Below are 57,671 nucleotides of genomic sequence, written 5' to 3'. Positions count from 1 at the left end.
TAGGCCGCCACCCCCACGCCCCAGGCCAGTAGCGCCTGCCAGTGCAAGCCCTCGACCAACGCCGGCAAGCGGCGGCGGCGAATCACGAAGTGATCCACCAGCACCACGCCGAACAGCGGCGCGAACACCGAGCCGATCAGCAACAGGAAGTTCTGGTATTGGGCCAGCGGCGCCAGCAAGGCGATCAGCGTGCACAGCACGCCGATGGCCAGGGCCAGGTGCTCGACCTTCATTTTCAGCAGCAGGCCGGTGGACACCGCCGCCGAGTGGATATCGGCAAAGGCGTTTTCCGTCTCGTCCAGCAGGATCAGCAGCAACGGAATGCCCAGCCCGGCGCCGGCGAGTGCCAACAGCAGGGCATTCACCTCACCGCTGGGCGCGAACGCCAAGGTGTAGGCCACGCCCAGGCTCATCAGCCAGGCATTGCCAATGAAGAAGCCCAGCGCGGTACCGCCGAACACCCGGCTGGCGCGCAGGCCAAAGCGTGAATAGTCGGCGATCAGCGGCAGCCACGACAGCGGCATGGCGATCACGATGTCGAAACCCAGTGCCAGGGACAGCGAACCGTCCCCAGGCCGGCGCCACAAATCGGCCAGGTCGGCCTTGGCGAACAGGTTCCAGGTCAACCAGGCGCAGGCGCCCAGCAGCAGCCAGATCCCCCATTTGCGCAAGACCTTGCGCACGAACGCCAGCGGCCCGCTGACCGCCAGCAGAGTGGCCAGGGCGCCAAAGCACAAGGTCCACAGCAGCGGGCTGCTCCAGCCGCTGCCCTCGCCGAACGCGCGTGCGCCCAGCAAGCTGGCGGCATCACGCATGACGATGATCTCGAACGAACCCCAGCCCACCAGTTGCAGCAGGTTGAGCAAGGCCGGCAGGCGCGCGCCATGGCTACCAAGCGTGAGGCGCAGGGTCGCCATGGCCGACAGGCCGGTATCACTACCGATCACCCCCACCGCGGCCAGCAGCAATACCCCTACCGCCGTGCCCAGAGTGATCGCCAGGATCGAGCCCGCCAGCCCCAGGCCCGGCGCCAACAGGCTGCCGACCTGCAGGACCATCAGGCCGATGCCGAGGGAAAACCACAGCGAAAACAGGTCGCGGGCGCCAAACTGGCGATGGTGGGAGGGGACCGGGTGGTCGGGAGAGAAGTGGCTGGGAGTGGTCATGATTGTTATCCGGTTGCCTGAAGATGTTGAGCCGAAACGTGGGAGCGGGCTTGCCCCGCGATGGCGTCGTTGAATCCAACATTGCCATCGCGGGGCAAGCCCGCTCCCACGCTGCGTTACAGCTAACGCGTCAAACTTTCTGGTACAACTGGCTGCCTTCCTGGCGGAACCGCTCGGCCTGCTCGCGCATGCCCTGTTCGACTGTCACGTCGACGGTCTCGATCTTGGCCGCGTACTCACGCACTTCCTGGGTGATCTTCATCGAGCAGAACTTCGGCCCGCACATCGAGCAGAAGTGGGCGACCTTGGCCGATTCCTTGGGCAGCGTCTCGTCGTGGAACGCACGGGCGGTGTCCGGGTCCAGGCCGAGGTTGAACTGGTCCTCCCAGCGGAACTCGAAGCGCGCCTTGGACAGTGCGTTGTCACGGATCTGCGCGCCCGGGTGGCCCTTGGCAAGGTCCGCGGCATGCGCGGCGATCTTGTAGGTGATGATGCCGGTCTTGACGTCATCCTTGTTCGGCAGGCCCAGGTGCTCCTTGGGCGTGACATAGCAGAGCATGGCGCAACCGAACCAGCCGATCATCGCCGCGCCTATCCCTGAGGTGATGTGGTCGTAGCCAGGGGCGATGTCGGTGGTCAGCGGGCCGAGGGTGTAGAACGGCGCCTCGTCGCAGCATTCGAGCTGCTTGTCCATGTTCTCCTTGATCAGCTGCATCGGCACGTGGCCAGGGCCTTCGATCATGCACTGCACGTCGTGCTTCCAGGCGATCTTGGTCAGCTCGCCGAGGGTTTCCAGCTCACCGAACTGCGCGGCGTCGTTGGCGTCGGCGATCGAGCCCGGGCGCAGGCCGTCGCCCAGCGAGAAGCTGACGTCGTAGGCCTTCATGATTTCGCAGATCTCGTCGAAGTGCGTGTACAGGAAGTTTTCCTTGTGGTGCGCCAGGCACCACTTGGCCATGATCGAGCCGCCACGGCTGACGATGCCGGTGACACGCTTGGCGGTCAGCGGCACATAGCGCAGCAAGACGCCGGCGTGGATGGTGAAGTAGTCCACGCCCTGCTCGGCCTGTTCGATCAGGGTGTCACGGAACAGCTCCCAGGTCAGGTCCTCGGCAACGCCATTGACCTTTTCCAGGGCCTGGTAGATCGGCACGGTACCGATCGGCACCGGCGAGTTGCGTATGATCCACTCGCGGGTTTCATGGATGTGCTTGCCGGTGGACAGGTCCATGACCGTGTCCGAACCCCAGCGGATGCCCCAGGTCAGCTTGGCCACTTCTTCCTCGATGGAGGAACCCAGGGCGCTGTTGCCGATGTTGCCGTTGATCTTCACCAGGAAGTTGCGGCCGATGATCATCGGCTCCAGCTCGGTGTGGTTGATGTTGGCCGGGATGATCGCGCGACCGCGGGCGATCTCTTCGCGCACGAACTCGGGGGTGATCTCTTTCGGGATACTGGCACCGAAGCTGTGGCCGGCGTGCTGCTGGCTCAACAGGCCGGCGGCGCGGGCTTCCTGCAGCTTCATGTTCTCGCGGATGGCAACGTATTCCATCTCGGCGGTGATGATGCCCTGGCGCGCGTAGTGCATCTGCGTGACGTTGGCGCCGGCCTTGGCCCGGCGCGGGTTACGCACGTGGGCGAAGCGCAGCTTGGCCAGCTCGGCGTCGTTCAGGCGCTGCTGGCCGAAGTTCGAGCTCAGGCCACCCAGGCGCTCGGTGTCGCCACGGGCGTCGATCCACGCCGAGCGCACATCGCCCAGGCCCTTGCGCACGTCGATGATGACATTGGGGTCGGTGTACGGGCCGGAGGTGTCATACACCAGCACCGGGGCGTTCTTTTCGCCGCCGAAGTCGGTGGGGGTGTCGTGCAGGCTGATCTCGCGCATGGGCACGCGGATGTCGGGGCGCGAACCTTCGACATAGACCTTGCGCGAGTTGGGCAGCGGTTGCACGGACTGTTGGTCGACTTGGGCCGACTCGCTCAGACTGATCGTTTTTTCTTGTTTGCTCATCACAGGCTCTCCAGACAGCTTCCTAGCGGGCGGAATGTCGGGGTGAACCTGAAAGGCGCGGACGCACCCGTGTCGACGAGTGCAGTGCCGGACAAGGGGTGCCGTGGGCTGCAAGCAGCTGTGGCGATCCCGGACCTGGCACAAGAGGCTCCCGGGACATGAGAGCAATCTTGTTCCCTACGCAGGCGCTAACCTGATCAGGTTCAACGGGATCCGCAACTTTGCGATCTCAGCCTTTGCATCAAGGCACCCCGACAAGAACCTGCGCAGTCTAGACTGGAGTGGTCGGCAAAGCCAAGCGGGTAAATCCCTGGCGTGATAAATGGCACACCTGGCGGATTGTTGATGGCGACGCACGGCACTACACTGGCGTGCTCGATACCAGACAGTACAGTAAATACATCTTGATCAAGGATTGCCCTATGCTGCGCAAACTCTCACTGGCGATTGCCGTGTCTTGTGCGTCCAACGGAGTGGCCTGGGCAGTGGATACGCCCACGACGGTGAAGACCGACCTGGTCAGCGTCTACCAGGAAGCGGTGGACAATAACGCCGACCTGGCAGCCGCCCGCGCCGACTACGGCGCCCGCCGCGAAGTGGTGCCCCAGGCCCGCGCCGGTTTGCTGCCCAACCTTTCGGCCGGCGCCGAGATGATGAATACCCGCACTAAGCTCGACGAGCCGTCGATCACCTCCAACCGCAGCGGCAATGCCTGGAGCGCCACCCTGGCGCAGCCGATCTTCCGCGCCGACCGCTGGTTCCAGCTGCAGGCTGCCGAAGCGGTCAACGAGCAGGCCGCGCTGGAACTGTCGGCCACCGAGCAGAACCTGATCCTGCAAAGCGCCGAGAACTACTTCGCGGTGCTCCGTGCCCAGGACAACCTGGCCTCGACCAAGGCCGAAGAAGCGGCCTTCAAGCGCCAGCTCGACCAGTCCAACGAACGCTTCGATGTCGGCCTTTCGGACAAGACCGACGTGCTCCAGTCCCAGGCCAGCTACGACACGGCGCGGGCCAACCGGATCATCGCCGAGCGCCAGGTGCAGGATGCCTTCGAGGCCCTGATCACCCTGACCAACCGCCAATACAGTGCGATCCAGGGCGTGGTCCACACCCTGCCGGTGCAAGTGCCGACGCCCAATGACGCCAAGGCCTGGGTCGAGACCGCCGGGCGGCAGAACCTCAACCTGCAGGCCACCAACCATGCCGTGGCGGCCGCCGAGGAGACCGTGCGCCAGCGCAAGGCTGGGCATGCGCCAACCCTGGATGCCGTGGCCAAGTACCAGAAGGGCGACAACGACAACCTCGGGTTCACCAACCCTTCGCAGAACGGCGTGCGCTACGGCGGTGACGTGGAGCAGACCAGCGTCGGCCTGCAACTGAACATTCCGATCTACAGCGGCGGGTTGACCAGCTCCCAGGTGCGCGAGGCCTATGCGCGCCTGACCCAGAGCGAGCAGCAGCGCGAAAGCCTGCGCCGCCAGGTGGTGGAGAACACGCGTAATCTGCACCGTGCGGTGAACACCGACGTGGAACAGGTACAGGCGCGCAAGCAGTCGATCATTTCCAACCAGAGCGCACTGGAGGCCACCGAGATCGGCTACCAGGTCGGCACCCGCAACATCGTCGACGTGCTCGATGCGCAACGCCAGCTGTACACCTCGGTGCGCGACTACAACAACAGCCGCTACGACTACATCCTCGACAACCTGCGCCTCAAGCAGGCGGCCGGCACCCTGAGCCCGCAAGACCTGCAGGACCTGGGACGGTACCTGAAGGCCGACTACAACCCGGACAAGGATTTCCTGCCACCGGACCTGGCGGCGGCGGCGGCGAAGAACTTCGAACGCCGGCCTTGAAGGCAACAGACTACCTGTAGGGCGGGCTTCGTGGGGGCAACCCCCGCTCCCACAACAACCGCGCCTACAGGCTCATCATCAGCTCAGAAGCCGCGCCAGCCCATCGAGCAACCGCTGCAACGCCCCCTGGTTGGCCTGCATCACCGCCCTGCCCGCCTCGCCCATGCGCCGGGCATCCTGCGGCAGCTCGACCAAGCGGCGCACAGCCGCGGCCAGGCCCTCGGCATCGTCCACCTGCTGCAACGCCCCCGCCTCGCGCAGCATCGCGCTGATCTCGAGGAAGTTGAACACATGCGGCCCCATGAGCACTGGCAGCGCCAGCGCCGCCGGTTCCAACGGGTTGTGCCCACCCGTGGGGACCAGGCTGCCTCCGACGAAGGCGATATCGGCCAGGGCGTACAGGAACAGCAATTCACCCATGGTGTCACCCAGCAGCACCTGGGACTGCGCCGTCACGGCATCGCCTGTCGAACGACGCACCGTGGAGAACTGGCCGGCGCACAGTTCATGTACCGCCGCAAAACGCTCGGGATGCCGCGGCACCAGGACCAACAGCGCATCGCTGTGCACGCTCAGCAGTTGCCGGTGTGCTTCGAGGATCAACCCATCCTCGCCATCGTGGGTACTGGCGGCGATCCATACCGGGCGCTGGCTGGCCCTCCACTGCTCGCGCAACTGCCGGGCGCGAGGCATCAACTGGTCGTCGACCTTCAGGTCGAACTTGATCGAGCCGGTCACCTGCACGCACGCCTGGCGCGCACCGAGCAAGCGGAAACGCTCGGCCTCGGTTTCGGTCTGTACCGCGATCAGGCTCATCTCCTCGAGCATCGGCCGGGTCAGGCCGGCAAAGCGCGCATAGCCTCGGGCCGAGCGTTCGGACAGCCGCGCATTGGCCAGCGCCACCGGAATGCCGCGCCTGGCGCACTGGTGGATGTGGTTCGGCCACAGCTCGGTTTCCATGATGATGCCCAGGCGCGGGCGCACATGGTCGAGGAACCGCCCGGCCGCCCACGGCAGGTCGTAAGGCAGGTAGCAGTGCTGCACCCGTGGCTCGCCCTCGAACATCGCGCGGATGCGCTCTGAGCCGGTCGGGGTCATGCAGGTGAGCGTGACCGGTAGGTCCGGGTACTGCTTGAGCAGGGCCCGCACCATCGGCGCGGCAGCGATGCTCTCACCCACCGAGACCGCATGCACCCAGATGCCACCCTGACGCATGGGTGGCAAGCCACAAGCGAAGCGCTCGGCAATACGCGCACGGTAGGCCGGCGCCTTGCGCCCGCGCAGGAACAGGCGCAGCGCGACCAGCGGCAGGCCCAGATGGAAAAGCAGGGTATAGAGGGTTCTGTTCATGGCGGCGGAGTTTACTAGGAACTGGATGAAAAGGCCTGTCAGCCAATGGCCCGCAGGTGCACGGCGAAGCGCTCTGCCAGCCACTGCGCCGCAGGGCCCAGGGGCTCGTCGCGGCGCCAGGCCAGTTCCGCCACCAGCGCCGGCGGGCGCCATTCGCTGTCCAGCTCGACCATCTGCGCCTGGTAAGTGGGGTACTGCACCACATGGCGCGGCAGCCAGGCCCAGCCCAGGCCGCGCATCAGCAATTCGGCCATGGCATAGAAGCTGTCGGCACGCCAGATCTGCGGGCTGATCGCCTCGCCGCCGGGGTAGCCGCTCTGCTGCGGGGTGATCAGCAACTGGCGATGGCGGGCCAGTTGTTGGCGGCTGACCTTGGCCAAGTGTGCCAGCGGGTGGTCGATGGCGCACACCGTGACCATCTCGACGCTGCCCAAGGACCGTCTCTCCAGCGAGGCGGGAATGCTTTCATGGTGAAAGAACAACCCCAGGTCGGCGCGCCGCTCCACCAGCTTGCGCGCCACATCGCCCTGGGCGCCGCTGGCCAGTTGCACCTCCAGGAAGGGGTAGCGCACCGCCAGCTCGTCGAGGCTGTCGATCACCGGCTGGTAGGGCATGGCCTCGTCCTGGGCCACCCGCAGCAACGCCTCCTGTCCGCGCATCAAGGCCAACGCCCGGCCATCCAGACGCTCGCATTGGCGCAACAGCTCGCGGGCGTCCTCCAGCAGCGCGGCGCCGCTTTCGGTCAGGCGCGGCTGCCGGCCGCTGCTGCGCTCGAAAAGGGTCACGCCCAGGTCCGCCTCGAGCAAGGCGATGGCGCTGCTGATCGCCGACTGGGCCTTGTGCTGCTCTCGGGCCACGGCGGAAAACGAACGGAGTTCGGCGGTCCGCACGAACAAGCGAAGTTGTTCAAGGCTCCAGTGTTCAGTCATCCCTATCCTATCTCCAAAGCAGATAGGTAATGACTTTACCGCATCCAGGAATTCCCTAGAATGCCCATCCAGCAACGGAGAACCCGCACCATGAACGCCTACACCTATCTCGCCATCGCCATCTGCGCCGAAGTCATCGCCACCGCCTCCATGAAAGCGGTCAAGGGGCTGAACACGCCGCTGCCGCTGCTGCTGATGGTCTGCGGCTATGGCGTGGCGTTCTGGATGCTGACCCTGGTGGTGCGCAGCATTCCGGTGGGCATCGCCTATGCGATCTGGTCGGGACTGGGCATCGTGCTGATCAGCATCGCGGCGCTGGTGATCTACGGGCAGAAACTGGATGTGCCGGCGATGCTGGGCATGGCCATGATCGTCGGCGGGGTGGTGGTGATCCAGGTGTTCTCCAATACCGCGGGGCATTGATCCACGAGGAACACTGTTCCCATGTGAACTGTATACTGCGCACCTGTCCCAGTTTTCGAGGTGCCCGCATGCCATCCGCCATTACCACTGACGTGCTGATCGTCGGCGCCGGGGTCGCAGGCCTCTGGCTCAATGCCCGGCTGCGCCGCCTGGGCTACTCGACGGTGCTGGTGGAGCGCGCCAGCCTGGGTGGCGAGCAGACCATCAAGTCGCAGGGCATCATCCACGGCGGCACCAAGTACGCCCTGCACGGGGCACTGACCGGCGCCTCCGAGGCCATCGCCGACATGCCGCGACGCTGGCGCGAAGCGCTGGCCGGCAACGGCGAACTGGACCTGAGCGGCACCCGCCTGCTGTCCGAGGCCCATTACCTCTGGTCCCCCGGCACCCTGGCCGGCAACCTCACCAGTTTCTTCGCCAGCAAGGCCGTGCGCGGCCGGGTCGACCAGGTCAAGGGCGAGCAACTGCCGCCGGCCCTGCAGGACCGCGCCTTCAAGGGTAAGGTCTACCGCCTGGCCGAACTGGTCATCGACGTGCCCAGCCTGCTGGCCAACCTCGCGCAACTGGCGGGTGACAGCCTGCTGGCCGGCGAGCGAATCGAACCGCTGCGCGACGGCGAAGAGCTCGCCGGCCTGGTGGTCGATGGCCGCGAGATCCGCGCCCAGCGCATCGTCCTTAGTGCCGGCGGTGGCACCGCAGACCTGCTGCACGCCCTGGGGCTGGAGCAGCCGGCCATGCAACGCCGACCGCTGCACATGGTCCTGGCCAAGGGACCCAACCTCAAGCCCTTGTATGCCCACTGCCTGGGCGGTGGCCCCAAGCCGCGCATCACCGTGACCACCCACCCGGCCGCCGATGGCCAATGGGTGTGGTACCTGGGTGGCGATATCGCCGAGGCCGACGGGGTTGCTCGCGAGCCTGAGGCGCAGATCGCCGCGGCGCAGAAGGAAGTCGCCAGCCTGCTGCCTTGGGTCGATCAAAGCCTGGTGCGCTGGGCCACCCTGCGCGTCGATCGTGCCGAGCCCGCACAATCGGGCCTGGTACGCCCGGACAACGCCTTCCTTGCCGACCAGCAGCGCCTGCTGGTCGGCTGGCCGACCAAGCTGGCCCTGGCGCCGGACTTCGCCGATCGCGTGCTGGCCAGCTTCGAGCGCGACGGCATCAGCCCAGCGAGCCAGCCTGACCTTGCCGACCTGCCGCGCCCTCCGCTGGCGCTGCCAGCCTGGGAGCAACTGCTGCCATGAGCCTGCCGACCCTGCACGATCACCACCGTCCCTTGGGCAGCACCGGCCTGCGGGTATCGCCACTGGGCCTGGGCACGGTCAAGCTGGGCCGCGACCAAGGCGTCAAATACCCCAATGGTTTCACCATTCCCGATGACCAGGCCGCGCGCCTCTTGCTCGCGCAAGCCCGCGAGCTGGGCATCAACCTGATCGACACCGCCCCGGCCTATGGCCGCAGCGAGGAGCGCCTCGGCCCGTTGCTGCGCGGCCAACGCGAGCAATGGGTCATCGTCAGCAAGGTCGGTGAAGAGTTCGAGGATGGCCAGTCGCATTTCGATTTCAGCGCCGCCCATACCCGTCGCTCGGTCGAGCGCAGCCTCAAGCGCCTGGAAACCGACCGTATCGAACTGGTGCTGGTGCACTCCGATGGCAACGACCTGGCGATCCTCGAGCAGGAGGGGGTGTACGAAACCCTCGCCGCGCTCAAGCGCGAAGGCAAGATCCTTGGCTACGGCTTCTCCGGCAAGACCCCCGCAGGTGGCCTGAAGGCCTTGGAACAAGGTGATTGCGCCATGGTCACCTACAATCTCAACGAGCAGGCGGAGCGGCCCGTGCTCGACTACGCTGCCGAACACGGCAAGGCCATCCTGGTAAAGAAGGCCCTGGCCAGCGGCCATATCTGCCTGGCGCCGGGGGTCGACCCGGTGCAGGCCAGTTTCGAGTTGCTGTTCGCCCACCCCGGCGTGTGCAGTGCCATCGTCGGCACCATCAACCCGGTTCACCTGGCCCACAACGTGGCCACCGTCGCCCGCATCCTGGGCCGGCCCTGAGCCGCCCGGGCGGGGGCCCAACGCAAGGAGGAGCCTCGTGCCGCGTACGCTGATCCGCAAGAATCCGAGCAACTTCAAGACCCTGCCGCTGCACGTCGAAGCCACGCCCGACGGCCTGACTTACCAGAGCATCGGCATGCCGCTGAATTTCGCCCAGACCCTGCAGCGGCGCAAGGCCATCCAGGTCGCCGACCCCGAACGCTTCGTGGCGGAGCTGGCCAACCTCGGCGTGTCGGTGCGCCTCACCCTGAACTGGCAAGGCCGCGACTACTGGGTGCTGGTGCGCCAACGCCGACAGGACCGTGGCGATGTGGTGCTCAAGCTGATTTCAGGCTATGTCCCGGCCCACGAGCTGAACCTGCCGCTGCACACGGCGATCCAGGAAGTGGCCGAGGAGTGCCTGCTGGAAACCCCTGAAGGCTGGCTTGGCGGGCGCTTCAACGATACCTGGCTGCCGGCGCCCTATGCCGCCGCCCTGCACTATCGCGAGGCGCTGCCGTTCGTGCTCTCGCCTGAGTCCGGTGCCGCCCGCCCGGTGCATTGCGCCCGGCTGACCCTGCTGGAGCGGCCACGGGCCTACGTACACCTGCCCACCGCGTCGTTGCAGCTGATCTACGACCTGCGTCTGCAAGTGCCCAAGGAGGCCAAGTCACTGAGCCTGTTCCATGTCGATGAACGGCTCGAGGGCGACCAACTGGTGGCACGGCTCGACCGCAAAAGACCAGACCTTTACCTGATGCCGTTGAAGGACGGCCAACCGATGGCAGAGCTCTATACCCTGAAGAAGGATCAACTGCTGCCGGCGAGCACACGCGGCCTATGGCTGGCTGAAAGCTTTGCACCACAGGTAGGCTGGGTGGTTCGGGAGGAGCGGGTACGCTGGAAGGATTGGTTGAAGCAACAAGGCCTGGCCGAACACAAGCGCGAACCGGCTTCGCACCTGGAGCGCTTCAGTGACAAGGCCCGGGCATTGCTGGAGCGAGCGCGGGACACGCTGCACAAATGAACGCGGGGCAAGTCGGAGCGGCGGTGCGCCGATGCGACTTGCCCCGCGATTGCAACTGACTCAGTGCTTGCGGATCTTCTCGACGATCGCCGTGGTCGAGCTGTTTTCCACCAGCCCCAAGACCTTCACCGTGCCGCCGTAGGCCTTGACGATATCGGCGCCGACCACCTGGTCGATACCGTAGTCGCCGCCCTTGACCAGCACATCCGGCTTGACCTGGCGCAGCAGGTTCTCGGGGGTGTCCTCAGGGAAGCTGATGACCCAGTCCACCGCACCGAGCCCGGCCAGCACGGCCATGCGCCGATCGACGCTGTTGATCGGACGGCCCGGCCCTTTCAGGCGGCTGACCGAAGCATCGTCGTTGATGGCGACGATCAGACGGTCCCCCTGGGCACGGGCTTGCTCCAGGTAAGTTACATGGCCTGCGTGCAGGATATCGAAGCAGCCATTGGTGAAGACGATGCTCTCGTTGTGCGCACGGGCATCATCGATCGCCAGCAGCAACTGCTCCAACCCCAGCACACCGCGCTCGGAGCCTTCCTCACGCTGGATCGCCCGGCGCAGTTCGGGTGCGCTGATAGCGGCGGTACCCAGCTTGCCGACGACGATGCCGGCAGCCAGGTTAGCCAAGGCGACCGCATGAGGCAGGTCTTCGCCGGCGGCAATGGCGGCGGCAAGCGTCGAAATCACCGTATCGCCGGCACCGGTGACATCGAACACCTCACGGGCTCGGGCCGGCAGGTGCAGCGCCGGGTGGCCGATGCGCAGCAAGGTCATGCCGTGCTCGCCACGGGTCACCAGCAGCGCGCCCAGGTCCAGCTCCTCGAGCAGCTTCAGGCCCTTGGCCACCAGCTCGGCTTCGTCGGCGCAACGGCCGACGATGGTCTCGAACTCGCTGAGGTTCGGGGTGATCAGGCTGGCGCCGCGGTAGATCGAGAAATCCTTGCCCTTGGGGTCGGCCAGCACCGGGATGCCCTTGCTGCGGGCAGCCTGGATCAACGACTGGTGATTCTTCAGCGCGCCCTTGCCGTAGTCGGACAGCACCAGCACCTTGACCCCTTCGAGCAAGGCATCCACTTCCGCCCCCAGCGACAGCGGATCGGTGGCGAAGGGTTCTTCGAAATCGATGCGCAGCAACTGCTGGTGGCGGCTCATGACCCGCAGCTTGACGATGGTCGGCTGATGGGCGATGCGCTGGAAGATCGAGCGCACGCCCGCCGCCTGCAGGCTGTTGGCCAGGCTGTCGGCAGCTTCGTCCTGGCCGGTGACGCCAACCAGCGCGGCTGGGGCGCCGAGGGCGGCGATGTTCAAGGCCACGTTGGCGGCGCCGCCGGGACGGTCCTCGATCTGATCGACCTTGACCACCGGCACCGGCGCTTCAGGCGAGATACGCGAAGTACCGCCATGCCAGTAGCGGTCGAGCATGACATCGCCGACCACCAGTACCGGGGCTTGATCGAAACGCGGCATGGACAACTTCATGGGCAACCCATCATTGGAAAAGTGAACAGGGGCAGGATATTAGCACAGGGTTGCGCAGGGCTTTACGGCCAACGGCGGCAATGCTGTATCGATTGACTGGCGGGGCCGCGCGGGCCCCGCCATACGGCCAATCAGGTGATGTCGGCCTTTTCCGCTTCGTCCAGGCCCATGGCGTGCAGGCGGGCATAATGGCCATTGGCCTGGAGCAGTTCGGCGTGGGTGCCACGCTCCACCAGACGGCCTTGATCCATTACCAGGATCAGGTCGGCCTTCTCGATGGTCGACAGGCGGTGGGCGATCACGAGGGTGGTGCGACCTTCCATCACGTGATCCAGCGCCGCCTGGATGTGGCGCTCGGACTCGGTATCGAGGGCCGAGGTCGCCTCGTCGAGGATCAGCAGTGGCGCGTTCTTCAGCAGCGCCCTCGCGATCGCCAGACGCTGGCGCTGGCCACCGGAGAGCAGCACACCGTTCTCGCCGACTTCGGTATCGAAGCCCTTGGGCAACTGGTCGACGAACTCCTTGGCGTAGGCATCGGCGGCGGCGGCCTCGATATCCGCCCGCGGGGCGCCGGCCAGGTCACCGTAGGCGATGTTGTTGGCCACCGTGTCGTTGAACAGGGTGACGTGCTGTGTCACCTGGGACACATGGCGACGCAGGTTGCGCAGGCGGTACTGTTCGATTTCCACGCCGTCGAGCAGGATCTGCCCTTCTGTGTGGTGGTAGAACCGCGGGATCAGCGCCGCCAGCGTCGACTTGCCGCTGCCGGACCGCCCGACCAGGGCGATCATCTGCCCAGGCTCGGCGGTGAAGCTGATGTCGCTGAGCACCTGACGCTCGGTGCCGGGGTAGGTGAAGCTGAGGTTCCGTACTTCGAGGCGCCCGTCTACCCGTTCCTTCTCGACGGTGCCGGCATCGACCTCCGGCTTCTCGTCCAACTGCTCGAAGATGCTTTCGGCACCGGCAAGGCCCTTCTGGATGGTCGAGCTGACTTCCGAGAGCTGGCGAATCGGCTTGGGCAGTAACCCAGCCGCCGTGATATAGGCCACCAGATCACCGGCCGACGCCTCGCCGCGCAGGAACAGCACCAGGAACATCAGCGTGGCCATGGCGGTGTAGATCACCAGTTGCAGCAACGGCGTGTACAGCGCACCGGTCTTGGTCATGCGCAGCTGCTTGTCGGTGTTGCTCTGGCTGGCAGCGTTGAAGCGACGCTCTTCGTAGCTTTCGCCACCGAAGCTGCGCACCACGCGATAACCCTGGATGGTCTCGGAGGCCACATGGGTGACATCGCCCATGGCTACCTGGATCTTCTTGCTCTGCTTGCGGAATTTCTTGCTGGCGGTACTCACCATCACCGCGATCAGCGGCAGGATCGCCACCATCACCAAGGTCAGTTTCCAGTTCATCCACAGCAGGTAGGCGAACAGGAACACCACTGTCAGGCCTTCACGGATCACCACCTTGATGGCATCGGTGGCCGCGCCGGTAACCATGGTCACGTTGAAGGTGATGCGCGAAATCAGGTGCCCGGAGTTGTGGTTGTCAAAATAGCGGTTGGGCAGCACCAGCAGCTTGTTGAACAACTCGACGCGCAGGTCGTGAACCAGGCACAACGACACCTTGGACAGGTAGTAGTTGCCCAGGAACGAGCCCAGGCCCTGCCAGGCGGCGATCAGGATGATCAGCAGCGGCACCGCCTGCAGCAACTGCAGGTCGCGCAGGTAAGGCACGCTCGGGAACAACACCGCCTGGGGATTGCTCAGGCCGTCGACGAAATACTTGAGGATCCCGGCCAGCATCGGTTGGGTCGAGGCGAAGATCACGAAACCGACGATGCTCAGCAGGAAGATGCCGATATAAGGTTTGACGTAGCCCAGCAGGCGCAGGTAGATCTTCAGGCTCGCAGGCGAAGACGATTCGGGAACTGTCATGAGAATCCGTCGGGTCAAAAAGAGTCGGGATTATAACACACGCGGTGTCTCGCACCGCCCGCTGCAGGTAAGATAGGCGGCTGTCCCGAACCCATGGCCCTGGAGGCTAGATGCACGCACTTGACCACGCCCGCTACCTTGCCCTGCGCGAGGGCGCTCATGTCCTCGAGGCCGACGGCACTGGCGACAAGGTCCTGCGCCTGCGCGACGGCACGATGCTCAAGCTGTTCCGGCGCAAGCGCCTGATCAGCTCGGCGGCCTGGTATCCCTATGCCCGACGCTTCGCCGACAACTGCAAGGCCCTGGCCGCGCGCGGCATCCCCTGCCCACAGGTCAAGGCGGTGTACCGGATTGCCGAGATCGCCCGCGATGCCGTGCATTACGACCCGCTCCCAGGGCATACGCTGCGTCAACTACTGGAGCAACCCGGCGAGCATCCCGAACTACGCGACCAGCTTGGGCAGTTCATCGCGACGCTGCACGAGTCAGGCGTGTACTTCCGCTCCGCGCATCTGGGCAACGTGGTACTGACGCCCGAAGGCAAGCTGGGGTTGATCGATGTCGCCGACCTGCGCATGTACCGCAAGCCACTTCGCCGATCACAACGTCAGCGCAACTTCCGCCACATGCTGCGGTATCGGCAAGATCGGGAATGGTTGCTGGGTGACCGCGACAACCTGTTCATCGAGGCCTACCTGGCCAGCCAGCAGGTCTGTCGTCGCCAGGACCTGGCCAGCGCACTGGCCTGAACGAAGATGGCCGCCCGGAGGCGGCCATCGTCATCATCAGCGCAAACGTCGCTGCTGCAACCCACGGCCAAGCACCATGGCTGCCGGCAGCAGGACCAGCGGCCATAGCTCGTCGGGGTTGCCGATCAGCTTGCTGCCATCGAAGTTGAGCATCACCAGGGCACAGGCCAGGTACATGCCCCACGGGTCGCGCAGGCGCACGGCCTGGACCAGAGTCATCGCCACGATGACCAGGAACAGCAGCAGCGAAACACCACCGGTGTAAAGCCCCAAGGCAACGAAGATATTGTGCGGGTGCTGGATCGGCATGGTACCGGCAAGCAGCTTGTCGGTATGGAACTCCACCCCGCAGCCCAGGGCCCAGCCACAGTTCTGCCACTCGCCGACCATGACGCGGAACAGCTCACCGCGGAAGGAGTCACCACGGGCGATGACCGAATGAACCCAGCTGGCATCCTTGATCAGCCAGAGCACCACAGCCCCTAGCACCGCGAACCCCAGCAGCCATGGACCAGCGATTCGGGGAAAGCGCCACAGCGCCCAAACTGCCCAGGCAGCGAACAGGAACGCAGCACCAAGCATTGCCGTGCGGGTCTGCAGCACGAAGCTCACCGCCACCAGTGAAAGTGCCACTGCGGCGAACGCTTCGACCCAAAGCTGCCTGCGCAACCAATGCGGCATGGCCAGCGCCAAGGCACACAGCAGCCAGATACTGACGTAGATGACATTTTCCATTCGCGCCGGCAGCAGATCGACACGCTGCCCCAAGGCATACAACCCCGTCGCATAGGCGTAAAGCGCATAGGCGAAGATATACAGGCAGATGATCCAGAACAGCGCCCGGGCAAATACCCAGGAACGCATGAAATCATGATTCACCAACGCGGCCACGACGAAGACAAACAATGTCACATAGACGATATGCTTGTAGAACTGCCCCTCACCGGCAATCGCCGCCGGCACCAGGAACCACAGCAGGAACACCAGCCACGCCAGGCCAAGCTTGTCGCTGAACAGCCCCGCACCACGCTCCTTGACCAGGAACACCAGGCCAGGCAACGCGATGAACGCGTAGAAAATGTTGTTCGTCCATTTCGACGAGTCCATCAGCACGAAGCTGGCCAGGAAAGCGATCAACGCCGCAGTGAAATAGCGACGACTCCTGCTGTTGTCTCGGTCAATCCCTTCAAACATCCTTCAACACCCATCCAAGCAATAGTCCGATGACCAGCACACCCAACAAGCGGAGGCGATCCATGCGCTTGCGTCGTACCTTCTTGATTTTTTCTTCCGGCATTTCCACATGCTCGCCGAACCCTGTGTGCAGCACCGCGTCGTTTTCCAGGATCAGCGCGTAGCGGTCACGCTCGGCGTAGAGCCGCGACAGGCTCTTCTCGCCCGAATGCGCGGCGTACGGCGCATGCGCCTGGTAGTCGGCAAGCCTGCGCAGGCCCGGGTTGAACGAGAAGCCCTGCCATTCCGCCTTGTGCGAACCCAGCTTGTGGAAGGCAATACCCTTCAGCACCTGACGCGCCTCGAGGAACACATAGGGGCTGTGCACCTGCAGGTCATGGTTGAAGCTGCGCAGCCAGACCTGTAGCGCTTGCGGGTCGGCCTCCAGCAGCGCCTGGGACTCCTCGACGAAACCCGGACGATAGAAGGCCCAGTCGTCCTCGCAGTGGAATACCCAGAACGACTTGACCTGTGAATAGGCGGCATCCACCGAGCGCAACTGCCCAAGTTTGGGGTTGTTGACGATGAAGGTGGTGTGCTCACGCCAATGTTCGGGGATGCAGCCGCGCACTGCCTCGTCGCCGGAGTCTTCGGTGATGAAGACTTCACGGATAGGCGCCGTGTTGTAGAGGTCGAAACTTTCGAGCGTGCGCTTGAGCAGTTCGAATCGACCACAGCTGGTCACCACCAGTGTGATCTCGCTGTTTTCACTGAAGATCATGGCTTCCTCGATGTGTATGGGGCCTAACGCGACAGGCCGATGGCCAGCAGCACACGCGCCAGCAGGCCGGGCTTCGCGGCCGGACGCAGCGGTGCGCGCATAGCCTCGGTGATCGCCTGCCCGAGCGCGTGGAAGGTATAGCGCTGCTCGGCAAGTTGCTGGCCGTTGCGTGAGATACGCTCGGCCAAGGCCAGGTCGCCACGCAGTTGGGCGAGCTTCTCGCGTAGTTGTTCAAGGTCGCGATAGAGCACGATGTTGTGCATGTCGACGAAACCCAGTGCCTGGTTCTCCTCCTCGCCCTGGTCATAGGCGAACAGGACGCAACCACAGGCCATGGCTTCGAAGTTCTTGATCATGTACTCGCCCATGCCGACGTCGGCACTGACGAAAAAGCGGATGCGGCTAAGGGTCTGGCTGTATTCCTCACCCGACTTGGTGCGGGTGATCAGCAGGTTCTCCACCGCCGCAATCGACTCGAGCATCTGCTTGCGACCCGAGTAGGCGACACTGCGCAGGCTGCCGACGAACGCCAGTTCGATGTCGCGCTCGCGGTTTTCGTTGCGCAGCAGCGCCTGGTCGTAGCCCTTGGGTACGAATACCGCATCGAAGCCTTCATCACGCAAGCGACGGGTAACCACCGCACCTGAAGTGATGACCCGCGCCCACGGCAACTGGCGGTAGTACTCGCTGAACTTGCCGGTGTACTTGCACGGGATGTAGTTCTGATAGGCGTCGTGCTCGAGGATCACCAGGTTCGGGATGGTGCGGATGAAACGCGCCTGGCGGATTTCTTTCTTGAACCGCAGGAAGAACAGGATGCGGTCGTACTGATCGACTTGCACATGCCGATGGAAGTAGCTGCGCAGATCGGCCTGCTCGTCGCCAGTGAGCCAACGGATGTCGCACTCGCAGTCGGCCGCGATGCCTTCGTAAAGACGGTCCAGGATGGCGCGTTGCTCTTTCTGGACCAGGAACAGGACTTTCACCGTGGCTCTCTCTTGTCGATCACTGTACCGACCCACAGCAGTTCGTGGCGCCGTACGGCCTTGCGGAAGAATTCATTGTCACCGAATGCCGGCCAGCGCCGGGCGGCCAGGCAGCGCTGCAGGAAGCGACGAACCCTGCGTTTGAATGGAGCCGCAGGCTGCAGGTCGTGCATCATACCCAAAGCGATGGCCTTTTGCCTCTGCTGCTGCTCGCCAACCCCCAGCACCCAGGGGCGCATGGGCAGGCCCGCATCGAAGAACGGTGGCAAAGGTACCCCGGTACCGGCATTGCCCATCGGCCAGCGGTCATTGTCGTGCAGGTGATTGGCGTACAACAGCAAGGTTTGCGGCTGCCAAATCGCCCCTTGCAACGCTTGCTGCAGGGCGTCATGGGCGCACACGTGGTCCGGGTGGGGATCGAGTGTCGGGTGCGGCATCACGATGGTTGCCGGGCGCGCATGCTCGATGAGCTCGCGCAGGTCCTGGACCAGGTTGTTCCAGGTCGGCCGGCCATCGGCATCGCTGCGCAGCGCGACTTCGTTGAAACGGCGGAATGGCCGGGTGTCGATCAGGTCGGCCTCGCGCGATGCGACAGGTGTCTCGGGCTCGGCCTGCATGGCCGGCAGTTGCATGCAGAAATAGCCCAACTGCACACACTGCCGGGAAGGCACCCCGGCCCAGCGGGGTACGGCGATGCTGTCCCAACTGCGCAACTCGCCCTTGAGCCGGGCCGCCTCTACCAGGCCAAGGCCGAAGGTTTCGCGGTAATACGCGTTCTCGATCTCGCCTGCGGTCAGGGTCACGATCCAGCTGCTTTTTGCCTGGGCATACGCGGCGAATGCCGCAAGCTCGGCATCGTCGGCATGGGGTGCGATGACCATCAGCGAGCCGGCCAGGTAGTCGGCGTGACGGAAAACCAGCAATTCCATCTCCGGCGCCACGCGGCAGTGCCGGCCCCTCAGGCGCAGCCGCCCGCCGCCCAGCGCCTCCGCCTGGCCACCCAGGTTCAGGTAGCGAACACCCCGGACACCACGCTCGAAGGCCTGGCAATCGTCGACGCCACCTTCGATGCGTACCGCCGGGTCGAGCAGGCGCCCCAACCAACCGGCGCGCAGATTCACCCGCAGCAACAGGGTCTCGCTGCCGTCCAGCTGGCAACCATTCGGCAATGCAAGCACCCCGCCATGGCTGTGCAGCGCATGTCGCTCGCTGGCCTGCAAATCGTACTGGTAGTCGCTGCCGGGCACGTAGAACAGGTGGTCGGAGAACCAGGCCTCATGGGCCACCCACAACAACACCGCGAGGACAGGCGGCAACCACCATGCCCACACCGCCGTGAGCAACAGCGCGACAAGCAGTACCAGCAGGATCACCCGCTTGCGCTTGCGATGGCGTTTGAGCAGTTGCTGCTTGTTGGCGCTCATGTTCAGACCTGGAAGACGTTGACGGGATTGCACCAACGATCCTTGTACTCTCGGTCGGCCCGGCCGAAGGAGAACCGCAGCGCCTTGCCGCGGGCATTGGCATCCTCCCAGGCAGCCTGGGTATTGAGGAAGCTCAGTACGCTACCAGGGCTGAAGGCCTTGGTCTCGGGATCGACACCGCCGTTTACATATTCGACGCTGATCCATTGTGGCGCCTCGACGCGATACACCAGCTGGATCGCGATCGGCGCCCCCTCCAGGAACAGTACGGAGCCAATCAACAGTTCGCGCAGGCGCTCGACCACTTCGGCCATGCGGGCCGCACCGGTAGCCGGGAAGCCCCAGCGACGCTGGAACAAGTCACAGTACATCGCCGCGATCTCGGCTGCAGTGAAATCGCCGATCGGTCGCACCTGGCCGCCGGCCTCTTCCAGCAGGCGCAGCTCACGGCGCTGGTTATAGCGGAACTTCTTCGACAGGTCCTCGTGCGGGCGAGACATGGCCAACTGCTCTGGCTGCGCCTTGAGACCGCTGAAACGGCCCTGGTTCAGTTCAGACAGGTAACGCCCGGCATGGCGCAGCGGCGCGGCGCAGTCATCGGCGGCCGGCAGGATGATCTCGGCGTTGCCCAGGTCGAACAGGCCTTTCTTGCCATGACGCTTGAGCACGTCCTTGGACAGCGCCAAGTGGCGTCCCCATACCGGCAACGCGGCCTTGAGCTCGCCATCCTGTGAAAAACCCAGATAGCGCACCGGGATCTGGGCCAGGTCGGCCAGTTGCTCGATCACCAGAGGATGGGTCGCCACACTGCCGCCATATAGCTGCCAGGCGTCGCCATAGGCGGCCGCGTCGATGACTTGCCAACCGCGTTCGCGCCAGCCTTGGATAAAGTTGAGCATCAAGCCTCCGCGACCAGCGCACGTACCTGCGGCAACTGCCAGAAGGCATCGCGCACCGCCTGGTCGCTGAAACGCTGCTGCAGGCGCTGCAGCATGTGCAAAGCACAGGTCTCACGCTGTCCGGCGTCCAGCCCGGCCATATGCTTCAGGCCCTGGGCCAGCTGCGCGGCATCGCCCAGCGGGAACAGCACGCCCACGCCCTCGACCACTTCCCGGGCGCCGCCACAGGCGGTGGCCAGCAGCGGCACGCCCGCCACCATGGCCTCGAGCAGGACCATGCCGAACGGCTCATGGTCGGAGCTCAGCGCAAATACATCGAAGGCGCGGAAATAACGGCGAGCGTCCGGCACCTGGCCGAGGAATTCCACCTGCCCAGCGATGCCCAGCTCACTGGCCAGCGCCTTGAGCTTGGCCTCGAGGCGACCCTTGCCCAGGATCACCAGCCGCGCGCCAGCCGGCAGACCAGGCAAGGCCTCTGCGAAGCCGCGCAACAGCGTGGCCTGGTCCTTGTCCGGGTGCAGGCGGCCGACATTGCCGACCACCCAGGCCTGTTCATCCAGGCCCAAGGCATGACGCGCCTCGTCACGCGGCACCAGGCTGGCCTGCAGTGCCTCGACATCAATGCGGTTGTACAGGGTCTGGATACGTTCGGCCGGCCACCGCCCCAGGCAGCGGCGCATGTCGTCGCGCACCGCATCCGAGACACCGAGCAGGCTCAGGCGCTTGCGGAACAGGTTGGCAAACAGTCGGCGTCCCTTGCGCTGGTAGTCTCCAAACGCGTGGTGCACGCCGATCACCGGCAGGCCGGTGCCCAGCAGCGCGACATAGATTGGCTTGAAGCGGTGGGCGATGCAAAACGCAAAATTGCGCTGCGCGGCGATCTTGCGCAGCGCGGCGATGGCGCCAAGCTTCAGGCCACGCACGGCCTTGGAACTGAACTCCAGGAACAGTACCTCGTCCGAGGCGCAGCCAGCCGCGACCTGCGCGTCAGCTGCCCCGGTGAGGAACACGGTGGTGACCTTGTAGCCGCTGCCCTGGAACAGGCTGGCATATTGACGGGCACAGTCGAGGAACGGCCCGTCATAGCCATGGCAGAACTGCAGGATCCGCGGTTCAGAGCGGCTGGTCATACGGCGCGGCGCCTTCCTTGACCACCAGGATGTCTTCCATGATCAGGTACTGCAGGTCAGACCCAAAGAACATGTTCAGGGCATCGGTCGGCGAGCAGATCATCGGTTCGCCTCGACGGTTGAGCGAAGTGTTCAGCGACACGCCGTTGCCGGTCAGGTCTTCCAGCGCCTTCATCATGTCGTAGTAGCGCGGGTTGTACTCGCGCTTGAGCACCTGGGCACGCGAGGTACCGTCCTCGTGGACCACTTCCGGCACACGGGTCTTCCACTCTTCTGCCACTTCGAAGGTGAAGGTCATGAACGGGGCCGGATGATCGATCTTGATCATCTGCGGCGCTACAGTGTCGAGCATCGACGGGCAGAAAGGCCTCCAGCGCTCGCGGAACTTGATCTGGTGGTTGATGCGGTCGGCCACGCCCGGCACGCTCGGGCAGCCGATGATCGAACGACCACCCAGGGCGCGCGGGCCGAACTCCATGCGACCCTGGAACCAGGCCACCGGGTTGCCGTCGACCATGATCTTGGCAATCTGCTCGGGCATGTTCTCAAGCTTGCGCCATACCGGTTTGCTCGGGTGACGGGCACAGGCGGCGATCACGTCTTCGTTGGAGTACGCAGGGCCGAGGTAGACGTGCTCCATCTTCTCGACCGGCACGCCACGGGCGTGGGACACATAGGCAGCAGCACCCACCGCAGTACCGGCGTCGCCGGACGCTGGCTGGACGAACAGCTCTTTCACGTCATCGCGGGCGATGATCTTCTGGTTCAGCTTGACGTTCAGCGCACAGCCGCCGGCGAAGGCCAGCTTGCCGGTCTCTTTCAGGGTATCGCCCAGGTAGTGGTCGATCATCTGCAGGGCGAGCTTCTCGAACAACGCCTGCATGCTCGCCGCGTAGTGGATATACGGCTCGTCGGCGATGTCGCCTTCGCGTTTCGGACCCAACCACTCGATCAGCTTGGGCGAGAAGTAGAAGCCCTTGCCCTTCTCTTTATAGCGGCGCAGGCCGATGACGTTGGCGTACTCGGTATTGATTACCAGCTCGCCGTTTTCGAAGCTGGCCAGGCGCGAGAAGTCATATTTGCTGGCATCGCCATACGGCGCCATGCCCATGACCTTGAACTCGCCGTCGAGCATCTCGAAGCCTAGGAACTCGGTGATCGCGCCATACAGGCCACCCAGGGAGTCCGGGTCGAAGAATTCCTTGATCTTGTGGATCTTGCCGTTTTCGCCATAGCCGAAGAAGGTAGTGGCGTACTCGCCCTTGCCGTCGATGCCGAGGATCGCGGTCTTCTCTTTGAAGCCCGAGCAATGGTAGGCGCTGGAGGCGTGGGCCAGGTGGTGCTCGACCGGTTCGATCTTGATCTTCTTCGGATCGAAGCCCAGCTGCTCCAGGCACCAGACGATCTTCTTGCGGTAGCGCTTGTAGCGCCGGTTGCCCATCAGCAGCGCGTCGAGGGCGCGATCCGGGGCGTACCAGTAGCGCTTGGCGTAGTGCCAGCGGGCCTTGCCGAACAGGCTGATCGGGGCGAAAGGAATGGCCACCACGTCGACGTCCGACGGCTTGATGCCGGCCTGCTCCAGGCAGAACTTCGCCGACTCGTAGGGCATGCGGTTCTTCGCATGCTTGTCACGCACGAAGCGCTCTTCTTCGGCGGCGGCAATCAGCTTGCCGTCGATGTACAGGGCCGCGGAAGGGTCATGGCTAAGGGCGCCGGACAGGCCAAGAATCGTCAGTGCCAAGGGGTTAGCCTCTCAAATCGGTATGAAGTGCGCCACCGGCCATTCAGGCGGATGGCGGCTAAAGGGCGGGATTATAACGCAAAGATCGCCTGACGCGATGCATGGACGTGGCAGCGCGCTTGCCCCACGATGGCGCTGGATTTGCTGACGCCATCGCCGGGCAAGTCGGGCCGCCGCATCGCCGCTCCCACGCTGCCTGCAACGCCTGTTTATTCGGCGATCAGCCAGTCCATGCGGAAGCTGCCGGCGGTCTGCGCCAGTTCCTTGGCCAACCACGGCAGCAGCGCCTTGAGTTCATCTTCCAGGCCCCACGGTGGGTTGGCGATGGCCAGGCCCGAGCCGTTCAGGCCCTGCGGGCTGTCCTGGTGATGCACGTACAGCTCCACGCGCAGCAGCTTGGGCGCGCCGGTGCTGGTGAGGTCCTGGTAGAAGCGGGTCAGCGAACGCTGGTCCTTGATCGGGTACCAGATGGCCGCGACGGTCTGGCGCATGCGACCGATCGCCTCCTTCATCGCCACGGTGCAGCGCTTGAGCTCGTCGGCCTGCTCGAACGGCGGGTCGATCAGCATGATCGCGCGTTTTTCCTGCACCGGCAGCAGCGCCCGCGGGATATGCCAGCCCTCGCCCAGGTGCACGGTGACTCGCGGGTCCTTCTTCATGTTCTCTTTGAGCAGCACGCCGTCTTCAGGGTGCTTTTCGTTGAGCTGTGCACGGTCCTGTTCACGCATCAAGCGCCGGGCCAGCTCAGGGGAGCCGGGGTAGTAGCGCAGTTCGCCGTTCTTGTTCAGGCGCTTGATGACGCCCAGATAGTCGGCGGTGACGGCCGGCAGGTCATCGCGATTCCACAGGCGGGCGACGCCTTCGAGGTACTCACCGGTACGGCTCGCCTGATCGCCCTGCAGGTCGTACAGGCCAAGCCCTGCGTGGGTGTCGATGTAGGCGAACGGCTGCTCCTTGCGCGACATCAGGGCGATGAGGCGGGTGAGCACGATGTGCTTGAGGACGTCGGCGTGGTTGCCGGCGTGGAAGGCGTGACGATAGTTCATGGCGGCTCCTGCGGGGGCGGCAAGTTTACCTTGTCGCGAGGGAGACGTCAGGTACGGCGGTCGAACGATTTTAACCCCATCGCCGGCAAGCCGACTCCCACAGATTTGAGTTTATCCCTGTGGGAGCCGGCTTGCCGGCGATGAAGGCGACGCCGGCTCAGCAGGCGTTACTTGTCAGCGTGATACTGCGCATCAGCGGTTTCAAAGCGCGACACCATGCTGTTCGACGGGCTGCCCAGCTTGCTCACCAGGAAGATGGCGATGCTGGCGAACAGGAAGCCCGGGATGATCTCGTACAGACCGGTATCCAGCTGCTTCCAGACGATCACGGTCAGCGCACCGACCACGATGCCCGCCAACGCACCATTACGGGTCATGCCTTTCCACAGCACCGAAAGCAGCACAACAGGGCCGAAGGCGGCGCCGAAGCCGGCCCAGGCGTAGGCCACCAGGCCGAGCACACGGTTTTCGGGATTGGCGGCCATGGCGATGGCGATCAGCGCGACGGCCAGCACCATCAGGCGACCGACCCATACCAGCTCCTTCTGCGAGGCGTTCTTGCGCAGGAACGATTTGTAGAAGTCCTCGGTCAGCGCACTGGAGCATACCAGCAGCTGGCAGCTCAAGGTGCTCATCACCGCCGCCAGGATGGCCGACAGCAGCACGCCGGCGATCCACGGGTTGAACAGGATCTTGGCCAGCTCGATGAACACGCGCTCGTGGTTTTCGGTGACCGGACCGGCCAGGTCAGGATGCGCCGAGAAGTAGGCGATGCCGAAGAAGCCCACGGCGCAGGTGCCGGCCAGGCACAGGATCATCCAGGTCATGGAGATGCGACGGGCGTTGGCGATCGACTTGACCGAGTCGGCGGCCATGAAGCGCGCCAGGATATGCGGCTGGCCGAAGTAGCCCAGGCCCCAGCCCATCAGCGAGATGATACCGATGAAGGTGGCGCCCTTGAACATGTCGAAGTGCGCCGGGTTCACCGCCTCGATGGCAAGGAACGTGGTGTCGAAGCCGCCGGTGGAAATCAGCACGATGATCGGCGTGAGGATCAGCGCGAAGATCATCAGCGACGCCTGCACGGTGTCGGTCCAGCTCACTGCCAGGAAACCACCGATGAAGGTGTAGGCGATGGTTGCCGCGGCGCCAGCCCACAGCGCGGTCTCGTAAGACATGCCGAAGGTGCTTTCGAACAGGCGGGCACCGGCAACGATGCCAGAGGCACAGTAGATGGTGAAAAACACCAGGATCACGATCGCGGAGATGATCCGCAGCAGGCCGCTCTGGTCTTCGAAGCGACTGGAGAAGTAGTCTGGCAGCGTCAGGGCGTCACCGTTGTGCTCGGTCTGCACACGCAGACGGCCGGCGACGAACAGCCAGTTCAGGTAGGCGCCGACGGTCAGGCCGATGGCGATCCAGGCCTCGGAAAGGCCCGCGAAGTAGATGGCGCCCGGCAGACCCATCAACAGCCAGCCGCTCATGTCCGATGCGCCAGCGGAAAGCGCGGTAACCACGCTGCCGAGACTACGGCCGCCGAGAATATAGTCGGAAAGGTTCTTGGTGGAGCGATAGGCGGCAAAGCCGATCAGCACCATTACCGCAATGTAGACCACGAAAGTGATCGTTAGTGGATTGCCCATGAGTTGTGCCCTGGCGTTGTTTTTATCTCTTGCGACCGCCGCGCACGACGGTTGCACCCAGGCGGCGCATCCTATGCAACAACATGAACGAGGTGCAACCATTTTTCATTTGCAAGTTGCACCCAACCATGTTTTTTCGGATAAAGCCCCTTTTTTGCTTCTTTTCGGAGCAAACACAGCGTTTTAAAGACGAAAAAGCAGCAAAAAAGACCGTTTTGACTGTAGGGAAACTGACTTCAGACGAGTTGCACCTTTACCGGGAAGATTTCGGGTTGCACCCGGTTGCACCCTGATTGTCCTACAGGCTAATCTTGCCTTCAGCTTAGGCCACATCCGTGACCAATAACGAGGATAAGAAATGGCGACGACCACCCTTGGGGTCAAACTCGACGACCCGACCCGTGAGCGACTCAAAGCAGCTGCGCAGTCCATCGACCGCACGCCGCACTGGTTGATCAAGCAAGCGATCTTCAACTATCTCGAGAAGCTCGAGGGTGGCGCCACCCTGAACGACCTCAACGGTCATGCCGCCGCTGGCGATGACGCCGGCGAAGTCGCCGCCGACCACGCCCACCAGTGCTTCCTGGAATTTGCCGAAAGCATCCTGCCGCAGTCGGTGCTGCGCTCGGCGATTACTGCCGCCTACCGTCGCCCCGAGCAGGAAGTGGTGCCGATGCTGCTGGAGCAGGCACGCCTGCCGGCCGCCCAGGCCGAAGCCACCAACAAGCTGGCCGCAAGCCTTGCCGACAAGCTGCGCAATCAGAAGAGCGCTGGTGGCCGCGCCGGTATCGTCCAGGGTCTGCTGCAGGAGTTCTCGCTGTCCTCGCAAGAGGGCGTGGCACTGATGTGCCTGGCCGAAGCCTTGCTGCGTATCCCCGACAAAGGCACCCGTGACGCGCTGATCCGCGACAAGATCAGCACCGGCAACTGGCAGCCGCACCTGGGCAACAGCCCATCGCTGTTCGTCAACGCCGCCACCTGGGGCCTGCTGCTGACCGGCAAGCTGGTCAGCACCCACAACGAATCGGGCCTGACCTCCTCGCTCACCCGCATCATCGGCAAGAGCGGCGAGCCGATGATCCGCAAGGGCGTCGACATGGCCATGCGCCTCATGGGCGAACAGTTCGTCACCGGCGAAACCATCGCCGAGGCCCTGGCCAACGCCAGCAAGTTCGAGTCCAAGGGCTTCCGCTACAGCTACGACATGCTTGGCGAAGCCGCGCTGACAGAGCACGACGCGCAGAAATACCTGGCCTCCTACGAGCAGGCGATCCACTCGATCGGCAAGGCCTCGCACGGCCGCGGCATCTATGAAGGCCCGGGCATCTCGATCAAGCTCTCGGCCCTGCACCCGCGCTACAGCCGCGCCCAGTACGAACGCGTGATGAGCGAGCTGTACCCGCGCCTGCTGTCGCTGACCCTGCTGGCCAAGCAATACGACATCGGCCTGAACATCGACGCCGAGGAGGCCGACCGCCTGGAGCTGTCGCTGGACCTGCTCGAGCGCCTGTGCTTCGAACCGTCGCTGGCCGGCTGGAACGGCATCGGCTTCGTTATCCAGGCCTACCAGAAGCGCTGCCCATACGTGATTGACTACGTCATCGACCTGGCCAAGCGCAGCCGCCACCGCCTGATGATCCGCTTGGTAAAAGGCGCCTACTGGGACAGCGAAATCAAGCGCGCCCAGGTCGAAGGCCTGGAAGGCTACCCGGTCTACACCCGCAAGGTGTACACCGACGTGTCCTACGTCGCCTGCGCCCGCAAGCTGCTGGCCGTGCCAGAAGCCATTTACCCGCAGTTCGCCACCCACAACGCCCACACCTTGTCGGCCATCTACACCATCGCCGGGCAGAACTACTACCCGGGCCAGTATGAGTTCCAGTGCCTGCACGGTATGGGTGAACCGCTGTATGAACAAGTTGTAGGCAAGATCTCCGAGGGCAAGCTGAACCGTCCGTGCCGTGTGTACGCCCCGGTCGGCACCCATGAAACCCTGCTGGCCTACCTGGTGCGCCGACTGCTGGAAAACGGCGCCAACACCTCGTTCGTCAACCGCATCGCCGACCACTCGATCTCCATCCAGGAGCTGGTCGCCGACCCGGTCGCCAGCATCGAGCGCATGGGCACCCAGGAAGGCAGTATCGGCCTGCCGCACCCGCGCATCCCGATGCCGCGTGAGCTGTACGGCAGCGAGCGGGCCAACTCGGCCGGCATCGACATGGCCAACGAACACCGCTTGGCGTCGCTGTCCTGCGCCCTGCTGGCCACCGCCCACAACGACTGGAAAGCCACCCCGCTGCTGGCCTGCGCCGCCAGCGAGCAGCCGGCAGCGCCGGTGCTCAACCCGGCCGACCACCGCGATGTCGTGGGTCACGTGCAGGAAGCAACCGTCGCCGACGTCGACAACGCCATCCAGTGCGCGCTGAACGCCGCGCCGATCTGGCAGGCCACTCCGCCGGCCGAACGCGCCGCGATCCTCGAACGCGCCGCCGACCTGATGGAAGCCGACATCCAGCCGCTGATGGGCCTGCTGGTGCGCGAAGCCGGCAAGACCTTCGCCAACGCCATCGCCGAAGTGCGCGAGGCCGTGGACTTCCTGCGTTACTACGCGGTGCAGGCACGCAACGACCTGCGCAACGACAGCTGCCGCCCACTGGGCCCGGTGGTGTGCATCAGCCCATGGAACTTCCCGCTGGCGATCTTCTCCGGCCAAGTGGCCGCAGCGCTGGCCGCCGGCAACCCGGTACTAGCCAAGCCGGCCGAACAGACCCCACTGGTCGCCGCCCAGGCCGTGCGCCTGCTGCTGGAAGCCGGCATCCCCGAAGGCGTGCTGCAACTGCTGCCAGGCCAAGGTGAAACCGTCGGTGCCGGCCTGGTCGGTGACGAGCGCGTCAAGGGCGTGATGTTCACCGGCTCCACCGAAGTCGCCCGCCTGCTGCAACGCAACATTGCCGGGCGCCTGGACAACCAGGGCCGTCCGATCCCGCTGATCGCCGAAACCGGCGGCCAGAACGCCATGATCGTCGACTCCTCGGCGCTGACCGAGCAGGTGGTGATCGATGTGGTTTCCTCGGCCTTCGACAGTGCCGGCCAGCGTTGCTCGGCCCTGCGCGTGCTGTGCCTGCAGGAAGACTCTGCCGACCGCGTGATCGAAATGCTCAAGGGCGCGATGGCCGAAAGCCGCCTGGGCAACCCCGAGCGCCTGTCCGTGGACATCGGCCCGGTGATCGACGCCGAAGCCAAGGCCGGCATCGAGAAGCACATCCAGGGCATGCGCGACAAAGGCCGCACCGTGTACCAGGTGGCTATCGCCGAGGGCGAAGAGATCAAGCGTGGCACCTTCGTGATGCCGACCCTGATCGAACTGGAAAGCTTCGACGAGCTCAAGCGCGAGATCTTCGGCCCGGTGCTGCACGTGGTGCGCTACAACCGCAAGGACCTGGACCAGCTGATCGAGCAGATCAACGCCTCCGGCTACGGCCTGACCCTGGGCGTGCACACCCGCATCGACGAGACCATCGCCAAGGTGGTGGACAACGTCAACGCCGGCAACATGTACGTCAACCGCAACATCGTCGGTGCCGTGGTCGGCGTGCAGCCGTTCGGCGGTGAAGGCCTGTCGGGCACCGGCCCGAAAGCTGGCGGCCCGCTGTACCTGTACCGCCTGCTGTCGACCCGCCCGGCCGACGCCATCGCCCGCCACTTCCAGGCCGACGATGCGCGTAGCCAGGCCGACACCACCCTGCGCGACCAGCAGCTCAAGCCGCTGACAACCCTCAAGACCTGGGCGGCCAGCAGCCAGATGAGCGACCTGGCCGCGCTGTGCGAGCAGTTCGCCGAGCAGTCGCAGAGCGGCATCACCCGCGTGCTGCCAGGCCCGACCGGCGAGCGCAACACCTACAGCGTGCTGCCACGCGAACACGTGCTGTGCCTGGCCGACAACGAGGCCGACCTGCTGGCCCAGCTGGCAGCGGTACTGGCCGTGGGTAGCTCGGCGGTGTTCCAGGATGGCGAACCGGCCAAGACCGTGCGCGCTCGTCTGCCGAAGGAGCTGCAAGCGAAGATCAAGCTGGTGGCCGACTGGAGCAAGGACGAGGTGGCCTTCGACGCGGTCATCCACCACGGTCACTCCGACCAGCTGCGCGGCGTCTGCGAGCAGGTGGCCAAGCGTGCCGGCGCGATCGTCGGCGTGCATGGGCTGTCGAGCGGCGATCACCAGATCGCCCTGGAGCGCCTGGTGATCGAGCGAGCGGTGAGCGTGAACACCGCGGCAGCGGGTGGTAACGCCAGCCTGATGACCATCGGCTGACACAGATCGAACAAAAAAGGAGAGCTTCGGCTCTCCTTTTTTGTGGGCGCTTGGCCTAATCGTCATAGTGGTAACGGCACTGCAGGATGCTCAGGGTTCCCGCCTCGTAGAAGTAGACCAATCGGTGTTCGCGAGTGATACGGCGAGACCAGAAACCTGACAAGTCGCCTTTGAGCGGTTCTGGCTTGCCGGTGCCTTTGAAAGGGCTGCGCAGGCACTCACAGATCATCGTGTTGATGCGCTGGAAGATAGCGACATCACTGTTTCGCCAGTAACCGTAGTCTTCCCACCCCTCAGCAGTGAAGGCCACGCTTGTGGTGCTTCGCGCCTCAGTCTTGTTTCGTTGCTTGGCTTTCACATTCATCGAGTGCCAGTTCCTGGGTAACGGCCTTACCAGCCCGGAGCTGAGCAATGGAAGCGCGAAGACGCTTGGCGTTCGCGGACGACTCCAGCAGGTACATGGTCTCGCGCATGCCGTTGTAGTCCTCGAGCGAAATCATCACGACCGGCTCGCCACGCTGACGAGTGATGACTGCCGGCTCATGGTCCCGGCATACGTCGTCCATTGTCTGCTTCAGGTCGGCGCGTGCCTGGCTGAACGTCAGTACATGCATTTTTCCTTCCTTTCCAGGTACAGCCTGGATCAGTTCTCGAGAGTCAACAGGCCTAAATGACAGGTCGGCGCTGTGCGACCTGCCTGCCAAACATTGTACAAACTTGCGTACAACTCGCAAGGTCGAGCCCTGAAACTATTTGGAGAACTGATTGCCGCTGGGAAAGGTGGATATGGAACCGGAATTCCCGCAGCGGCAAAACAGCGTTAAGTCCTGCTGCCATGTAGGAGCTGTCCCAAACCGGCGCTTGACGCGATATCAAGACAGCCCCACTCCTGCGGCAGTACTCAAATGCGTGGGAGCGGCGGTGCGCCGATGCGACTTGCCCCGCGATGCCCTTTTGGGTCGTCAACACCCCATGCCCAGTTCGGCATCGTCCATCAGCGCCTTGGCCAGGGCGCTCAGGTAATACGAGGCCCAGAGCAGTTGGAGCTTTTCCTCCATGATCCCGGTGATGGTCAGGTTGCCCAAGGTGACCTGGGCGATGGCCACTTCTGCCCCCATATCACCCACGCCAATTAACCTGTCCCCTGCCCCACCACCCCGCCTAGACTCGCTGCACCCCGAATCAGGAATGCCGCCATGTCCGAGCAACTCCTCAGCAGCCGCAACCTCGCCTTCGAACTCTACGAAGTCCTCGACGCCGAGGCCCTGACCCAGCGTCCGCGCTTCGCCGAGCACAGCCGCGAGACCTTCGACGCGGCGCTGACCACCGCCCGTACCATTGCCGAGAAGTACTTCGCCCCGCACAACCGCAAAGGCGATGAAAACGAGCCCCGCTATGTGGACGGCCGCGCCGAGCTGATCCCGGAAGTAAAACCGGCCGTGGACGCCTTCCTCGAAGCCGGCTTCCTCAACGCCAACCGCGACTTCGAAGTCGGCGGCATGCAGTTGCCAAGCCTGGTATCACAGGCCTGCTTTGCCCACTTCCAGGCCGCCAACGCTGGCACCACGGCCTACCCGTTCCTGACCATGGGCGCGGCCAACCTGATCGAGAGTTTCGGCACTGAGGAGCAAAAGCGCCTGTTCCTGCAGCCGATGATCGAGGGCCGCTACTTCGGCACCATGGCCCTGACCGAGCCCCATGCCGGATCGTCACTGGCCGATATCCGCACCCGCGCCGAACCCGCAGGTGACGGCAGCTACCGGCTCAGAGGCAACAAGATCTTCATCTCCGGCGGCGACCACGAGTTGTCCGAGAACATCGTGCACATGGTCCTGGCCAAGCTGCCGGACGCGCCAGCCGGGGTGAAGGGCATCTCGCTGTTCATCGTGCCCAAGTACCTGGTCAACCCCGACGGCAGCCTGGGTCCGCGCAACGATGTGCTGCTGGCCGGGCTGTTCCACAAGATGGGCTGGCGCGGCACCACTTCTACCGCGCTCAACTTCGGCGACAACGGCCAGTGCGTCGGTTACCTGGTCGGCCAGCCGCATCAGGGCCTGGCCTGCATGTTCCAGATGATGAACGAGGCACGTATCGGCGTCGGCATGGGCGCGGTGATGCTCGGCTACGCCGGCTACCTGTATTCACTGGAGTACGCCCGCCAACGCCCACAGGGCCGCCTGCCGGACAACAAGGATCCGCACAGCGCCGCCGTGCCGATCATCGAGCACAGCGACGTCAAGCGCATGCTGCTGGCACAGAAGGCCTACGTGGAGGGTGCTTTCGACCTGGGCCTGTACGCGGCCCGGCTGTTCGATGACACCCACACGGCGGCGGATGAAAACACCCGCCAGCAAGCCCAGGAGTTGCTCGACTTGCTCACCCCGATCGTCAAGTCCTGGCCTTCGGCGTTCTGCCTGAAGGCCAACGAGCTGGCAATCCAGATCCTGGGCGGCCACGGCTATACCCGCGAGTACCCGGTGGAACAGTACTACCGCGACAACCGCCTCAACCCGATCCACGAAGGTACCGAAGGCATCCAGTCCCTCGATCTGCTCGGGCGCAAGCTGGCACAGAACAGCGGCGCCGGGCTCAAGCAGCTGATCCGCCTGATCGCCGGCACCTGCGAGCGCGCCAGCCATCATCCGAACCTGGACAACCTGCGCCAGCCATTGGAACAGCTGGTCAATCGCCTGCAAGCGGTCACCCTCGTCCTGCTCGGTGACCTGGCCCAAGGCAAGGTCGCTGGGGCCCTGGCCAACTCAGCGCTGTACCTCAAGGCCTTCGGCCACTGCGTGATCGGCTGGCGCTGGCTGGAGCAGGCCATTCATGCCGAAGTCGGCCTGCTCAAGGGTAGCGACTGCGACTTCTATCAGGGCAAGGTCCAGGCCGCGCGTTATTTCCTCACCTGGGAAGTGCCGGGCTGCCATAATGACCTCGCTTTGCTCGAGGCCCGCGACGACACGTGCCTGGGCATGCAAGAGGGGTGGTTCTAGGGGGAGCCACCGCGCACACGGAGGTTTCCCATGTTCGACTCCAGCACCCTGCTGCGCCAGCGCTTTGCCGCGCTGCGCAGCACGGCCGAACTGTTCTCGCTTCGCCATGTGAAGCAATCGCACCAGTCATTGTCGGTGCGGCGCAACGTCGCCGAGCCGCCCTTCTTCAGCCAGGACGAAGGCGCCATGCTCTCCGTGCGGGTCAACGGCGTCGAGGCCTACGCGGCCACCGCCGACCTGTCCCAGGCAGGCCTGCAACGCGCGCTGGAACAGGCCGAGGCACTCGCCCGGCGGATCAAGGCCAGCAGCCTGCTCGACCTGAGCGGCCAGGCCGCCCCGAGCGGGCGTCACGATCATGTCTCGCCCAATTTCGAACAATCCCTGCCCAACCTTGCCGACTGCCTGGAACTGCTCGCCGCCGAGTCCGCCAGCGTACCCAAGGACGAGCGTCTGGTGGACTGGCAGGCGAGCCTGGGCTTCAGTGTGGTCGAGCAGACCTACCTGAACTCCGTCGGCGCCGAGCTGCGTCACGCCCAGCGCTTCATCTACCCAGGCCTGGGCGTCACTGCCAGCGACGGCCAGGACAGCCAGAGCCGCAGCCTGGGCCGGGAGAACTTCGGCCAGCAAGGCGGCTTCGAAGTGGTCGAGCGCTGCGGCCTGGTCGGCGCGGCCCGCCGGGTGGCCGACGAGGCGCTGCAACTGCTGCTGGCGCCGAACACCCCGGCCGGTCAGCGCGATCTGTTGCTGATGCCCGACCAGATGATGCTGCAGATCCACGAATCCATCGGCCACCCGCTGGAACTGGACCGCATTCTCGGCGATGAGCGCAACTACGCCGGCACCAGCTTCGTCAAAACCAGCGACTTCGGCCACCTGCACTATGGATCGAAGCTGCTCAACGTGACTTTCGACCCGACCATAGGCGAAGAACTGGCGAGCTACAGTTTCGACGACGACGGCACCCCGGCCAGCAAGCAGTTCCTTATCCGCGATGGCTTGCTGGTGCGCCCGCTGGGCGGCGCCCTGTCGCAACAGCGTTCGGGCCTGGACGGCGTGGCCAACAGCCGCGCCTGCAGCTGGAACCGCGCGCCGATAGACCGCATGGCCAACCTCAACATCGAGCCGGGCGACCAGACGCTGGCGCAACTGATCGCAGGCATCGAGCACGGCATCCTGATGCGCACCAACCGCTCCTGGTCCATCGATGATGCGCGCAACAAGTTCCAGTTCGGTTGTGAGTGGGGCCAACTGATTGAGAACGGCGAACTCAAGGGCGTGGTGAAGAACCCGAACTATCGCGGCATCTCCGCCGACTTCTGGCGCAACCTCTCGGCGGTCGGAGACCGCAGCACCTTCCAGGTACTCGGCACGCCCAACTGCGGCAAAGGCGAGCCCAACCAGGTGGTGCGGGTCGGCCATGCCTCGCCGGCCTGCGTGTTCCGCCAGATCGACGTATTCGGAGGGGACGTCTGATGAGCACCGTCTACCAGCAACGTTTCGAAAGCTTGCTCGATAGCCTGAACGCCGCCGTGCAGCCCGGCGAGCAGTTCACCCTGGGCTACAGCGCCGAGCACTCGCAGTTCGTGCGCTTCAACCACGCCAAGGTGCGCCAGGCCGGGCTGGTCAGCCAGGCCAGCGTGCAGTTGCGGCTGGTCCGCGAAGGACGCCAGGCCGAGCAACAGATCACCCTGGGCGACGATCCAGAACTGGACCGCCAGCGCCTGCACGATGCCCTGGCGCAATTGCGCCAGACCCTGCCGCTGCTGGCTGTAGATCCCTACCTGAACCTCGACGACAGCACCTGGCACAGCCATAGCCTGCAGGAGCAGCCACTGCCCGAGCTGGACGAAGTGCTGGCCTTGATCGAGCGTGGAGCCGGCGATCTGGACCTGGTCGGCATCTATGCCGCCGGCCCCATCTGCCGCGGCTTCGCCAGCTCGTTCGGCGCCTTTGGCTGGCACCAGGCCAACAGTTTCAACATTGACTGGAGCCTGTTCCACGCCAACGGCCAAGCCGTCAAAGCCAACTACGCAGGGCAGGCCTGGCGCGGCGAAACCTTTGCCGCACGCCTGCGTCAGGCTCGCGAACAGTTGGCGCACCTAGGGCGCCCGGCCGTCACCCTCAAGCCCGGCAGCTACCGCGCCTACCTGGCGCCGGCGGCGATGGACGAGATCGCCGGCATGCTGTGCTGGGGAGGCTTCGCGGCACAAGCCCTGGCCACTGGCAACAGTCCGTTGCAGCGCCTGTACAACGGCGACGCGCAGTTGAGCCCACTGGTGAGCTTCAGCGAACAGGTCAGCGGCTCGCTGAGCCCGGCCTTCTCCGACGAGGGTTCGCCGCGCCGTGACCTGCTGCTGATCGGTGAAGGGCGGGCGCTGGAGCGGCTGGTGAGTGCGCGCAGCGCCGTCGAATTCAGCCAGCAGGCCAATGGCGCCGACAGCTACGAGTCGCCCTGCGCGCTGAGCCTGGCGCCAGGCAACCTGCCCGGCGAGCAGATTCTCGAACGTCTGGGCACCGGCCTTTACATCAGCAACCTCTGGTACCTGAACTACTCGGACCTGTCGGCGGCACGCATGACCGGGCTGACGCGCTTCGCCACTTTCTGGGTGGAGAACGGGCAGATCCAGGGCCCGGTGAGCACCATGCGCTTCGACGACAGCCTGTACAACCTGCTGGGCAGCCAACTGGAGGACCTGACCCAGGAGCGCGAGATGATCCTGTCGACCAGCACCTACGGGCAGCGCAGCACCGGGTCGAGTCATCTGCCCGGGGCGTTGGTCAAAGGCCTGACCCTGACATTGTGATCGACAGGACTGGGCTCATCGCTGGCAAGCCAGTTCCCACAGTGGCCGGCATGCACTGCCCCTGTGGGAGCCGGCTTGCCGGCGATGAGGCCCGCGCCGGCCACACAGGACATTGAGGTAACCCATGCCCGACCGTGCCCCGCTGGACCCCGTCACCGCCCGCTGGATCCCCTGGGTGGTGGCCATCGCCTTCTTCATGCAATCGCTCGACGGCACCATCCTCAACACCGCGCTGCCGGCCATGGCCCGCTCGCTTGCCGAGGACCCGCTGCGCATGCAGGGGGTGATCATCGCCTACATGCTCACCGTGGCCTTGCTGATCCCGGCCTCAGGCTGGATTGCCGACCGTTTCGGCACCAAGCGCATTTTCTTCAGCGCCATCCTGCTGTTCAGCTTCGGCTCGCTGTTGTGCGCCATGGCCAACAGCCTCGGTTTCCTGATCTTCGCCCGGGTGGTGCAAGGCCTGGGCGGCGCACTGATGCTGCCCGTGGGAAGGCTGGTGGTGTTGCGCGCCTACCCGCGCAGCGAACTGGTGCGGATCATGAGTTTCATCACCATCCCCGGCCTGCTCGGGCCACTGCTTGGCCCGACCGTGGGCGGCTGGCTGGTGGAAATCCTCAGCTGGCACTGGATCTTCCTGCTCAACCTGCCAGTGGGCGCCGTGGGTTGCTATGCGGTGTGGAGGTTCATCCCCGACCTGCGCGGCGCCGAGCGCACCACCTTCGACGGGCCGGGCTTCCTGCTGTTCGGCGCGGCGATGGTGCTGATCACCATCGCCATGGAAGGCCTGGGCGAACTGCACCTGCCGCACCTGCGGGTGATGCTGTTGCTGTTCGCCGGCATGGCCTGCCTGGCCGCCTACTGGCTGCGCGCCGGACGCGACCCGGAGCCACTGTTCTCGCCGTCACTGTTCCGCGTGCGCACTTTCGCCATCGGCATCCTCGGCAACCTGTTCGCCCGCCTGGGCAGCGGCGCCCTGCCCTTCCTGGTGCCGTTGCTGCTGCAAGTGGCGCTGGGTTATTCACCGGCACAGGCCGGGATGAGCATGATTCCGCTGGCGGCGGCGGCGATGCTCGCCAAGTCGGTGGCCCGGCCGCTGATCGAGCGCCTCGGCTACCGCATCGTGCTCACCGGCAACACCCTGCTGCTGGGCCTGCTGCTGGCCAGCCTGGGGCTGGTCGACGAACAGACGCCGTATGCGCTGCTGCTGGCGCAGCTGGCGATGCTGGGCGCGGTGAACTCAATGCAGTTCACGGCGATGAACACCGTGACCCTGATCGACCTCGACGACGCCAGCGCCAGCAGCGGCAACAGCCTGCTGTCGGTGGTCGCGCAGCTGTCACTGAGCCTGGGCGTGGCCTGCGCCGGCGCGCTGCTCGGTGGTTTCACCGCGGCCGGCAGCGCCGAAGGCGTGGAAAGCACCCTGGGGGCGTTCCAGCTGACCTTCGTCACCATCGGCGTGATGGCCATGCTGGCGGCGGCGATCTTCCTGCAACTGGCGCCGACAGACGGAAGGCGCGCCCGTCGTCCGGAAGAGCACGTGGAGTCGTAGGGCGAATGGCTTCGAGGCTGGTAGACTGTGCGACATTTTTCGCTTCGCACCGCAGGCCCGCCTCGTGACCGTTGAAACCACCGCCTTTGCCACCCTCCCGCTGTCCGCTGCCATGCTGGCCAACCTGGACGCCCTGGGCTATGCCTCGATGACCCCGATCCAGGCCCAGAGCCTGCCGGTGATCCTCAAGGGCCAGGACCTGATCGCCCAGGCCAAGACCGGCAGCGGCAAGACCGCCGCCTTCGGCATCGGCCTGCTCAACCCGATCAACCCGCGCTACTTCGGCTGCCAGGCCCTGGTGCTGTGCCCAACCCGCGAGCTGGCCGACCAGGTGGCCAAGGAACTGCGCCGCCTGGCCCGCGCCGAGGACAACATCAAGATCCTCACCCTGTGCGGCGGCGTTTCGCTCGGCCCGCAGATCGCCTCGCTGGAGCACGGCGCGCACATCATCGTCGGCACGCCGGGGCGCATCCAGCAGCACCTGGACAAGGGCACACTGGTCCTCGACGGGCTCAACACCCTGGTGCTCGACGAAGCCGACCGCATGCTCGACATGGGCTTCTTCGACGCCATCGCCAGCATCATCGGCAAGACCCCGTCACGCCGTCAGACCCTGCTGTTCTCGGCCACCTACCCGGCCGGCATCGAGCAATTGGCCAAGGCCTTCATGCGCCAGCCGCAGCAGGTCAAGGTCGAGGCGCTGCACAGCGACAACCAGATCGAACAGCGCTTCATCGAGATCGACGCTCAGCAGCGCCTGGACGCCGTGACCCGTGTACTCGGCCACTACCGTCCACAGTCCTGCGTGGCGTTCTGCTTCACCAAGCAGCAGTGCGAGGACGTGGTCGCCCACCTCACCGCCAAGGGCATCGTTGCCCAGGCCCTGCACGGCGACCTGGAGCAGCGCGACCGTGACCAGGTGCTGACGATGTTCGCCAACCGCAGCAGCTCGGTGCTGGTGGCCACCGACGTGGCCGCCCGCGGCCTGGACATCGATGGCCTGGACATGGTCATCAACGTCGAACTGGCGCGTGATGCCGAGATCCACGTGCACCGCGTTGGCCGTACCGGTCGCGCCGGCGAGAAAGGCGTGGCGGTCAGCCTGGTGGCACCGGCCGAAGGCCATCGCGCCCAGGCCATCGAAGACTTGCAGAAGCAGCCGCTGCGCTGGGAACAGCTGGACAGCCTCAAAAGCAAAGGCGGCGAGCCGCTGCTGCCACCGATGACCACCCTGTGCATCGCCGCCGGGCGCAAGGACAAGCTGCGCCCGGGCGATATCCTCGGCGCGCTGACCGGCGACGCCGGGCTGCCGGGCAAGCAGGTGGGCAAAATTGCCATTTTCGACTTCGTCGCCTTCGTCGCCGTGGAGCGGGCGGTGGCCAAGCAGGCCATGCAGCGGCTGAACAGCGGCAAGATCAAGGGTCGCGCGCTGAAAGTCCGTATCGTCTGAAGTCTTTTTGGGGCTGCTGTGCAGCCCCAGCTATTGAATAGGTAACACTGTGTACTCCACCGACGTGATCATCCTCGGCGCCGGCGCCGCCGGCCTGATGTGCGCCCTGCTCAGCGCCCAGCGCGGGCGCCGGGTGCTAGTGCTCGACCACGCCAACAAACCGGGCAAGAAGATCCTCATGTCCGGCGGCGGGCGCTGCAACTTCACCAACATGTACACCGAGCCGGCCAACTTCCTCTCGCACAACCCGCACTTCTGCAAGTCGGCATTGGCCCGCTACACCCAGTGGGACTTCATCGAGCTGGTGTGCAAGCACGGCGTGCCGTACCACGAGAAGAAACTCGGCCAGCTGTTCTGCGACAACAAGTCCAGCGACATCCTCGACATGCTCCTGACCGAGTGCGACCAGGCCGGCGCCGAGCTGCGCATGAACACCAGCATCGACAAGATCGAAAGGACCGAGGCCGGCTACAGCCTGCAGACCAGCGCCGGCCCATTCGCCTGCCAGTCGCTGGTAATCGCCACCGGTGGCCTGTCGATCCCGACGCTCGGCGCCAGCGGTCTCGGCTATCAGGTCGCCCGCCAGTTCGGCCACGAACTGCTGCCGACCCGAGCCGGCCTGGTACCGTTCACCATCACCGAGCCCCAGCTCAAGGCACTGTGTACCGAGCTGTCCGGCACCTCGCTGGACTGCATCGCCAGCTGCAATGGCACCAGCTTTCGCGAGAACCTGCTGTTTACCCACCGTGGCCTGAGCGGGCCGGCGATCCTGCAGATCTCATCGTTCTGGGAAGCCGGCGACACCGTCGAAATCAACCTGCTACCTGATCGCGACGCCTTGGAATGGCTACAAGGCCAACAAGCCGAGCGTCCCAATAGCGAGCTGAAGACCGTGCTGGGCGAGGTGTTCACTCGCAAGCTGGCCAACTTGCTGGCCGAGCAGTGGTTCGAGTCCAAGCCACTGAAGCAATACACCCCTGCGCAGCTGGCGCAGGTCGCCGAAAAATTGGCGGCCTGGCAAGTAGTGCCGGCGGGGACCGAAGGCTATCGCACCGCGGAAGTGACCTTGGGCGGCGTGGATACCCGCGAAGTGTCTTCGAAAACCATGGAATCGCTGAAAAACCCGGGGCTGTACTTCATCGGCGAAGTGCTGGATGTCAGCGGGCACCTGGGCGGTTTCAACTTCCAGTGGGCCTGGGCCTCGGCCAACGCGGCGGCGCAGTTCGTGTAGAGTAGAATCCATTCAGCAGCACGGAACGCTTCTTGCTGGTTTGTGCTGTGAAGGGTGCGAAACCATCGCGGGGCAAGCCCGCTCTCACGTCAGAACGGTGGGAGCGGGCTTGCCCTGCGATGAGGCCCCAGAGATTCTTTTTCGAATACTGCCCAGCAGGCCATCATGTCATCGAGCTCGTTCCGCCATTCATTGCGTCGCCTGTGGGGCCAAGACAAGTTCAGCTACGCCATCCGCGTGACCATCGCCCTGACCGGCAGCATGGCCTGGTGCTGGTACCAGAACGAGATGAGCCTGCTCATCCCGCTGTTCCTCGGCATCATCGCCAGCGCCCTGGCCGAGACCGACGATGGCTGGCAGGGCCGGCTCAGCGCCCTGCTGGTGACACTGGGCTGTTTCGCCATCGCCGCGCTGTCGGTCGAGCTGTTGTTCCCCTACCCCTGGATCTTTGCAATCGCCCTGGCCCTGGCGGCGTTCTCCCTGACCATGCTCGGGGCCCTGGGCGAACGCTATGGGGCAATCGCCTCGGCCACGCTGATCCTGTCGGTCTACACCATGATCGGTGTCGACCAGCGCGGCGGAGAGGTCAGCGATTTCTGGCACGAGCCGTTGCTGCTGGTGACGGGTGCGGCCTGGTACGGACTGCTGTCGGTGTTGTGGCAGGCGCTGTTTTCCAACCAGCCGGTGCAACAGAGCCTGGCCAGGCTGTTCTACGAGCTGGGCAGCTACCTCAAGCTCAAGGCCAGCCTGTTCGAGCCCGTCCGCACCCTCGATGTCGAGGCCACGCGCCTGGAACTCGCCAAGCAGAATGGCAAGGTTGTGGCCGCGCTCAACGCCGCCAAGGAGATCATCCTGCACCGGGTCGGCAACAGCCAGCCCAACTCCAAGGTCAGCCGCTACCTCAAGCTGTATTTCCTGGCCCAGGACATCCATGAGCGGGTCAGCGCCTCGCACTATCCGTACAACGGCCTGACCGAGGCGTTCTTCCACAGCGACGTGATGTTCCGCTGCCAGCGCCTGCTGCGCAAGCAGGGCTCGTCCTGCCAGGAGCTGGCGCGCTCGATCCGCCTGCGCCAGCCGTTCGTGCTTGCCAGCGGCTACCCCGAGGCGCTTGAAGACCTCAACGCCTCGCTGGAGCACCTGCGCATCCAGAACAACCCGGCCTGGCGCAGCCTGCTTCGCTCGTTGCGGGCGCTAGCCGCCAACCTGGCCACGCTGGACCGCCTGCTCAGCGCCGCCAGCAACCCGGACAGCCTGGCCGATGCCAGCGACAGCAGCCTGCTCGACCGCTCGCCACGTAACTTCAAGGATGTGTGGAAACGCCTGCGCACCCAGCTGACTCCCACCTCGTTGCTGTTCCGCCACGCCCTGCGCCTGTCGCTGGCATTGTCAGTGGGCTACGGCATGGTTCACCTGATCCACCCGACCCAGGGCTATTGGATCATCCTCACCACGTTGTTCGTCTGCCAGCCCAACTATGGCGCGACCCGGCGCAAACTGGTGCAACGGATCATCGGCACCGCCATCGGCCTGACCGTGGGCTGGGCGCTGTTCGACCTGTTCCCCAACCCGATCGTCCAATCGCTGTTCGCGGTGGTCGCAGGGGTGGTGTTCTTCGTCAACCGCACCACCCGCTACACCCTGGCCACGGCGGCGATCACCCTGATGGTGCTGTTCTGCTTCAACCAGATCGGCGATGGCTACGGGCTGTTCCTGCCACGCCTGTTCGATACCCTGGTCGGCAGCCTGATTGCCATCCTCGCGGTGTTCCTGTTCCTGCCCGACTGGCAGGGACGGCGGTTGAACAAGGTGCTGGCCAACACCCTCGCCTGCGCCAGCGAATACCTGCGCCAGATCATGCAGCAATACGCCCATGGCAAGCGTGACGACCTGGCCTACCGCCTGGCCCGGCGCAATGCGCACAATGCCGACGCGGCACTGTCGACCACCCTGGCCAACATGCTCATGGAGCCGGGGCATTTCCGTAAGGAGGCCGACGTCGGCTTCCGCTTCCTGGTGTTGTCACATACCTTGCTGAGCTACCTCTCGGGGCTGGGCGCTCACCGCGATACAGCGCTGCCGGCCGAAGTCCACGAGCAGTTGATCGATGGCGCCGGGCGGAGCCTGGCCAGCAGCCTGGACGAGATCGCCAATGGCCTGGCGGCACGCTTGCCGGTGGCGATCCACAGCGACGCCGAGGAGGCGCTGGCCAACGCGCTGGAACAGATGCCCGAGGAGCTGGACGAGCATCAGCGCCTGGTGCAGACGCAATTGGCGCTGATCTGCCGGCAGTTGGGGCCGTTGCGGACCTTGGCCGGGCATCTGATCAAGGAAGGTCAACCCGCCTGATCGCCCGCTCCCACACCAGGAGCGGGCTCAGAAACCATGCTGGCGCATCAGGCGGGCGTAACTGCCGTCGGCCTTCATGGTGGCGATGGCTTTTTCGAAACGCGCCACGATTTTCTTGTGCTCCGGGTGCTTGAGGCTTACCAGGATATGCAGGCTGTTCTCCCCCAGCGGCGGGTCGACGAAGGTCACACCCTCGCGCACCTGCTGCGGCTCGCGCTGCAGGTTGTAGCGCGCCACGTACTCATCCTCCACCGCCAGGTTCACCCGCCCGGCCGCCAGCATGCGCACCGCCGATGAAAAGTTGCGCACCAGCACTTTGTTCAGGCGTTCGTCGCTATCGAATTCAGGGGAATAGGCGTAGTCGCGCACCACAGCGATGGTGTAAGGGTACAGGTCAGCCTGGCGGGCATAGGCAAAAGCCTCGCCTTCACGCTTGAGCAGGCGGATACGGTTGACCAGGTAGGTCGCGGAGAACTGGCCGATCAGGGTGCGCTCCTGGTTGTACCAGGCATTGATCAACACATCGTAGCGCCCCTCGCCCACCCCCATCAGCGCCCTGGCCCAGGGCACCTCCTCGAACTCGGTGGCGTAGCCGGCACGGGTCAGCGCCGTGGTGACGATGCTGGTGGCCAGGCCGCCACCGGGCATGCTGGTGTCGGTAAAAGGCGGCCAGCTGTCGGCCACCAGCCGCAGCTTGCCATGGGCCAGGGCAGGCCCCGCACACAACAGCCCGAGTAAACCAAGAACGCAAAGCAGTGGCCGCATGCTCAAGTCCTTTCGCAATTGGTAACCCACGCGGAAACGGCGATCTTAACTACTACTGCACTGGCAGCCTACACAAGGCTGATCGTTGTGGCACGCGACAATACTGTCAAATTGCCTCTATTTTGGCCGGTCTGTGGACAATTTCATCATTCAGCCGCGCAGGCGTTCGAAGACCCACTGGGCAATCTGCGCATCCTGAACCGCGACACCGGTCAGGTCGGCGAGGGTGACCTCGTGCTGATCCTGACGCCCCGCTTCCTGACCAGCCAGCACCGCGCCCAGCTCCAGCAAGCGGGAAGGTTCGAGCGACCCCGCCTTGAGCGCGTGGGAAACCTCGCCATAGGCTCCGCACTGGGCCTGCGAGTCGACGATGATTCGCGACATCGAGGCGACCAGCGCCGCATCCAGCTCTTGCTTGCCGACACAGTCCGCGCCGACCGCCGTGATATGGGTTCCGGGACGAACCCACTCGCGCCTGAGCAACGGCTCACGCGACGGCGTGGTGGTGACGATCAGGTTGGCCGCCTGCGCGACAGCCTGCGGCTGCTGGACCGTCTGCACGCTGAAGCCCAACGCCCGGGCATGCTCACGGTAGTCCGACAAGCCTTGCTCACTGCGCCCCCAGACCACCACCTGGCGACAGCCCGTCAACGCCATCAGGCATTCAAGTTGCAGACGGGCCTGCAGTCCGGTGCCAAGCACGCCGATGGCCTCCACCTCGCGAGGCGCCAGCAGGCGGGCGACAATGCGCCCGGCCAGGGCGGTGCGCACGGCAGTCAGCCATCCCTGGTCGGCCAGCCAGGCCAGCGGTTCACCGGTACGGGCCGACAACACCAGCATCAAGCCGTCATTGCTGGGCAGGCCCTTGACCGGATTGTCGTAGAAACCACTGGAGACCTTAACCACGAAGGTTTCGCCGCCTTCGAGATAAGCCGACTTGATGCAGCAATCGCCATTGGCCTGGCGGAACTGGAAGTTCTGCACCGGCGGAGCCTGCACCTGACCCGCACTGTAGGCCCTGAAACCGTCCACCAGCCGCCGCTCGATCGCGTCGAGGTCGAGGCAGGCCTTGATCGCCTGCAGGTCGTGGATCTTCATGCGAGGGCCTCCAGGTATTTCTCCAGCTGGATGTTGCGCCCACACAATACCACCGCCACTTTCTTGCCCCGGTATTGCCCGGCCAGCTGCTTCATGCCGGCCAGCGCGACGGCGGCGGCGCCTTCGATGATCCAGTGCTCGCAGGCGGCAGCGTCGCGCATGGCTTGCCTGATCTCGTCCTCGCTGACCAGCACGCTTCGCGTCAGCAGGCGATGGCAGAGGGGCAAGGTGACCGTGTCCGCTTCCACGCCGCCGGCAGTGCCGTCGGACAGGGTGGGTAACTCGACCATCTCGATGACCTGGCCTTGTTCGATGGAGCGTTGCAAGGTCGGCGCATTGGCCGGCCAGCAGCCGATGATTTCCACCGATGGCGCCAGCTTGTACAGTGCGGTGGCGATCCCGGACACCATCCCGCCGCCGCCCACGGCGACGAACACCGCATCCAGGTCCGGCGCCTGCTCGAACAGTTCCATGCCGATGGTCCCCTGCCCGGCGATGACCTCCAGGTCGTTGTAGGGCGAGACGAACGGCTTGTGCTGGCGCAACGCCTCCTCGCGGGCCAGTTGCTCCGCCCCCAGCGAATCGACCTCCAGAACCTGTACCTGCGCCCTCAGCAGACGCATCGCCTCGATCTTGGCAGGCGAGGCCTCAGCGCTGATATACACTGTCACCGGCACGTTCAGCAGCTGACCGGCCAGGGCAAGCCCTTGCCCATGATTGCCCGAGGAAGCAGCGATAACCCCCCTGCTCCGTTGCGCCTTATCCAGCAGGCGCAGCTTGTTGCTGGCACCGCGGAACTTGAACGATCCGGTCAGCTGGAGGTGTTCGCACTTGAGATGGACGTCGCAGCCAGTCATGGCCGAGAGCGCCAGGCTGCGCGCCAGTGGGGTCACCGGTACCAGCGGGCGCAGGGCCTGATGAGCCTGGAGAATGGATTGGTACAGCTGCTCGAGCGCCAGATCGTCGATAGGCATGGGGCGGAATCTCCTCGGGAAGCGACAGGCAGGCGCCGACGCACAATGGAATAAAAATCCACCGTAGAATATTTTTCCACCAAGTACAAGCCTGGAAACTATGCTTCCCGCGCGAGTTTCACATACTTGTAGACCGTAGCCCTGCCCATGCCGAGGATATTGGCCACGTAGTCGTACGTACTGCCGCCGCGGAAGGCGCCTTCTCCGTGCAGGGCCTCGACCAACTCGCGTTTCTGCTCCCGACTGAGCCCGTCGAGGCTCAAGCCATGCTGCCTGAGCCAGGCATGCAGGAAGGTGTTGATGCGCTCCTGCCAGTCATCACGGAACAGCACATCTGGCTGAGGCAGCAAGCGGCTGGCCTGGAAGAACAGGTCAAGTGCCTGCTTGGCCTGCTCCAGCACCGAGATGTTGAAGTTGATGCACAGCAGCGCCTCGGGTGCCCCGGCCTCATCGACCATGACACTGCTGATCGAACGCACTTTCTGACCGTTCCAGTTGAGTTTCTCGTAGGGCCCCAGCGGCGTCGTGGCGCCGAGCTCGCCCGGCAGGTCCTCCAGCGCCGAGTCGTCGCCCAACTGCCGCCTGGAAATATTGTTGGCGATATGCACGACTGTCTGGTTGCGTAGATCGTGGACCACCACTTCGGCATGGGGGAACAACAGGGTCGCGACACCATCGGCCATGGCGGCGTAATTGCTGAAACGAGCGTCGATGGCCTTGGAAGACATACGGAACATCCTGAAAGAAAGGTGTGGCGTAGAGAGAGGGGTGAAGCTCAGGGATACCCCAGCACATCGCGAATCTGGCGCAGGTGCTGGATGATCCACTGCTTGTCGATCGCCCCCCAGTCACGGATACGGTAGTGCCCGGCATGGTTGCGCGCACCGGCCTGCTGCTCGAACTCGCAGATGATGTCCAGGTCGGCCAGGGCGGCGATGGTGTCCTGGGCGGTACGCCGGGGCATGCCGGTGGCCTCAATCAACGCCGGCACACTGGTGGCGGTCTGGCTGTCGATCAGCCAGGCCACGTAAAGGCGGCGGTAGAAGCTGCTGCGGGTCTTGCTCACGTCCGTGGTCATGGGGTGCTTGTCCCTCAGGTGTTGCCCGGCAGTTCCCGATAGGTCAGGTAGACGCGCAGGTCGAATTCAAGTTGATGGTAATCCGGCTCCATGTGCTGACAGAGCTGGTAGAACGCCTTGTTGTGATCGCGCTCCCTCAGGTGAGCCAGCTCATGCACCACGATCATGCGCAGGAACTGCGGCGCTGCCTCGCGGAACAACGAGGCGACGCGGATCTCCTTCTTCGCCTTGAGCTTGCCGCCCTGCACCCGCGATACCGCCGTGTTCAGGCCCAATGCACGGTGGGTGAGGTCCAGGCGGTTGTCGAACAGGACCTTGTCCAGCGGCGGCGCGCTGCGCAGGTACTGCTGCTTGATCTCCTGGGCATAGCCGTACAGGGCCTTGTCGCTCTGCACGTCATGGCGTTCGGGGTAGCGCTGGCGCAGGTAGTCGCCCAGACGATCGCTGGCGATCATCTGGCGCACCTGTTCCTGCAGGTGCGGCGGGTAGGCTTGCAGGTAACGTAGGGCGGTCATGGCAGACGTTCGGAACGAGAAGACGCGAGTTTAGCCAATCACGACGCCCATGGGAAAAACGCTGGGAAATCGCCAGCGGCGTCGGCGGTGAGCGGCCGGGCCACCAGGAACCCCTGCACGTAGGCGCAACCGGCGCCCTTGAGCCATTCGGCCTGGGCCCGGGTCTCGACGCCCTCGGCGATTACCGTGATGTCATAGGCCGCGCACAGGTCGATGACGCTGCGCACCAAGGCGATATCCACCGCCGAGTCCGGCAACCGCGCGACCAGGTGGCGGTCGAGCTTGAGCGTGTCGATAGGCAGGTCGCGCAGCATGCGCAGCGAGCAGTCGCCAGCGCCGAAATCGTCGAGCGCCACGCGAATGCCCAGCTCCCGCAGGCGGTGCACTTGCTTCACCGCCGCGTCGATGTTGTACATCAGCGAGGTTTCGGCAACCTCCACCTCCAATTGGGCGGGTTGCAGTTGATGCTTGTCGATCACCTGGGCCAGTTCATCGACCAACCCGGGCATGGTGAACTGGGCGCGGCTCAGGCTGATGCCCAGCACCAACTGCGAACCAAAGCGATCGCTCCAGGCATTGCGTTGCGCGGCGCCCTTGCGATAGATCCAGCTGGCCAGGCGGTTGATCAGGCGAGCTTCTTCCAGCAACGGGATGAACAGCCCGGGCGGCACGTCGCCGACGCTCGGGTGCTGCCAGCGCAACAACGCCTCGAAGCCGCGCAGCCGGCCATCGGCGAAAGCCACCTGGGGTTGGTAGACCAGGCTGAAATCATTTTGCTCGATGGCCGTGCGCACGCTGTCCTCGAGCATCAGCCGTGAGCGGGCGCGGCCATTGAGTTCCTGGTCGTAGAAGCGGTACTGCTGGCGACCGGCCTGCTTGGCCGCGTACATCGCCGCATCGGCCGCGCGCAAGAGGCCCTCCACGTTGGCGCCGCAGTCGGGGTAGGTGGCGATGCCGATGCTCACCCCCAGGTTGACCTCGAGCCCATCCACCTGCTGGAAGCTCGACATGCGCTCCAACAGCTTTTCAGCATAGCGGCCGGCCTGTTCGGGATACGGCAGGCCGTCGAACAGCGCGGTGAACTCGTCGCCGCCCATACGCGCCAGCAGCGCCTCGCTGCCCAGGCACTCCTTGAGCTGGTCGGCCACCCAGCGCAGGACCTTGTCGCCGGCCTCATGGCCGAGCAGGTCGTTGATCCGCTTGAAGCCGTCCAGGTCCATGTACATCAGGGCCTTGGCCTTGTCCGAACGCTCGTTGCGCAGCAACGCGCTTTCGGCGGTCTGGTAGAAGCCACGACGGTTGAGCAGCCCGGTCAGCGGGTCGGTCACCGCCTGGTACTCCAATTGCTGGTGCAGGCTGCGCACCACCGACATGTCCAGCACCGTCACCACCATGGCCTTCTGTTCGGCGGGCAGCGGCGCGCAGGACAATGCCACCGGCACCAGCTGGCCACCGAGGGTGCGCAGCTGGGCATCGTGCACACGGAAGATCTGCCGCCGCAGATAGGCCTGGTAGAAGTCCGACTCGTGCCACAGGTTGGCACAGGGGAGCTGGATCAGGTCCAGCATGTGCGCGCCTTGCAGTTTGTCCACCGGCGCATCGAGCAGGCGTGAGATGGCCGGGTTGGCGAAGCCGATGCAACCCGTTTCGTCCACCACCAGGATGCCCTCGGCGGCATTTTCCAGGATCGAGGCGTTGAACGCCCGCGCCGACTCCAGTTCACGGGTCAGCCGTTGCAGCATGCGCCTGTTGCGCTGCTGCTCCAGCAGGGCCTGGACCTTGGGCTTGAGTATCTGCGGGTCGAACGGTTTGAACAGGTAGTCCACAGCGCCGCTGGCATACCCTTTGAGCACGGCGGCGTCGGACTGCTCGTTGGCGGTCAGGAAAATGATCGGGGTCAAACGCGTGCGTTGGCTGCCGCGCATCAGGCGGGCAACCTCGAAACCGTCCATCTCGGGCATCTGCACGTCGAGCAGAACCAGGTCGACCTCGTGCTCGAGCAAGGTGCTCAGGGCTTCCATCCCTGAACTGGCGGTCAATACCTGCCAATCCTGGCGGGACAGCAAGGCCCGCATGCTGATGAGGTTCTCCGGGTAGTCGTCTACGACCAGCAGAACCGAACTGCTTTCCGGTGTTTGAGAATAAGCGCCATCCATGTTGCTTCTCTTGGTAAGTCCAACTGCGACTTGTTATTGGATCCGATTGTTACTCTAGTCTCGGCCTCCGAAGACGCAATGCAGGTGGATGGCTATAAGCCACTGGAGTTGATGTTAGCCGACTAACGGTATCAGTGCCCGACAACCGACGCGCGGCCCAGGCCTGAGCGCTCCGCACCAGGCAGCAGGCACAAAAAAGCCCGCATCGCTGCGGGCTATTTCGTTGAACGTGCCGGATCAGTTGATCTTGGCCGCCAGTTCACCTTTGGCATAGCGCTGGAACATGCCTTCCAGGGAGATCGGCTTGATCTTCGAGGCGTTGCCGGCGGTGCCGAAAGCTTCGTAGCGGGCGATGCACACGTCACGCATGGCCTTGACGGTTTCACCGAAGAACTTGCGCGGATCGAACTCGCTCGGGTTCTGCGCCATCAGACGGCGCATGGCGCCAGTGGAGGCCAGGCGCAGGTCGGTGTCGATGTTGACCTTGCGGACACCGTACTTGATGCCTTCGACGATCTCTTCGACCGGCACGCCGTAGGTTTCCTTGATGTCGCCACCGTACTGGTTGATGATCGCCAGCCACTCTTGCGGCACCGAGGACGAGCCGTGCATCACCAGGTGGGTGTTGGGGATGCGCTTGTGGATTTCCTTGATACGGTCGATCGCCAGCACGTCGCCGGTCGGTGGCTTGGTGAACTTGTAGGCACCGTGGCTGGTACCGATGGCGATGGCCAGGGCGTCCACCTGGGTCTTCTTGACGAAGTCGGCCGCTTCTTCCGGGTCGGTCAGCATCTGGCTGTGATCCAGCACGCCTTCGGCGCCGATACCATCCTCTTCACCGGCCATCCCGGTTTCCAGCGAACCCAGGCAGCCCAGCTCGCCTTCCACCGAAACACCACAGGCGTGCGCCATGGCGACGGTCTGCTGGGTGACACGGACGTTGTACTCGTAGTCGGTCGGGGTCTTGCCGTCTTCACCCAGCGAGCCGTCCATCATCACCGAGCTGAAGCCCAGCTGGATGGAGCGCTGGCACACGTCGGGGCTGGTGCCGTGGTCCTGGTGCATGCACACCGGAATGTGCGGGAACTCTTCGATGGCCGCCAGGATCAGGTGGCGCAGGAACGGCGCACCGGCATATTTGCGAGCGCCAGCGGAAGCCTGGACGATGACCGGAGAGTCGGTCTTGTCGGCGGCTTCCATGATCGCGCGCATCTGCTCGAGGTTGTTGACGTTGAAAGCCGGAACGCCGTAGCCGAACTCGGCGGCGTGGTCCAGCATCTGGCGCATGCTAATGAGTGCCATTGTGTATCTCTCTCCCGACAAGCGTCGTTTGTTTCGTGCAAGCCTGCCGCAGGGGCGGTTGCTGTTCAAGTAGTGTGGGCCACCTGCGCGGCCCGGCCAGTCACGGTGCCTTGCAGCCCCGCCCAATCAGATCGTTGGTCGCCACCCAGTACACCAGGCCTTCTTCACCTTTGGTGTGGAAGGCCAGCATGCCATCGCTGTACAGCGCGCCGGAGGCACCCGGCTCGGCCTTGAGCCGGTAGACCTGGTCGCCGCCACCCAGGCGCACATCGACCGCGTCCTGTTGTGCATCGGCGAAGCGCCACAGCACCTCGGCCTGGCTGTCGCAGACCCATCGGGTCCAGTTGTCCGCCGGGGCGGGTTGAGCGGGTTGCAGCAACGAACAGCCTGCCAGGGTCGCCAGGGCCAACATGGCCAGAAGCGCTTTCATTCAATTACTCCGCCAGGGGCCGCAATGCGGCCCCAATGTCCAAGACCACGAAAACCGCCCCAGGTTGCCTGCCATCCGATCAAGGGCAGCCCGGCGCCTTGCGCTGGTGTTCGTCGTCGTATTTTTCCAGGCCGTCCGGGCCCAGGCGCTTGTTGATCACCGGTGCCGTCTCGGCCTGCCACTGGGACTGGTAGCAACCGCCCTTGGGCGGCTGCGCCGGGTCGGCCTCGCTGCCCGAGTTGCTGGAGCAGGCGCCCAGCAACACGGCCACGATCATCACAGGCAATTGCTTGACCATCAGGTCGCTCCCTTTGCCAGGCGCCTTCAAAATCAGGCCTTGGCCCGTTCTTCCAGGATTGCCACGGCAGGCAGGACCTTGCCCTCTACGAACTCGAGGAACGCGCCGCCACCGGTAGAAATGTAGGAGATATCGGCGCCAACGCCATATTTGTCGATGGCTGCCAGGGTGTCACCGCCACCGGCGATGGAGAATGCGGCGCTGTCGGCGATGGCCTTGGCCAGGACCTTGGTGCCGTTGCCGAACTGGTCGAACTCGAACACACCGACCGGACCGTTCCACAGGATAGTCTTCGAGGTCTTCAGCAACGCGGCGAACTGCTCGGCGGTCTTCGGACCGATGTCGAGGATCATGTCGTCGGCGGCGACGTCGGCGATCGACTTGACAGTGGCTTCGGCGTCTTCGGCGAATGCCTTGGCAACTACCACGTCCACCGGCAGCGGTACGCTGACCTTGGCGGCGATGGCCTTGGCGGTCTCGACCAGGTCAGGCTCGTACAGCGACTTGCCGACCGGGTGACCGGCGGCGGCCAGGAAGGTGTTGGCAATGCCGCCACCGACGATCAGTTGGTCACACACGGTGCTCAGGCTGTTCAGCACGTCCAGCTTGGTGGAGACCTTGGAGCCGGCAACGATGGCGGCCATCGGCTTGGCCGGGGCTTTCAAGGCCTTGCCCAGGGCGTCCAGCTCGGCGGCCAGCAGCGGGCCGGCGGCGGCGACCTTGGCGAACTTGGCGACGCCATGGGTGGAACCTTCGGCGCGGTGGGCGGTGCCGAAGGCGTCCATGACGAATACGTCGCACAGGGCGGCGTACTTCTGCGCCAGCTCGTCGGCGTTCTTCTTCTCGCCTTTGTTGAAGCGCACGTTCTCGAACAGCACCAGGTCACCGGCCTGCACCTGAACGCCGTCGAGGTAATCGGCGACCAGCGGTACGTCGCGGCCCAGGGCCTTGCCCAGGTAGTCGGCAACCGGCTTGAGGCTGTTCTCGGCGGAGAACTCGCCTTCGGTCGGGCGCCCCAGGTGCGAGCAGACCATTACCGCCGCGCCCTTCTCCAGGGCCAGCTTGATGGTCGGCAGCGCTGCCAGGATACGCGCATCGCTGGCGACCACGCCGTCCTTCACGGGAACGTTGAGGTCTTCGCGGATCAGCACGCGCTTACCTTGCAGGTCGAGGTCGGTCATCTTCAACACGGTCATGAATGCAGTCCTTCAGGGCTGTTTGCTGCGGGTTGGGTGGACGACGTGCAGATAGTGTTCGGCAACGTCGAGCATACGGTTGGCGAACCCCCATTCGTTGTCGAACCAGGCCAGCAGGTTCACCAGGCGAGGGCCTGAGACACGGGTCTGGCTGGCATCGACGATGGCCGAATGCGGGTCATGGTTGAAATCACAGCTGGCGTGGGGCAGCTCGGTGTAGGCCAGCAAGCCTTTGAGCGGGCCATCCAGGGCGGCCTCGCGCAACACCCGGTTGACCTCGGCCGCGCTGGTGTCGCGGGCGGTCTGCAGGGTGATGTCCAGGCACGACACGTTGACGGTCGGCACGCGTACCGCTTTGGCCTGGATTCGCCCGGCAAGTTCCGGTAGCAGGCGCTCGATACCGCGCGCCAGGCCAGTGGACACCGGGATCACCGACTGGAACGCCGAGCGCGTGCGGCGCAGGTCTTCGTGGTGATAGGCGTCGATCACCGGCTGGTCGTTCATCGCCGAGTGGATGGTGGTGATCTGGACGTACTCGATGCCAAAGGCCTGGTCCAGCACCCGCAGCAGGGGCACGCCGCAGTTGGTGGTGCAGGACGCGTTCGATACGAGCAGCTCGTTGCCGGTCAGGCAACCCTGGTTGATGCCGTAGACCACCGTGGCATCGACGTCGGCTTCACTGGCCATCGGCTGCGAAAACAGTACCCGCGGCGCACCGGCATCGAGAAAGCGCTGGCCGTCGGCGCGGGTGTTGTAGGCGCCAGAGCACTCCAGCACCAGGTCGACATCGAGGGCGGCCCAGTCGATGCCTTCGGGGGTGGCGCTGCGCAGCACTTTCACGCAATCGCCATTGATATGCAGACAGTCGCCGTCGACTTTCACCTCACCGGGGAAACGCCCGTGGGTGGAGTCGAAGCGCGTCAGGTATTCCAGGCTGGCCTGGTCGGCCAGGTCGTTCAGCGCGACGATCTCGAAACCGGCCTTCGCCCCTCGCTCGAACAGTGCGCGCAGGACACAGCGGCCGATGCGGCCGTAACCGTTGAGTGCAACTTTGTAGGGACGCGGGTGGGGCATTCGATACTCACGTGCAGGTGCGTTGAACGACCATCGCGGGGCAAGCCCGCTCCCACAAGGCACCGGGATGCCTTGTGGGAGCGGGCTTGCCCCGCGATCAGACGGGAGGCATGGAGCCTCCCGGGTGCATCAGTCTTCCAGCAGCTCTTCGGCGGTGCCCAGGATGTTGTCCAGGGTGAAGCCGAACTCCTCGAACAACGCGGAGGCCGGCGCCGACTCGCCGTAGGTGGTCATGCCGATGACGCGGCCTTCAAGGCCGACGTACTTGTACCAGAAGTCGGCATGGGCAGCTTCGATGGCGATGCGCGCGCTGACTTCCAGTGGCAGGACCGACTGCTTGTAGGCTGCGTCCTGGGCATCGAACACGCTGGTGCTCGGCATCGACACGACGCGGACCTTGCGACCCTCGGCGCTCAGCTTGTCGAACGCCTGGACGGCCAGGCCCACTTCGGAACCGGTGGCGATCAGGATCAGCTCAGGCTCGCCGGCGCAGTCCTTGAGGACGTAACCGCCACGGGCGATATCGGCGATCTGCTGGGCATTGCGATCCTGATGTTGCAGGTTCTGGCGCGAGAAGATCAGCGCCGAAGGGCCGTCCTTGCGCTCCAGGGCGGCTTTCCAGGACACGGCGGACTCGACCGCATCGGCCGGGCGCCAGGTGTCCAGGTTCGGCGTGCTGCGCAGGCTGGTCAGTTGCTCGATCGGCTGGTGGGTCGGGCCGTCTTCGCCCAGGCCGATGGAGTCGTGGGTATAGACATGGATCACGCGCTGCTTCATCAGCGCCGACATGCGCACGGCGTTGCGGGCGTATTCCATGAACATCAGGAAGGTCGCGCCGTAAGGCACCAGGCCGCCGTGCAGGGCGACGCCGTTCATGATGGCGGTCATGCCGAATTCGCGCACGCCGTAGAAGACATAGTTTCCGCTGGCGTCATTGGCCTCGACACCCTTGCAACCTTTCCACAGGGTCAGGTTGGAGCCGGCCAGGTCCGCCGAACCACCGAGGAACTCCGGCAGCAGAGGGCCGAAGGCGTTCAGGGTGTTCTGGCTGGCCTTGCGGCTGGCGATGGTTTCGCCCTTGGCGGCGACTTCGTTGATATAGGCCTGGGCCTTTTCGGAGAAGTCGGCCGGCAGGTCACCTGCGTCACGGCGCTTGAACTCGGCAGCCAGTTCCGGATAAGCCTTGGCGTAGGCGTCGAAACGCTCGTTCCAGGCAGCTTCGGCCTTGGCGCCAGCGGCTTTGGCGTCCCACTCGGCATAGATGTCGGCCGGGATCTCGAACGGACCGTGGTTCCAGTTCAGTTCCTTGCGGGCCAGGGCGATTTCGTCGTTGCCCAGCGGTGCGCCGTGGCAGTCTTCCTTGCCCTGCTTGTTCGGCGAGCCGAAGCCGATGATGGTCTTGCAGCAGATCAGGGTCGGACGGTCGCTCTTGCGAGCGGTGTCGATGGCCATCTTGATCTCGTCGGCGTCGTGACCGTTGACGTTGCGGATCACCTGCCAGTTGTAGGCTTCGAAGCGCGCCGGGGTGTTGTCGGTGAACCAGCCGTGCACTTCGCCGTCGATGGAAATGCCGTTGTCGTCGTAGAAGGCGATCAGTTTGTTCAGGCCCAGGGTGCCGGCCAGCGAGGCGACTTCATGGGAAATGCCTTCCATCATGCAGCCGTCGCCGAGGAACACGTAGGTGTTGTGGTCGACGATGTTGTGGCCTTCACGGTTGAACTGGGCGCCCAGCACCTTTTCCGCCAGGGCGAAGCCCACGGCGTTGGCCAGGCCCTGGCCCAGGGGGCCGGTGGTGGTCTCGACCCCTGGGGTGTAGCCATACTCCGGGTGGCCCGGGGTGCGGCTGTGCAACTGACGGAAGGCCTTGAGGTCGTCGATGGTGACGTCGTAGCCGGTCAGGTGCAGCAGCGAATAGATGAGCATCGAACCATGACCGTTGGACAGCACGAAGCGGTCACGGTCGGCGAAGCTGGGGTTGCTCGGGTTGTGCTTCAGGTAGTCGCGCCAAAGCACTTCGGCGATATCCGCCATGCCCATGGGGGCACCTGGGTGGCCGCTGTTGGCCTTTTGCACGGCATCCATGCTGAGGGCACGAATGGCGTTGGCACGTTCACGACGGCTGGGCATCGCTGAGTCTCCTGGGGCTTGAAAGGGTGGTGAAGCGAAAAAAGGCGACCATTTTCGCCCACAGGGGGGGCCTGGGGCAATGACGTATGGTCGCAGTCGGGCTTTTTTCCTGTGTTTGGCCTGCTTTTCACGAGAAATGCGCCTGCGCAACCACCACCCATCCATCAATATCAAAACTTTTTGATATTGCTATTGCGACGACAGCATCCCCTGACTAGACTCCCGCCCCATGAACCTCAATGCGCCCATCACCCCGCAACGCAGCGACGAGCTGGCCGCCCTGTGCAAGGCCGGCGGCGACCCGCTGCGCCTGAACGTGCTGCGCGCATTGGCCAACGACTCGTTCGGCGTGCTGGAGCTGGCGCAGATCTTCGACATCGGCCAGTCGGGCATGAGCCATCACCTCAAGGTACTGGCCCAGGCCGACCTGGTGGCGACCCGTCGCGAAGGCAATGCGATCTTCTACCGCCGTGCCCTGCCCGACAGTCAGCGCCTGGGTGGCCGCCTGCATACGGCACTGCTCGAGGAAGCCGACGACCTCGCGCTGCCCGTCGACGTACAGGCGCGTATCGCCCTGGTGCAACAGCGCCGCGCCGCCACCAGCCAGGACTTTTTCCAGCGCGTAGAAGAAAAGTTCCGCGCCCAGCAGGACCTGATCGCCGGCTTGCCGCAGTACCGCGAAAGCCTGCTGGCGCTGCTCGACAAGCTCAGCTTCGGCGTCGGCGCCAGCGCCCTGGAAGTGGGGCCTGGCGACGGCGGATTCCTGCCCGACCTGGCCCGCCGCTTCGACCAGGTCACGGCCATGGACAACAGCCCGACCATGCTCGAACTGGCGCGCCAGGTCTGCGAGCGCAATGCACTGAATAACGTAAACCTGCAGTTGGCCGATGCACTGGGTGCAACGGATGTGGAAGCCGACTGCGTTGTGCTGAACATGGTCCTGCACCATTTCAGCGACCCGGCCCAGGCCTTGCGCCTGCTGGCCAAACGGGTGAAGGCGGGCGGCAGCCTGCTGGTCACCGAGCTGTGCAGCCATGACCAGGGGTGGGCGCGCGAAGCTTGCGGCGACCTGTGGCTTGGCTTCGAGCAGGACGACCTGGCCCGTTGGGCCGACGCGGCAGGGCTGGCCCCCGGGGACAGCCTCTACGTGGGCTTGCGTAACGGTTTTCAGATCCAGGTCCGGCATTTCCAGCGGGCCACTGGCGACATACAACATCGGTAAATTTCAGGAACCCATCGAGATGAGCGAATACTCCCTTTTCACCTCCGAGTCCGTGTCCGAAGGGCATCCGGACAAGATCGCCGACCAGATCTCCGACGCGGTGCTGGACGCCATCATCGCCCAGGACAAGTACGCCCGCGTAGCCTGCGAGACCCTGGTCAAGACCGGTGTCGCCATCATCGCCGGCGAAGTCACCACTTCGGCCTGGGTCGACCTGGAAGACCTGGTGCGTAACGTGATCATCGACATCGGCTACAACAGCTCAGACGTCGGCTTCGACGGCGCCACCTGCGCCGTGATGAACATCATCGGCAAGCAGTCGGTGGACATCGCCCAGGGCGTCGACCGCTCCCGCCCGGAAGACCAGGGCGCCGGCGACCAGGGCCTGATGTTCGGCTACGCCAGCAACGAGACCGACGTGCTGATGCCGGCCCCGATCTGCTTCTCGCACCGCCTGGTCGAGCGCCAGGCCGAGGCGCGCAAGTCCAAGCTGCTGCCTTGGCTGCGCCCGGATGCCAAGTCCCAGGTCACCTGCCGCTATGAAAACGGCAAGGTCGTCGGTATCGACGCGGTCGTGCTGTCGACCCAGCACAACCCCGAGGTCTCGCAGAAAGACCTGCAGGAAGCGGTGATGGAGTTGATCGTCAAGCACACCCTGCCTGCCGAGTTGCTGCACAAGGGTACCCAGTACCACATCAACCCGACCGGCAACTTCATCATCGGTGGCCCGGTGGGCGACTGCGGCCTGACCGGCCGCAAGATCATCGTCGACTCCTACGGTGGCATGGCTCGCCACGGTGGTGGCGCGTTCTCCGGCAAGGATCCGTCCAAGGTCGACCGTTCCGCCGCCTACGCCGGCCGCTACGTGGCCAAGAACATCGTCGCCGCGGGCCTGGCCGAGCGTTGCGAGATCCAGGTGTCCTACGCCATCGGCGTGGCCCAGCCGACCTCCATCTCGATCAACAC

48 protein-coding genes and 1 riboswitch (2 of these 49 running past the window's edge) are annotated in these 57,671 nt (G+C 64.6%); of the genes, 17 read left to right on the top strand and 31 right to left on the bottom strand.

The window, feature by feature from the left end:
* Positions 1–1,166, bottom strand: the 5' portion of a protein-coding gene (cytX, locus tag DFS21_RS14750) for a putative hydroxymethylpyrimidine transporter CytX (RefSeq protein WP_110702021.1). It extends 118 nt beyond the left edge of the window; the window shows 1,166 of its 1,284 coding nt (coding positions 1–1,166); its start codon is at positions 1,164–1,166; its stop codon lies off the left edge, out of view.
* Positions 1,167–1,296: 130 nt separating this feature from the next.
* A complete protein-coding gene (thiC, locus tag DFS21_RS14745; protein WP_102682184.1) occupies positions 1,297–3,177 on the bottom strand; it encodes a phosphomethylpyrimidine synthase ThiC in 1,881 nt (626 codons plus the stop codon).
* A gap of 157 nt (positions 3,178–3,334) precedes the next feature.
* Positions 3,335–3,441, bottom strand: a riboswitch (TPP riboswitch).
* Positions 3,442–3,599: 158 nt separating this feature from the next.
* On the opposite strand from thiC, the gene DFS21_RS14740 reads away from it, so the two are divergent.
* A complete protein-coding gene (locus tag DFS21_RS14740; protein ID WP_023632667.1) occupies positions 3,600–5,033 on the top strand; it encodes a TolC family outer membrane protein in 1,434 nt (477 codons plus the stop codon).
* A 78-nt stretch (positions 5,034–5,111) separates the two neighbouring features.
* Here the strand turns inward: DFS21_RS14740 and waaA are convergent, their stop codons facing one another.
* Both waaA and DFS21_RS14730 read right to left on the bottom strand, forming a co-directional pair.
* Positions 5,112–6,383 (bottom strand): lipid IV(A) 3-deoxy-D-manno-octulosonic acid transferase, encoded by a 1,272-nt coding sequence (waaA, locus tag DFS21_RS14735; protein WP_111532560.1) that lies wholly within the window; start codon positions 6,381–6,383, stop codon positions 5,112–5,114.
* Between the two features lie 38 nt (positions 6,384–6,421).
* Positions 6,422–7,312 (bottom strand): LysR family transcriptional regulator, encoded by an 891-nt coding sequence (locus DFS21_RS14730; protein WP_111532559.1) that lies wholly within the window; start codon positions 7,310–7,312, stop codon positions 6,422–6,424.
* Positions 7,313–7,402: 90 nt separating this feature from the next.
* Here DFS21_RS14730 and DFS21_RS14725 point away from each other — a divergent pair, with 90 nt between their 5' ends.
* From DFS21_RS14725 to DFS21_RS14710, 4 genes are all read left to right on the top strand, one after another.
* Positions 7,403–7,735, top strand: a complete 333-nt coding sequence (locus tag DFS21_RS14725) for a multidrug efflux SMR transporter (RefSeq protein ID WP_050707183.1) — start codon at positions 7,403–7,405, stop codon at positions 7,733–7,735.
* 68 nt (positions 7,736–7,803) lie between these two features.
* Positions 7,804–8,979, top strand: a complete 1,176-nt coding sequence (locus DFS21_RS14720) for an FAD-binding oxidoreductase (RefSeq protein ID WP_111532558.1) — start codon at positions 7,804–7,806, stop codon at positions 8,977–8,979.
* Positions 8,976–9,788, top strand: a complete 813-nt coding sequence (locus tag DFS21_RS14715) for an aldo/keto reductase (RefSeq protein WP_110702035.1) — start codon at positions 8,976–8,978, stop codon at positions 9,786–9,788. The genes DFS21_RS14720 and DFS21_RS14715 overlap by 4 nt, the downstream gene beginning before the upstream one ends.
* Positions 9,789–9,825: 37 nt before the next feature.
* Positions 9,826–10,794: a metal ABC transporter ATPase gene (locus tag DFS21_RS14710; RefSeq protein ID WP_110702037.1), complete on the top strand. Its 969-nt coding sequence runs from the start codon at positions 9,826–9,828 to the stop codon at positions 10,792–10,794.
* A 60-nt stretch (positions 10,795–10,854) separates the two neighbouring features.
* Here the strand turns inward: DFS21_RS14710 and hldE are convergent, their stop codons facing one another.
* Together hldE and msbA are read right to left on the bottom strand one after the other, a co-directional pair.
* Entirely contained in the window at positions 10,855–12,276 is a 1,422-nt protein-coding gene (hldE, locus tag DFS21_RS14705; protein WP_102682190.1) for a bifunctional D-glycero-beta-D-manno-heptose-7-phosphate kinase/D-glycero-beta-D-manno-heptose 1-phosphate adenylyltransferase HldE, read from the bottom strand.
* 131 nt (positions 12,277–12,407) lie between these two features.
* Complete coding sequence (msbA, locus tag DFS21_RS14700; RefSeq protein ID WP_046853969.1) at positions 12,408–14,210, bottom strand: lipid A export permease/ATP-binding protein MsbA; 1,803 nt, start codon at positions 14,208–14,210, stop codon at positions 12,408–12,410.
* Positions 14,211–14,320: 110 nt separating this feature from the next.
* Here msbA and DFS21_RS14695 point away from each other — a divergent pair, with 110 nt between their 5' ends.
* Entirely contained in the window at positions 14,321–14,959 is a 639-nt protein-coding gene (locus tag DFS21_RS14695; protein ID WP_110702039.1) for a phosphotransferase, read from the top strand.
* A gap of 36 nt (positions 14,960–14,995) precedes the next feature.
* Here the strand turns inward: DFS21_RS14695 and DFS21_RS14690 are convergent, their stop codons facing one another.
* From DFS21_RS14690 to putP, 9 genes are all read right to left on the bottom strand, one after another.
* On the bottom strand, positions 14,996–16,153 hold the full coding sequence (locus DFS21_RS14690; protein ID WP_111532557.1) for an O-antigen ligase domain-containing protein: 1,158 nt from the start codon (positions 16,151–16,153) through the stop codon (positions 14,996–14,998).
* The gene (locus DFS21_RS14685; RefSeq protein ID WP_111532556.1) at positions 16,146–16,913 is read right to left on the bottom strand and encodes a glycosyltransferase family 2 protein; all 768 of its coding nucleotides are present in this window, start codon (positions 16,911–16,913) and stop codon (positions 16,146–16,148) included. The genes DFS21_RS14690 and DFS21_RS14685 overlap by 8 nt, the downstream gene beginning before the upstream one ends.
* 23 nt (positions 16,914–16,936) lie before the next feature.
* Entirely contained in the window at positions 16,937–17,899 is a 963-nt protein-coding gene (locus tag DFS21_RS14680) for a glycosyltransferase (protein ID WP_110702044.1), read from the bottom strand.
* Positions 17,896–19,323, bottom strand: coding sequence for a PIG-L family deacetylase (locus tag DFS21_RS14675; protein ID WP_110702046.1), 1,428 nt, complete (start codon positions 19,321–19,323; stop codon positions 17,896–17,898). The genes DFS21_RS14680 and DFS21_RS14675 overlap by 4 nt, the downstream gene beginning before the upstream one ends.
* Before the next feature lie 2 nt (positions 19,324–19,325).
* Positions 19,326–20,222 carry an antimicrobial resistance protein Mig-14 gene (locus DFS21_RS14670; RefSeq protein ID WP_110702048.1) on the bottom strand — a complete coding sequence of 299 codons (897 nt, stop codon included), beginning with the start codon at positions 20,220–20,222 and terminating at the stop codon, positions 19,326–19,328.
* Positions 20,222–21,352, bottom strand: coding sequence for a glycosyltransferase (locus DFS21_RS14665; RefSeq protein WP_110702050.1), 1,131 nt, complete (start codon positions 21,350–21,352; stop codon positions 20,222–20,224). Before DFS21_RS14665 ends, DFS21_RS14670 begins: the two co-directional genes overlap by 1 nt.
* Entirely contained in the window at positions 21,336–23,093 is a 1,758-nt protein-coding gene (locus DFS21_RS14660; protein WP_023630136.1) for a carbamoyltransferase, read from the bottom strand. Before DFS21_RS14660 ends, DFS21_RS14665 begins: the two co-directional genes overlap by 17 nt.
* A gap of 209 nt (positions 23,094–23,302) precedes the next feature.
* Entirely contained in the window at positions 23,303–24,139 is an 837-nt protein-coding gene (locus DFS21_RS14655; RefSeq protein ID WP_110702052.1) for a 23S rRNA (adenine(2030)-N(6))-methyltransferase RlmJ, read from the bottom strand.
* 167 nt (positions 24,140–24,306) lie between these two features.
* Positions 24,307–25,782, bottom strand: a complete 1,476-nt coding sequence (gene putP, locus DFS21_RS14650; protein WP_110702054.1) for a sodium/proline symporter PutP — start codon at positions 25,780–25,782, stop codon at positions 24,307–24,309.
* On the opposite strand from putP, the gene DFS21_RS26480 reads away from it, so the two are divergent.
* Together DFS21_RS26480 and putA are read left to right on the top strand one after the other, a co-directional pair.
* Positions 25,781–25,969, top strand: a complete 189-nt coding sequence (locus DFS21_RS26480; RefSeq protein ID WP_146603143.1) for a hypothetical protein — start codon at positions 25,781–25,783, stop codon at positions 25,967–25,969. The genes putP and DFS21_RS26480 overlap by 2 nt on opposite strands.
* Positions 25,970–26,140: 171 nt before the next feature.
* Positions 26,141–30,091: a trifunctional transcriptional regulator/proline dehydrogenase/L-glutamate gamma-semialdehyde dehydrogenase gene (putA, locus tag DFS21_RS14645; protein WP_110702056.1), complete on the top strand. Its 3,951-nt coding sequence runs from the start codon at positions 26,141–26,143 to the stop codon at positions 30,089–30,091.
* A 55-nt stretch (positions 30,092–30,146) separates the two neighbouring features.
* Here putA and DFS21_RS14640 read toward each other — a convergent pair whose 3' ends face one another.
* The 3 genes from DFS21_RS14640 to DFS21_RS26475 form a co-directional block, all read right to left on the bottom strand.
* The gene (locus tag DFS21_RS14640; RefSeq protein ID WP_111532555.1) at positions 30,147–30,455 is read right to left on the bottom strand and encodes a Txe/YoeB family addiction module toxin; all 309 of its coding nucleotides are present in this window, start codon (positions 30,453–30,455) and stop codon (positions 30,147–30,149) included.
* Positions 30,421–30,705, bottom strand: coding sequence for a type II toxin-antitoxin system Phd/YefM family antitoxin (locus tag DFS21_RS14635; RefSeq protein ID WP_023630627.1), 285 nt, complete (start codon positions 30,703–30,705; stop codon positions 30,421–30,423). The genes DFS21_RS14640 and DFS21_RS14635 overlap by 35 nt, the downstream gene beginning before the upstream one ends.
* Before the next feature lie 348 nt (positions 30,706–31,053).
* Positions 31,054–31,209, bottom strand: a complete 156-nt coding sequence (locus tag DFS21_RS26475; RefSeq protein WP_306461298.1) for a hypothetical protein — start codon at positions 31,207–31,209, stop codon at positions 31,054–31,056.
* 78 nt (positions 31,210–31,287) lie between these two features.
* Here DFS21_RS26475 and DFS21_RS14630 point away from each other — a divergent pair, with 78 nt between their 5' ends.
* The 7 genes from DFS21_RS14630 to yccS all read left to right on the top strand — a co-directional run bounded on the left by DFS21_RS14630 (position 31,288) and on the right by yccS (position 42,470).
* On the top strand, positions 31,288–33,084 hold the full coding sequence (locus tag DFS21_RS14630; RefSeq protein WP_110702059.1) for an acyl-CoA dehydrogenase: 1,797 nt from the start codon (positions 31,288–31,290) through the stop codon (positions 33,082–33,084).
* A 30-nt stretch (positions 33,085–33,114) separates the two neighbouring features.
* Positions 33,115–34,557: a TldD/PmbA family protein gene (locus DFS21_RS14625; protein ID WP_111532554.1), complete on the top strand. Its 1,443-nt coding sequence runs from the start codon at positions 33,115–33,117 to the stop codon at positions 34,555–34,557.
* Positions 34,557–35,888 carry a TldD/PmbA family protein gene (locus DFS21_RS14620; protein WP_111532553.1) on the top strand — a complete coding sequence of 444 codons (1,332 nt, stop codon included), beginning with the start codon at positions 34,557–34,559 and terminating at the stop codon, positions 35,886–35,888. Before DFS21_RS14625 ends, DFS21_RS14620 begins: the two co-directional genes overlap by 1 nt.
* A 124-nt stretch (positions 35,889–36,012) precedes the next feature.
* On the top strand, positions 36,013–37,440 hold the full coding sequence (gene mdtD / locus DFS21_RS14615) for a multidrug transporter subunit MdtD (RefSeq protein ID WP_023632381.1): 1,428 nt from the start codon (positions 36,013–36,015) through the stop codon (positions 37,438–37,440).
* A 112-nt stretch (positions 37,441–37,552) separates the two neighbouring features.
* Positions 37,553–38,890, top strand: coding sequence for an ATP-dependent RNA helicase DbpA (gene dbpA / locus DFS21_RS14610; RefSeq protein WP_250888476.1), 1,338 nt, complete (start codon positions 37,553–37,555; stop codon positions 38,888–38,890).
* Between the two features lie 49 nt (positions 38,891–38,939).
* Positions 38,940–40,121: an NAD(P)/FAD-dependent oxidoreductase gene (locus tag DFS21_RS14605; RefSeq protein WP_111532552.1), complete on the top strand. Its 1,182-nt coding sequence runs from the start codon at positions 38,940–38,942 to the stop codon at positions 40,119–40,121.
* 165 nt (positions 40,122–40,286) lie between these two features.
* On the top strand, positions 40,287–42,470 hold the full coding sequence (gene yccS / locus DFS21_RS14600) for a YccS family putative transporter (RefSeq protein ID WP_110702069.1): 2,184 nt from the start codon (positions 40,287–40,289) through the stop codon (positions 42,468–42,470).
* Between the two features lie 27 nt (positions 42,471–42,497).
* Here the strand turns inward: yccS and DFS21_RS14595 are convergent, their stop codons facing one another.
* The 13 genes from DFS21_RS14595 to tkt all read right to left on the bottom strand — a co-directional run bounded on the left by DFS21_RS14595 (position 42,498) and on the right by tkt (position 55,483).
* Positions 42,498–43,235, bottom strand: coding sequence for an ABC transporter substrate-binding protein (locus DFS21_RS14595; RefSeq protein ID WP_110702071.1), 738 nt, complete (start codon positions 43,233–43,235; stop codon positions 42,498–42,500).
* Positions 43,236–43,385: 150 nt separating this feature from the next.
* Positions 43,386–44,333 carry an ornithine cyclodeaminase family protein gene (locus DFS21_RS14590; protein WP_111532551.1) on the bottom strand — a complete coding sequence of 316 codons (948 nt, stop codon included), beginning with the start codon at positions 44,331–44,333 and terminating at the stop codon, positions 43,386–43,388.
* Complete coding sequence (locus DFS21_RS14585) at positions 44,330–45,307, bottom strand: threonine/serine dehydratase (RefSeq protein ID WP_111532550.1); 978 nt, start codon at positions 45,305–45,307, stop codon at positions 44,330–44,332. Before DFS21_RS14585 ends, DFS21_RS14590 begins: the two co-directional genes overlap by 4 nt.
* Positions 45,308–45,405: 98 nt before the next feature.
* Positions 45,406–46,035 (bottom strand): transcriptional regulator, encoded by a 630-nt coding sequence (locus DFS21_RS14580; protein ID WP_110702077.1) that lies wholly within the window; start codon positions 46,033–46,035, stop codon positions 45,406–45,408.
* 47 nt (positions 46,036–46,082) lie between these two features.
* Complete coding sequence (locus tag DFS21_RS14575; RefSeq protein ID WP_111532549.1) at positions 46,083–46,385, bottom strand: helix-turn-helix domain-containing protein; 303 nt, start codon at positions 46,383–46,385, stop codon at positions 46,083–46,085.
* A gap of 14 nt (positions 46,386–46,399) precedes the next feature.
* Complete coding sequence (locus DFS21_RS14570) at positions 46,400–46,900, bottom strand: M48 family metallopeptidase (RefSeq protein ID WP_023631708.1); 501 nt, start codon at positions 46,898–46,900, stop codon at positions 46,400–46,402.
* Positions 46,901–46,938: 38 nt separating this feature from the next.
* Positions 46,939–49,056 (bottom strand): bifunctional diguanylate cyclase/phosphodiesterase, encoded by a 2,118-nt coding sequence (locus DFS21_RS14565; RefSeq protein WP_111532548.1) that lies wholly within the window; start codon positions 49,054–49,056, stop codon positions 46,939–46,941.
* Positions 49,057–49,293: 237 nt separating this feature from the next.
* Positions 49,294–50,358, bottom strand: coding sequence for a class II fructose-bisphosphate aldolase (gene fba / locus DFS21_RS14560; RefSeq protein WP_023631710.1), 1,065 nt, complete (start codon positions 50,356–50,358; stop codon positions 49,294–49,296).
* Between the two features lie 100 nt (positions 50,359–50,458).
* Positions 50,459–50,788, bottom strand: coding sequence for an MliC family protein (locus DFS21_RS14555; RefSeq protein WP_102682214.1), 330 nt, complete (start codon positions 50,786–50,788; stop codon positions 50,459–50,461).
* A gap of 79 nt (positions 50,789–50,867) precedes the next feature.
* Complete coding sequence (locus DFS21_RS14550) at positions 50,868–51,119, bottom strand: hypothetical protein (protein WP_371918102.1); 252 nt, start codon at positions 51,117–51,119, stop codon at positions 50,868–50,870.
* Positions 51,119–52,282, bottom strand: coding sequence for a phosphoglycerate kinase (locus DFS21_RS14545; protein ID WP_102682215.1), 1,164 nt, complete (start codon positions 52,280–52,282; stop codon positions 51,119–51,121). Before DFS21_RS14545 ends, DFS21_RS14550 begins: the two co-directional genes overlap by 1 nt.
* Positions 52,283–52,294: 12 nt before the next feature.
* Positions 52,295–53,356, bottom strand: a complete 1,062-nt coding sequence (gene epd, locus DFS21_RS14540; protein WP_046853947.1) for an erythrose-4-phosphate dehydrogenase — start codon at positions 53,354–53,356, stop codon at positions 52,295–52,297.
* Between the two features lie 129 nt (positions 53,357–53,485).
* The gene (gene tkt, locus DFS21_RS14530; protein WP_110702089.1) at positions 53,486–55,483 is read right to left on the bottom strand and encodes a transketolase; all 1,998 of its coding nucleotides are present in this window, start codon (positions 55,481–55,483) and stop codon (positions 53,486–53,488) included.
* Between the two features lie 229 nt (positions 55,484–55,712).
* Here tkt and DFS21_RS14525 point away from each other — a divergent pair, with 229 nt between their 5' ends.
* The gene (locus DFS21_RS14525; protein ID WP_110702091.1) at positions 55,713–56,705 is read left to right on the top strand and encodes a metalloregulator ArsR/SmtB family transcription factor; all 993 of its coding nucleotides are present in this window, start codon (positions 55,713–55,715) and stop codon (positions 56,703–56,705) included.
* A 19-nt stretch (positions 56,706–56,724) separates the two neighbouring features.
* On the top strand, positions 56,725–57,671 hold the 5' portion of the coding sequence (metK, locus tag DFS21_RS14520) for a methionine adenosyltransferase (protein ID WP_038706913.1). Its footprint extends 244 nt past the window's final position; the window shows 947 of its 1,191 coding nt (coding positions 1–947); its start codon is at positions 56,725–56,727; its stop codon lies off the right edge, out of view.

This window comes from Pseudomonas sp. 2848, assembly GCF_003253945.1.
Classification (GTDB): domain Bacteria; phylum Pseudomonadota; class Gammaproteobacteria; order Pseudomonadales; family Pseudomonadaceae; genus Aquipseudomonas.
The sequence above is the reverse complement of the archived record's forward strand: the minus strand, read 5'-3'. Positions and strand labels throughout refer to the sequence as shown.

Coding starts and splice junctions, on each gene's coding strand:
- thiC (WP_102682184.1), bottom strand. CDS start 3,177: ATGAGCAAACAAGAAAAAACGATCAGTCTGAGCGAGTCGGCCCAAGTC.
- DFS21_RS14740 (WP_023632667.1), top strand. CDS start 3,600: ATGCTGCGCAAACTCTCACTGGCGATTGCCGTGTCTTGTGCGTCCAAC.
- waaA (WP_111532560.1), bottom strand. CDS start 6,383: ATGAACAGAACCCTCTATACCCTGCTTTTCCATCTGGGCCTGCCGCTG.
- DFS21_RS14730 (WP_111532559.1), bottom strand. CDS start 7,312: ATGACTGAACACTGGAGCCTTGAACAACTTCGCTTGTTCGTGCGGACC.
- DFS21_RS14725 (WP_050707183.1), top strand. CDS start 7,403: ATGAACGCCTACACCTATCTCGCCATCGCCATCTGCGCCGAAGTCATC.
- DFS21_RS14720 (WP_111532558.1), top strand. CDS start 7,804: ATGCCATCCGCCATTACCACTGACGTGCTGATCGTCGGCGCCGGGGTC.
- DFS21_RS14715 (WP_110702035.1), top strand. CDS start 8,976: ATGAGCCTGCCGACCCTGCACGATCACCACCGTCCCTTGGGCAGCACC.
- hldE (WP_102682190.1), bottom strand. CDS start 12,276: ATGAAGTTGTCCATGCCGCGTTTCGATCAAGCCCCGGTACTGGTGGTC.
- msbA (WP_046853969.1), bottom strand. CDS start 14,210: ATGACAGTTCCCGAATCGTCTTCGCCTGCGAGCCTGAAGATCTACCTG.
- DFS21_RS14695 (WP_110702039.1), top strand. CDS start 14,321: ATGCACGCACTTGACCACGCCCGCTACCTTGCCCTGCGCGAGGGCGCT.
- DFS21_RS14690 (WP_111532557.1), bottom strand. CDS start 16,153: ATGTTTGAAGGGATTGACCGAGACAACAGCAGGAGTCGTCGCTATTTC.
- DFS21_RS14685 (WP_111532556.1), bottom strand. CDS start 16,913: ATGATCTTCAGTGAAAACAGCGAGATCACACTGGTGGTGACCAGCTGT.
- DFS21_RS14675 (WP_110702046.1), bottom strand. CDS start 19,323: ATGAGCGCCAACAAGCAGCAACTGCTCAAACGCCATCGCAAGCGCAAG.
- DFS21_RS14670 (WP_110702048.1), bottom strand. CDS start 20,222: ATGCTCAACTTTATCCAAGGCTGGCGCGAACGCGGTTGGCAAGTCATC.
- DFS21_RS14665 (WP_110702050.1), bottom strand. CDS start 21,352: ATGACCAGCCGCTCTGAACCGCGGATCCTGCAGTTCTGCCATGGCTAT.
- DFS21_RS14655 (WP_110702052.1), bottom strand. CDS start 24,139: ATGAACTATCGTCACGCCTTCCACGCCGGCAACCACGCCGACGTCCTC.
- DFS21_RS26480 (WP_146603143.1), top strand. CDS start 25,781: ATGAGTTGTGCCCTGGCGTTGTTTTTATCTCTTGCGACCGCCGCGCAC.
- putP (WP_110702054.1), bottom strand. CDS start 25,782: ATGGGCAATCCACTAACGATCACTTTCGTGGTCTACATTGCGGTAATG.
- putA (WP_110702056.1), top strand. CDS start 26,141: ATGGCGACGACCACCCTTGGGGTCAAACTCGACGACCCGACCCGTGAG.
- DFS21_RS14640 (WP_111532555.1), bottom strand. CDS start 30,455: ATGAATGTGAAAGCCAAGCAACGAAACAAGACTGAGGCGCGAAGCACC.
- DFS21_RS14635 (WP_023630627.1), bottom strand. CDS start 30,705: ATGCATGTACTGACGTTCAGCCAGGCACGCGCCGACCTGAAGCAGACA.
- DFS21_RS26475 (WP_306461298.1), bottom strand. CDS start 31,209: ATGGGGGCAGAAGTGGCCATCGCCCAGGTCACCTTGGGCAACCTGACC.
- DFS21_RS14630 (WP_110702059.1), top strand. CDS start 31,288: ATGTCCGAGCAACTCCTCAGCAGCCGCAACCTCGCCTTCGAACTCTAC.
- DFS21_RS14625 (WP_111532554.1), top strand. CDS start 33,115: ATGTTCGACTCCAGCACCCTGCTGCGCCAGCGCTTTGCCGCGCTGCGC.
- DFS21_RS14620 (WP_111532553.1), top strand. CDS start 34,557: ATGAGCACCGTCTACCAGCAACGTTTCGAAAGCTTGCTCGATAGCCTG.
- mdtD (WP_023632381.1), top strand. CDS start 36,013: ATGCCCGACCGTGCCCCGCTGGACCCCGTCACCGCCCGCTGGATCCCC.
- dbpA (WP_250888476.1), top strand. CDS start 37,553: ATGCTGGCCAACCTGGACGCCCTGGGCTATGCCTCGATGACCCCGATC.
- yccS (WP_110702069.1), top strand. CDS start 40,287: ATGTCATCGAGCTCGTTCCGCCATTCATTGCGTCGCCTGTGGGGCCAA.
- DFS21_RS14595 (WP_110702071.1), bottom strand. CDS start 43,235: ATGCGGCCACTGCTTTGCGTTCTTGGTTTACTCGGGCTGTTGTGTGCG.
- DFS21_RS14590 (WP_111532551.1), bottom strand. CDS start 44,333: ATGAAGATCCACGACCTGCAGGCGATCAAGGCCTGCCTCGACCTCGAC.
- DFS21_RS14585 (WP_111532550.1), bottom strand. CDS start 45,307: ATGCCTATCGACGATCTGGCGCTCGAGCAGCTGTACCAATCCATTCTC.
- DFS21_RS14580 (WP_110702077.1), bottom strand. CDS start 46,035: ATGTCTTCCAAGGCCATCGACGCTCGTTTCAGCAATTACGCCGCCATG.
- DFS21_RS14575 (WP_111532549.1), bottom strand. CDS start 46,385: ATGACCACGGACGTGAGCAAGACCCGCAGCAGCTTCTACCGCCGCCTT.
- DFS21_RS14570 (WP_023631708.1), bottom strand. CDS start 46,900: ATGACCGCCCTACGTTACCTGCAAGCCTACCCGCCGCACCTGCAGGAA.
- DFS21_RS14565 (WP_111532548.1), bottom strand. CDS start 49,056: ATGGATGGCGCTTATTCTCAAACACCGGAAAGCAGTTCGGTTCTGCTG.
- fba (WP_023631710.1), bottom strand. CDS start 50,358: ATGGCACTCATTAGCATGCGCCAGATGCTGGACCACGCCGCCGAGTTC.
- DFS21_RS14555 (WP_102682214.1), bottom strand. CDS start 50,788: ATGAAAGCGCTTCTGGCCATGTTGGCCCTGGCGACCCTGGCAGGCTGT.
- DFS21_RS14545 (WP_102682215.1), bottom strand. CDS start 52,282: ATGACCGTGTTGAAGATGACCGACCTCGACCTGCAAGGTAAGCGCGTG.
- epd (WP_046853947.1), bottom strand. CDS start 53,356: ATGCCCCACCCGCGTCCCTACAAAGTTGCACTCAACGGTTACGGCCGC.
- tkt (WP_110702089.1), bottom strand. CDS start 55,483: ATGCCCAGCCGTCGTGAACGTGCCAACGCCATTCGTGCCCTCAGCATG.
- DFS21_RS14525 (WP_110702091.1), top strand. CDS start 55,713: ATGAACCTCAATGCGCCCATCACCCCGCAACGCAGCGACGAGCTGGCC.